Source organism: Blautia sp. TF10-30 (genome assembly GCF_003481245.1).
In the GTDB taxonomy this organism is placed as follows: domain Bacteria; phylum Bacillota; class Clostridia; order Lachnospirales; family Lachnospiraceae; genus Fusicatenibacter; species Fusicatenibacter saccharivorans.
Genome location: NZ_QUKM01000008.1, coordinates 115,344 through 156,841, shown reverse-complemented (window position 1 = coordinate 156,841; position 41,498 = coordinate 115,344). Strand labels below are relative to the sequence as shown.

Here is a 41,498-nt window from a genome sequence, read left to right as displayed (position 1 = left end):
TAAGTGACAAGTTTTTATTATTTCACTTGTCTACCTAGAAGGGAGCATATCAGCGGTTCACATATCAATCCCGACAGTCCCTTTTCTTTTTGTACGGAAAAAACTTGTAAATAAGACGCGAGTGTGCAAAAATAGACATAAAACAGATGCGGAGGCATCCTGAAAAAAAGAGGAGAACAACATGGAAAAACAGAAAAAGATAGCGCTGATTAACGATCTGACAGGCTTTGGCCGGTGCTCAACGGCTGTGATGGCGCCGATCGTGTCGGCGATGAAGATTCAGGCGGTGGCAGTTCCGACCGCAATTCTCTCAGCACACACGCAGTTTCCGACGTATTACTTTGATGATTATACTGACCGGATGAAGGATTACATTCAGACCTATAAGGATCTGAAGCTCGATTTCGATGCGATCTCGACCGGCTTTTTAGGATCGGAACAGCAGGTGGATATTGTGCTTGATTTTATCCGCCATTTCAAGACGGACCGCAACTTTGTCATCGTCGATCCGGTCATGGGAGACTATGGGAAGCTGTATCGGACGTACACGAAAGAGATGTGCGACAAGATGAAAGAGCTGGTTCACTACGCGGATATCATCACACCGAACCTGACAGAACTCTGTACACTGCTCGATGCGCCGTATCCAGAGAACGGGGCTTCGATTGAGGAGCTGAAAGAGATGTGCGGAAAACTGGCGGAGCGGGGACCGAAACATATTGTTGTGACGGGCATCCACTTTAACCAGACGCAGATTGCCAACTTTATCTATAACAAAGGCGAAGACTTCCAGATTGTCATGGTAGACCGCATCGGCGGCGACCGGAGCGGTACGGGAGATGTCATTGCGGCAATTATCGCAGGCATGTATCTGAACGGCCACAGCCTGTACGAGTCGGTGAAAAAGGCGGCGGATTACGTATCGAAATGCATCCGCTACTGCGAAGAAAACGAAGTGCCGAGCTACTGGGGACTCTGCTTTGAAATGTTTATGAAGGACTTAACGGAGGAAGCGTAATGTATTTATATACTGTAACCGGAGCCGTCGGCGAGGAAGGGTATCTCGACCTTGCAAAGAGCGGCGATCTTACCGGAAAAAATGTCTATGTCAACATGACAAACAAATGCCCGTGCAGCTGTGTGTTCTGTCTGCGCCAGACGAAACAGCAGCAGGAGGGAAATACACTGTGGTTAAAAGAGGGCGAGCCATCCGTTGAGACGATGCTGGAGCTGTTCGCACAGTACGATCTGAACGTGATCAATGAACTGGTCTTCTGCGGCTTCGGAGAACCGCTTGAGCGGCTTGAGGATGTCTGTCGGGTGATCGATTCCTTAAAAGAAACGTATCCGAACCTGAAAGTGCGTCTGAATACGATCGGTCTTGCCAACCTGATCTATGGAAGAGATGTCACCCCGGAATTAAAGGGAAGATTCGATACCGTCTCGATTTCCTTAAACGCGCCGGATGAAAAGGAATTTCTGGAGCTCACGCGGTCGAAATTCGGCATCCAGTCGTACGAGGCGATCAAGGAGTTTGCGGTTCTTTCCAAACAGTATGTGCCGAATGTTGTGATGACGGTTGTCGAGAAAGTCATGCCAGAGGAGAAAATTCAGAAGTGCCAGGAGATCTGCGATACCTTAGGAGTTACTTTACGTGTCCGCCCGTTTGAAAATTGAGAGGCCCGCAATCTTTCGCTTGTATTTGAACAACATAACGCCTATAATGGGAAAGAAAAACAAAAGAGAGGGAGAGACGTATGAACGAGTCTAATGGAGTCATCCGCGATGCGAGAAAGCTCGGTATTCCTAAAATGCTGATTCTCGGATTGCAGCACATGTTTGCCATGTTCGGTGCAACCATTCTGGTGCCGATTCTGGTAAACAGCTACTTTGTAGACGCATGCGGCGAGGGGCCGTCCCGCGGTCTTACCGTATCCGTCACACTGTTCTGCGCCGGCTTTGGAACCCTGCTGTTTCATCTGTGCGCGAAATTTAAAGTACCGGCATTTCTTGGTTCTTCGTTTGCATTCTTAAGCGGTTTCGCCGCTGTTGCAAACCTGAATACCGGAAAATATGCCAGCATGAGTGTCAACGACAAGGCAGCCTATGCCTGCGGAGGTATTGTGGTAGCAGGTCTTCTGTACCTGATTTTTGCCTTGATCATCCGCATGGTCGGCGTCAAACGCGTGATGCGCTACCTGCCGCCGGTTGTCACAGGTCCGGTTATCATCTGCATTGGCCTCAGCCTTGCTGGTTCCGCCATTAATAATGCTTCGACGAACTGGTTCCTGGCACTGGTTGCGCTGGCAGTCATCATCATTTTCAACATCTGGGGAAAAGGAATGCTCAAAATCATTCCGATTCTGATGGGCGTTGTGATTGCCTACGCTGTGGCAGTTGTCCTGAATGCACTCGGCATCAAAAATCCGGACGGATCCGTGATCATCAACTTTGCGTCGGTTGCACAGGCAGGCATCGTCGGACTTCCGCCGCTGCAGCTCTGCAAATTCGATCTGACCAGCATTATGATCATGGCACCGATCGCGATCGCGACTATGATGGAGCATGTCGGCGATATGTCGGCGATCTCTGCAACCGTAGGAGAGAACTTCCTTTCTGATCCGGGCCTGCATAGAACCCTGCTCGGTGATGGTCTTGCAACCGCAATGGCAGGTTTCATCGGCGGACCGGCCAACACGACGTACGGCGAGAACACCGGCGTTCTGGAATTGAGCCGCGTACATGACCCGAGAGTCATCCGTATTGCCGCAGTCTTTGCGATTATCGTCAGCTTCATTCCGAAGGTATCGGCACTCATCAGCACCATGCCGTCCTCCATCATCGGAGGCGTCAGCTTCATGCTGTACGGTATGATTTCTGCCATCGGTGTGCGCAACGTGGTTGAGAACAAGGTAGACCTGACGAAATCAAGAAACCTGATTATTGCGGGCGTCATCTTTGTCTGCGGACTGGGCTTCAGCAACGGTCTCTCCTTTACGATCGGCGGAACGACCGTCACCCTGACTGCACTTGCCATTGCAGCCATCGCAGGAATCCTGCTGAACATGATTCTGCCGGGCAACGATTACGAATTCGGCGTAAACGAGACCGGAGACGAGAACAGAGGAATCCACGCATAAAGAAAAATGCAAAAGAAAATCCGTTTTTTCTGCATCTGTATTCTGCACAAAGGAATGTGCAGAAACAGAGGGGAAAAAGCGGATTTTCTTTGCATTTCGGTACGGGCAAGTGTATATTGGAGGGTAAGAAGATATAAGGTTGGTAAAAAAATGACACACGAAAGATCGAAAAAGGGGATGATGGGACAGGTCGTCGGATCCTTATATTACCTGGATCCAACGGTGATTCCGCGGCTGAAAAGTCTGCGAAGCGGTGACGATCCGGTGTTTTCGTTTGGTGTTTTATTTTACGCGCTCAAATGCAATCCGCGGAGAGTGGTTCAGTACGTAGATGATGCCGCGTCGTTCAAATCCGTTTTTCTGGATCAGATGCTGCATGATTTGATTGTCCGTATGCGTATCGACGCGCAGGTGCGGGATCTGTGTCCAGCAGTAATCGACGATCTGGGAGAAAAATCCGTGGATTGTTCCGTCTGAGGCAACCTGGTGGATCGTGCCATACGGCGCATCGGAGAGCCAGGAGCCGTCGTCGATCTGCAGATACGTCGGATCCTCACCGATGATGAAGGCAAACGCGCCGTGCAGCGTGCCGTTTTCTTCCAGGACAAAAAGCTGTTTGTCACGGATTCTGTTGTGAATCAGCTCCTCCGGCGGAAAATGGTTTCCCCACTGATTCGGATTTCCGGTTTCCTGCATAAAAGAGCGGGCGTACGCATAGATTGACATGAGCGAAGTAAAATCCTCCGGGACGGCAAGTCGTATCATGATAAAAATTCTCCTTTTAGTTCAAAATAAGCAGTTTTATTGTAGCACAGCGGACGGTGAAGCACAAGAAAGAGAAAACAGGATTTGACTTTTTGAAAAATCCCATGTACAATGCGGTTAGTTGTAACTAACTAAAGCAGCCAAAACCACAACACAACGATTTCTGCCGGTCCTGGATGGGCCGGTTCCGCATCAAATTGTCAGAAAGGAAAGAATATGAAACAAAATCGAAAACGAAAAGAGACGGCGGGCATGAATTTTCTCCGCTATCTCGGCCCGGGACTTCTTGTCACGGTCGGTTTTATCGACCCGGGAAACTGGGCATCCAACATTGCCGCCGGATCGGGTTACGGCTACGAGCTTCTGTGGATGGTCACCCTGTCCACGATCATGCTGATTTTTCTGCAGCACAATGCGGCACATCTCGGCATTGTCACGGGAAAGTGCCTCTCGGAGGCGGCGAGCCTCTATCTGCCTGCGTGGCTGAAAAACACGATTCTTGCGACGGCGATGATGGCAGCGGTGGCGACCGCAATGGCGGAGATCCTCGGCGGTGCGATTGCGCTCCAGATGCTGTTCGGCATTCCGATCAAGCTCGGCAGCATGATGATTCTCGTGCTGGTTCTGATCTGTGAGTTTACAAGTGCTTACAAACGGATTGAAAAACTGATCATTGTGTTTGTCTCGCTGATCGGCTTTTCGTTCCTCTTTGAGGTCTGGATCGCCGATATCGACTGGGCGCAGGCGGCTGTCGGCTGGGTAAAACCGTCGTTTCCAGAGCACTCAATGCCGGTCATCTTAAGCGTCCTCGGTGCGGTCGTCATGCCGCACAACCTGTTTCTCCACTCGGAAATTATTCAGAGCCGCCAGTGGAATCTTGAGGATGATGAGGTGATTGCGCGCCAGTTAAAGTATGAGTTCAAAGACACCCTGTTTTCCATGATCATCGGATGGGCCATCAACAGTGCAATGATCCTGATGGCGGCCGCAACGTTTTTCCAGCCGCAGAATGCAAAGCAGGTGGATGATCTCGCAACGGCGGGAAAGATGCTGACACCTCTCCTTGGAAATGCCGCATCGGTGATTTTTGCAGCAGCGCTTCTGCTCGCCGGAATTTCATCGAGCATCACCGCGGGAATGGCGGGCGGAACGATTTTTTCGGGGATTTTTAACAAGCCGTATGAGATCAAGAGTAAGGAGACACGCTGGGGAATCCTTCTTACCATGATCCCGGCCGCAGCGGTCATTCTTCTGATTGATTCCCCGTTCCAGGGCCTTCTCTATTCACAGATGTTCCTTGGAATGCAGCTCCCGATTACGGTATTTACACAGATTTATCTGACGTCCTCGAAAAAAGTCATGGGAAAATACGCGAACAGTCTGCAGCTGAAAATTGCCCTGTTTGCGATTGCGGTGATTGTGACACTGCTGAATATCGCGCTGCTGTTTGTGCAGTAAAAAGAATGAGAAATAAAAAAAAGGAAGTCCGCTGTGCTGATCCCTGAAAAAGAGACCGGCGCAGCGGACTTCTTCTATTATAATATGCTCTCCATGCAGGCATCGACAAAGTCCTGCAGAAGCGGAGAGAGTTTCCGCCCCTTTTTCCAGATCACGGCGATCTGCGTTTCCAGGTCGCTTTCTGCGAGCGGCTGGATGCGGAGTCCCTGGCAGAGAGAGCTCATGGACTGCGGGAAAATGGCAGTGGCAAGGCCTTCCTTTGCCCAGAGCATCGCGCCGCGGGGATCGTCGCAGACACAGAAGAGATCCGGTTCCATGCCGCGCGAGTGGAATGCATCCATGATGAGTGCCTCATACCGGCGGTAGATGATGAGCGGAATATTCAAAAGATCCGGGAGCTTTAGCGATCCGTTCTTCTCGGGAAGCATATCTTTTGAAGAAACGGCAATCATAGGTTCAGAGCTTAAAATTTTATAGTCGACATCGTCGAGCCGCAGCGGCGTGCGGGCGATGGAAATGTCGATGATGCCGTCCATCAGATAGCGGTACAGCGTGTAGGTGATGCCGTCGTGCACCTCGAAGTTGACATCGGGATTGCGGCGGGAAAAAAGCGAGACGCACGGCATGATCGTTGCAACGGTGGTCGGTGTGATGCCGAGGCGCAGAACCCGCTTTTTGCCGACCTTTGCGACCTCAAGCTCCGTCGATTTCACGTACTCGAGCAGGTTGGCGGAGCGGTCGTACAGCAGTTTTCCGGCTTCGGTCAGGCGGACGCCCTGGCGGGTGCGTTCAAATAAAGTGACGTTCAGTTCGGCTTCCAGCTGCTTTAACTGATAACTGAGCGGCGGCTGGGACATATTGAGGCGGCGGGCGGCCTCGTGAATGCTTTCGGTTTCGGCGATGACGCGGAAATATTCAAGCTGGCGCAGTTCCATAAGAGACTTCCTTTCGTGAAATTATTTATGATATTAAAATTGTATCACTAAGCTATAAAAACAATACTATTCGTATTAATCATATGAGATTATACTGTCAATGTCAAGAAACAAAGAAATGGAGAGTGAAAAAGAAGATGAAAAGTCTTGGAGTCTACTTGAAGCACTACAAAAAAGAGAGCATCATCGCTCCTTTGTTCAAGCTTCTGGAAGTCGTATTCGACCTTCTGGTGCCGATGGTTGTTGCCCAGATCATCGATGTGGGTATCGCAGGCAATAACCGTCCGTACATCGTCAGCCGTTTTGGAATCCTCGTTCTGATGGCGGCAGTCGGACTTTGCTGCAGCTTCACCGCGCAGTATTTCGCGGCAAAAGCGAGCGTCGGCTGTGCAACCGAGCTTCGCCAGGCGGTCTTTGATCACATCCAGGCTCTGTCCTTTACGGAGCTGGATACCATTGGAACCGATACGCTGATCACCCGTCTGATCAACGATATCAACCAGGTGCAGAACGGAATCAACATGGGTCTGCGTCTGCTGCTGCGGAGTCCGTTTATCGTATTCGGTTCCGTTGTGATGGCATTTACCGTCAACGTAAAATGTGCCATCGTATTCCTGGTTACTATTCCGATCCTATTCGTTGCCGTATTCGGCATTATGCTGGTCAGCATCCCGCTGTTCAAAAAGGTACAGGCGGCACTCGACCGCGTCACCGGAATGACAAGAGAAAATCTGAACGGTGTCCGTGTCATCCGTGCGTTCTGCCGTGAGGAGCAGTCTGTTGCCGATTTCGAAAAGAGCAACGATGAGCTGACTTGTCTGAACGAGTTTGTCGGAAAAATTTCCGCACTGTTAAATCCGCTGACCTATGTCCTCATCAACATCGCAGCCGTTGTCCTGATCTGGCAGGCAGGCCTTCAGGTTAACATCGGCAGTATGCAGCAGGGACAGGTTGTCGCACTTTACAACTACATGCTGCAGATCATCGTGGAGCTGATCAAACTGGCATCGCTCATCATCACCTTAAACAAATCCGTTGCCTGTGCAGAGCGTGTCTCCGGCGTACTGGCGGTTCCGACAACCATGAACTACCCGGCAAAAGGCGGCGCTGCAAAGAAAGTAACTGGCGATGCAGCTGTTACATTTAAAAATGTCAGCTTCACCTATGCAGGAGCCGGCGCAGAGAGCTTATCGGATATCAGCTTTACCGCAAAACGCGGACAGACCATCGGAATCATCGGCGGTACCGGAAGCGGAAAATCGACGCTGGTCAGCCTGATTTCCCGTTTCTACGATGCGACCAGCGGTGACGTCATGGTAGACGGCGAGAATGTAAAGAATTACACGAAAGAAGAGCTCTGCAATAAAGTCGGTGTTGTTCAGCAGAGAGCAGTGCTCTTTAAAGGCAGTATCCGCGACAATATGAGGTGGGGCAAAGAGGACGCCACCGATGCAGAAATCTGGGAGGCGCTCACCACAGCCCAGGCGAAAGAAGTCGTAGAAGGCAAACAGGATCAGCTCGATTTTATGCTGGAGCAGAATGGAAAGAACCTCTCCGGCGGACAGAAACAGCGTCTTTCTATTGCGCGTGCGCTGGTAAAAAAACCGGAAATCCTGATTCTGGACGACAGCTCGAGTGCGCTTGACTTTGCAACGGATGCAAAACTCCGCAAAGCCGTCCACAATCTCGAAGGAAACACGACAACCTTCCTCGTATCCCAGCGAATCGCCGGCATCCGTCAGGCAGACCAGATCCTCGTTCTTGGAAATGGTACGCTCGAAGGAAACGGCACACACGACGAGCTGATGAAAACCTGCGAGGTTTACCGCGAGATTTACTTCTCCCAGTTCCCGGAAGAGCGTGCAGCTTATAACAACGAAAGCGGGGTGATCGCATGAAAAAGACAGAAAACAAGTCCGGAAAAAGCGGCATGCAGGTCATGAAAAAGCTGATGGCGTTTATCGGAAATTATAAAATTTTCTTAGGCCTTAGTATTGTCCTAGCTGCGGTTACCGTTATTTTACAGCTTTATATTCCGATCCTGTTCGGCGATGCGATCGATGAGGTTGTTGCAGCCCACCAGGTCAATTTCCCGGAGATGTGGTTCTATCTGAAACGAATCGTATTCTTTACCCTCGTTTCCGCACTTTCCGCATGGATCATGAACCTGATCAACAACCGTATGACGTACCGCATCGTGCGCGACCTTCGTTCCCAGGCGATCCGTCATATCCAGGTGCTGCCGCTGTCCTATCTGGATCAGCACAGCTCCGGAGACATCGTAAGCCGTGTTATCGCAGATACCGATATCTTATCGGACGGTCTTCTGCTTGGCTTTACGCAGCTGTTCTCCGGCATCGTAACCATTATTGTGACACTGTTTTTCATGTTCTCGAAGAACGTATGGATCACCCTTCTTGTGATCTGCCTGACACCTCTGAGCTTCTTCGTGGCAAAATTTATTTCCGGCCGCTCGTTCAAAATGTTCCAGAAACAGAGTGAGACGAGAGGAAAACAGACCGCACTCATCGATGAGATGATCGGAAACCAGAAAGTAGTCAAAGCGTTCGGCTATGAGGAAAAAGCTTCCGAGCGTTTTGCAGAGATCAACAAAGATCTGCAGAAATACAGCCAGCAGGCCGTGTTCTACAGTTCCTTAACGAACCCGTCCACCCGTTTTGTCAACAACGTGATCTATGCCGGTGTTGCCCTTGTGGGAGCTTTCATGATCCCGGGCGGCGCGCTGACCGTCGGCGGACTTTCCGTTCTGCTGTCGTACGCAAATCAGTATATGAAACCGTTCAATGATATCAGTTCCGTTATCACCGAGATGCAGAACGCGCTTGCCTGCGCAGGCCGTATCTTTGCTCTTCTGGAAGAGAAAGAGGAAAGTGCAGACCCGGCCGGAACGATCGATACCGTGACGGGAAATGTGACGATCGATGATGTAGCATTCAGTTATGACAAAGAGAAAAAACTGATCGAGAACTTTAATCTTGACGTACAGCCGGGCATGCGTGTTGCCATTGTCGGCCCGACCGGATGCGGAAAGACGACGTTTATCAACCTGCTGATGCGCTTCTATGATGTCGATGCCGGAAAGATCTGCATCGACGGAAAGCCGATCGACGAACTGTCCCGCCATGCGCTCCGCAGCTGCTTTGGTATGGTGCTGCAGGATACCTGGATCAAACAGGGAACCGTGCGCGACAACATCAGCTTCGGAAAGCCGGATGCGACGGAAGAGGAGATCATCAATGCGGCCAAAGAGGCACACAGCTGGGAGTTTATCAAGCGTCTGCCGAAGGGACTTGACACGGTTCTCAGCGAAGACAGCATCAGCCAGGGGCAGAAACAGCTTCTCTGTATCACCCGTGTCATGCTCTGCCTGCCGCCGATGCTGATCCTCGACGAGGCGACCTCCAGCATCGATACCCGTACCGAACTGCAGGTTCAGGAGGCGTTTGACAAGCTGATGCAGGGCAGAACGAGTTTCGTCGTTGCCCACCGTCTGTCCACGATCCGCAACGCTTCGCTGATCCTCGTCATGAAAGACGGAAAGATCATCGAGCAGGGACGCCATGAGGAGCTTCTTGAGAAGAAAGGCTTCTACTACAATCTGTACAACAGCCAGTTCCAGGCGTCATAAAAGATATTTGGAAAAGAGAACAGCAGATCTGTGCCGCGCATGCGATTTTGAGGCGTGCGCGCTCAGATCTGCTGATTTTTTATATGTTTTTGCAATATTCTGAAAAAAATACGGCATGGGGTATTGACGAATCCTATCACAGGTGCTATAGTTTTACAAAAATAAAAAAAGACGTAGAAGTTTTTAGAAAATGTGCGGAGAGCCTTTGGAAATTTAATTTTCGAAAGGTGCACGACCGAAGAAGTAAAACTTTCAGGTGCTGGTTCTCTTCTTAAAACAAGAACGGACGGGAGACGGCGAGGACTAAAAACGGAGTGGTCTCTGGAGAAGCTCTTGAAAAGAGTGCCGAAGGTGCAATGCAGCGATGCAGAATCTCTCAGGCAAAAGGACAGAGTCAAAAAAGATACAGAAGAAGAACAGCCGCGGAACAAAAAAAGCGGTGCGCAGAAACGAAAAAATTCCGGAAGCGCGGTTTTTTGCTGTATTTTTCAATCAGAGCCATGTTCTGCAGGAAAAGTCCCGCAGGAGATGGTATTTTTTTTCTCAAAACGGTGCGGATGTGTGATCCACATTGTTCAGACCATACGTCGAATGGAAAGGGAGAAAAGAAAATGGATGCATTGAATCAGGCAATTGCGCAGATCAGTGATGTGCTCTGGAACAGCGTACTGCTGTTTCTGCTGGTAGGTACGGGAGTTTATTTCTCTGTTCGGACCCGCTTTGTACAGGTAAGAAAGTTTAAGACCGCGTGGAACCGCGTCTTTGGCGGTTTCTCGTTAAAGGGTAAGAAGGCCGGAAAAGACGGCATGACTTCCTTCCAGGCGCTTGCAACAGCGATCGCCGCACAGGTCGGAACCGGAAACATCGCAGGATGTGCGACCGCACTCGTATCCGGCGGCCCGGGAGCCATCTTCTGGATGTGGCTTGCTGCGTTCTTCGGCATGGCAACGATCTACGGCGAGGCGTATCTCGCGCAGATCTCCAAACGCCGCGATGAGAGCGGAGAAATCATCGGAGGACCGGTTTACTACATTACCCACGCATTCAAGGGAACGTTTGGAAAAGCACTGGCAGGCTTTTTTGCCGTAGCCGTTATTCTGGCGCTTGGCTTTATGGGAAATATGGTACAGTCGAACTCCATCAGTGATGCGTTCTACACCGCATTTTCCGTACCGAAATGGGTGATGGGTGTGATTGTAGCCGTTCTCGCCGCATTCATTTTCATCGGAGGTATCTCCCGTATCGCATCCTTCACCGAAAAAGTTGTTCCGGTGATGGCAGCACTGTATCTCGTCGGAGCCCTTGTTGTTATTCTGATCAACATCCAGCATGTGCCGTCAGCGATTGCTTCGATCTTTATCTGTGCATTCCGTCCGGATGCCGTATTTGGTGCAGCAGCCGGTATTACCGTGCGGAAAGCCATGCGTTACGGTGTTGCCCGAGGCCTCTTCTCTAATGAAGCCGGTATGGGTTCCACCCCGCATGCCCATGCGATTGCCGATGTCGAGAACCCGGAGGATCAGGGTGAAGTAGCGATGATCGGTGTCTTTATTGATACCTTCGTTGTCCTGACCATGACCGCTCTCGTTATTCTTTCTTCCGGCGTTCTGGAAGAGATGATGAGTACCGGTGTTGTAGGAACCCCGGTCGCACAGGCGGCATTCCGAACCGGCCTCAAAGGCTTCGGACCGGCGTTCGTAGCGATCTGTCTTCTGTTCTTTGCATTCTCGACCATCGTCGGATGGTACTTCTTCGCAAGACAGAACGTACAGTATCTGTTCGGAAAGAAGGCAGTCGTTCCGTTCTCGCTGATCGTCGTTGTGTTCGTTTTCCTCGGCTCTCTGCTGAAAGTGGATCTCGTATGGAACCTGTCAGACCTCTTTAACGGCCTGATGGTAATTCCAAACCTCATGGCGTTGATCGTCCTCGCAGGAACCGTAGCAAAAGCGGCAAAAGGTGAAAAAGTAGAATTCTAATCATATATACAGAACGGGAAAAAGGAGGAAAGTCTGCTGATGCAGACTTTCCTTTTGCAATTATTCAGAGCTACATCTCGATTCCGCTGCGCTGCATCTCGATGTGGCTTCTCGCCATATAAAATTTCAAGAAGAACTGTTCGTTCATGCGAGCATGACTCACAGTTCTTCTTGAAATTTTGCATGGCTCTGAATAATTGCAAAAAGAAAGACCGGCAGGGGAGCTACCGGTCTTTCAAGGGGAGTATAAATAATTAATAAGGGGTTATTAATTGTAAAAAAATTTATGAAGGGTAAATTCTTTTACAAAATTGATTATAATACAGATAACGGGAAAAAGCAACATCGAAATTCAAAAGTTGGAAAAAATTACCACAATTTGGAAAGCAGTGGTCCGAAAGCAGGAAAAACACTGTATTTTTGGGCTTGCATTCCCCACTTTGGAACAGATACCGTGGAAAAACAGGGTTCTGGATGCATAATCTGCGCGGAAAAAGCGATACTAAAGGATGTCGCAGGACAAAAAAACATTCAGGAGGAAACAAGATTATGACCAGAAACAGCAAAAATGAATACAGCAAAAACGAGTACAGCAAAAACGGATACGAGAAAAGCGAATACAGCAAAAACCAGAAGAACAGCAGAGACTGCAATCATGTGAAAGACCGTGAGATGTCATCCTACGGTCAGCAGAACCGGGAGCAGGACGAGAAGGATGAGTATGAAAAATACTAAGTAAAACCTTGGGATTCCGGCAGAAAAAGCCGGCGGAGGGTCCCATACGGACTCTGCCGCCGGTTTCTGCATACATATAAAACAGGAGAGAAAGTCAGATCCGGAGAGGGGGACCAGGATATGGCAGGCATGACACTGCTGGCGGCAGACCAGCTGGACTGGTACGTGGGAAAACCGTGGGCGATGATCATCGATGTGCGGAACCGGCGGGAATACGAAAAAGGGCATGTGAAAGGAGCGGTGAATCTTCCCTATGACCATCTGCTCGAACGGGTCTGTCTGCCGCGGGACAAAATTCTTGTGATCTGCTGTGAGCGGGGTGCCGCGAGCATGGCGGAGGGAAAGCGGCTGGCGGAGAACGGATACGAGGTCAAAACGGTCATCGGCGGAATGCATGCATACCGCGGACGATATCTGGTGGCGGGAGAAGAGCTGTAATGGGGCGGCAATCCAACATTTCTTCTTGTCAAGCGGGAAAAGATACGGTAAGATGAAACAGAAAACAATACAAAACCAAACCACAAAACGAAAGAGAGATCACGATATGAAATACATGTTTGCATCTGATATTCACGGTTCTGCCTATTACTGCAGAAAAATGCTGGAAGCCTTCGAGGCAGAGGGCGCAGGCCGCCTGTTTCTGTTAGGCGACCTTCTCTATCACGGCCCGAGAAACGATCTTCCAAAAGAATACGCACCGAAACAGGTCATCGCCATGCTGAATGAGAAAAAACAGTACCTCACCAACGTGCGCGGAAACTGCGACGCAGAAGTAGATCAGATGGTACTGGAGTTCCCGGTGCTGGCAGATTACGGCATCCTGATCGAGGGAGGCCATACCTTCTATATGAGCCATGGCCACATCTACAATGAGCAGAATCTGCCGCCGCTGATGGATGGAGATATCTTCCTGTACGGCCATACCCACGTCCTGCGTGCCGAGAAAAAAGGCGCACACACCTTCCTGAACCCGGGTTCTGTATCTCTGCCGAAAGAGGGCAATATCCCGACCTATGCAATCCTCGAGGACGGCGTATTTACGATCAAAGGCTTTGACGGCACCGTCGTAAAACAGCTCACATTATAAGAGGGGACGGGAGAGTATGGAATTATATGAACTGATCGCCCCGTGCCACTTCGGCCTGGAGGCGGTGATGAAACGTGAAATCCTCGACCTCGGCTACGAAATCGAGCGCGTGGAGGATGGAAAAGTAACGTTTCTTGCAGATGCAGAGGGAATCGCCTACGCCAACCTGTTCCTTCGCACGACAGAGCGTATCCTGCTCAAAGTAGGACAGGTCCACGCCGAGACGTACGATGAACTCTTTGAAGCGACAAAAGCGCTCCCGTGGGAGAAATTTATCCCGAAAAACGGAAAGTTCTGGGTAACGAAGGCAAACTCCATCAAGAGTAAGCTCTTCAGCCCGTCCGATATCCAGTCGATCATGAAAAAAGCGATTGTCGAGCGATTGAAACAGGTCTACCACATGGAGTGGTTCCCGGAGGACGGTGCACAGTACCCGATCCGTGTTTCGATTTTAAAAGACGAGGTTACGATCGGACTCGATACCTCCGGCGTTTCCCTTCATAAGAGAGGCTACCGCAAGCTGACCGCGAAAGCGCCGATCACCGAGACCCTTGCCGCAGCACTTATCATGCTGACTCCGTGGAAGGGTGACCGGATTCTTGTCGATCCGTTCTGCGGAAGCGGTACATTTCCGATTGAGGCGGCCATGATGGCGGCCGATATTGCACCGGGTCTCAACCGTTCTTTCCTTGCGGAGCAATGGACGCACCTCGTGCCGAAAAAATGCTGGATGGATGCGGCGGAGGATGCACGCTACCGGATCCGGAACGATATTGAGACAGATATTCAGGGCTTTGATATCGACGGAGATGTCATCAAGAGTGCCAGAGAGAACGCAAAGCTGGCCGGTGTGGATCACCTGATCCATTTCCAGCAGCGTCCGGTTGCCGAGCTGTCGCACCCGAAAAAATACGGTTTTCTGATTACCAACCCGCCGTACGGTGAGCGCCTGGAGGACAAAAAAGATCTTCCGGCCCTGTATCAGACATTAGGAGAGCGGTACCGCGTTCTCGATTCCTGGTCGATGTATCTGATCACGAGCTACGAGGATGCCGAGCGGTATCTCGGCAAAAAGGCGGATAAAAACCGTAAAATTTACAATGGAATGCTGAAAACCTACTTTTACCAGTACGCGGGACCGAAGCCGCCGCGCCGGGAAAAAGAACAGAAATAATACAAATGGAGGAGCAATGCCGAATGATTTTTGGCGTTGCTCCTTTTTGATAACAAAAATTAAAAGAAAAATTTTAGAAAGGTTTAATATTTCCTTGAAATCACTGCGCTACTGTGCTAAACTGTCCTCATGCGAAATTTTTTCATCAAGCGGAGGAAACCATGAACGGACAAGAGATCAGAGACAGGCTGCTGCATTCCTACGAGAGGAGCTACGATATCGTAAAGCCGTCCGAAGTAAACGGCCATACATACGATGCCTGTGCAAGCTACCACGAGAGCGGCGCAAAATACGTGCTCTCAAAGAAAGCAGAGCTGTGGAGGATCAGCTGTCATGAGCATGCGTATTTTAAAACGGTGGAAGAACTGAACGACCAGGACGTCGAAACATTTCTGACGGACCTGACAGAATGGATAGAGCCAAAGGTGGTTCGCGAGGGGAAGGAAGTACCGGATACCGACCACATGTACACGCTGGTCACTGGTATTTTTTTTGCGGACAAACCGGTTGCGGACAGCGTAAAGAAGAGAATCCGAAAATATAAGTATTATAAAAATTACCGGTTTTCTTTGAGAGGCTACTGTCAGGTGCGGCTGCTCGTCTTTGATACGGCAGAACAGAAAGTGTTTGGAAACCGGGCGGCCTGGGAATTGGTAAAGGGATATGCTAAGATGTTCCGGTCTTAGTTATCTATAAATTTATTCTGCCAAAAAGAGGGAGGAAAAAACAAATGAATAGTATTCTTGTACTGGTTGTCGGAATCGGCATTTTGATCGCCGGATACGTATTCTACGGAAAATGGCTTGCCGAGCAGTGGGGCGTTGATCCGAAACGGAAAACCCCTGCATTCACCGAGGAGGACGGTGTGGACTACGTTCCTGCCAAAGCTCCTGTCTTAATGGGACATCACTTCTCATCCATCGCAGGCGCAGGCCCGATCAACGGACCGATTCAGGCCGCTGTCTTTGGATGGGTTCCGGTTCTTTTATGGGTACTCATCGGCGGTATTTTCTTTGGAGGCGTTCACGATTACGGTGCACTGTTTGCGTCCCTGCGCCACAAAGGACAGTCTATCGGTGAGGTTATCGCAGACACGATGGGAAGCAAAGCGAAAAAGCTCTTTATCGTATTTGCTTACCTGACCTTGATTCTCGTTGTCGCAGCATTCGGTTCCATCGTTGCCAATACCTTCAAGGCAGCCTATACCGAGAGCGGCGCTGTCGATGTGGCAGCAAGTTCTGCAAATGCAACAACCGCTATGATTTCCATTCTGTTCATCGTACTTGCCGTTGTGTTCGGCTTCATGGTATACAGAAAAAATGTATCTCTTGGCGTTTCCACCATCGCAGGCATTGCAGCAATCGTTGTCTGCGTTGTTGTTGGATTAAACTTCCATCCGATCTATCTCTCCGAGACAGCATGGATGGTGATTGTTGGTATCTATATCACCGTAGCTTCCGTTGCGCCGGTCTGGATTCTGCTTCAGCCGCGTGACTACTTAAGCTCCTTCCTTCTGTACTTTATGATGATCGTAGCCATTGTCGGTGTCATCGGAAGTGCTCTGATGGGCCATGCATCCCTGGATATCCCGGCATTCACCGGATTCAAAGATACGCTGGCTCCGACCGGAAGTTCTCTTGGATTTATGTTCCCGGCCCTGTTCGTAACCATCGCCTGCGGAGCAATTTCCGGATTCCATTCACTCGTTGGTTCAGGAACTACATCGAAACAGCTTGACAATGAGAAAAATGCCCGCCCGATCGCATACGGCGGTATGCTGATTGAGTGTGCACTTGCAATCGTATCTCTGTGTGCAGTCGGCTACATCTGGTCCAGATACGCAGACGGAACCACCGTTGTTCCGACCGCTGTATTTGCAACCGGTATCTCCGAGATGGTAGCAACCATTCCGGGACTTGGCGGATCGACCCATGTACTGTACTCTCTGCTGGTTCTGACTGTATCGGTATTCTGCCTGACTTCTCTGGATACCGCAACCCGTCTGGCAAGATACATGTTCCAGGAGTTCTGGCTTGAGCCGGGACAGACTTACAAAGAGGCAACCGGCTACAAAGCCGTTCTGACCAATCCGGTTGTATCAACCGTTATCACTGTAGTACTCGGCATCGGCCTTGGCCTGACCGGTTACTCCAAAATCTGGCCGCTGTTCGGTGCATCCAACCAGCTGCTGGCAGCCATCGGACTTCTTGCTGTTGCCACCTGGCTCGGAAAAGTCGGCAAAAACAACAAAATGTTCCTGTTCCCGATGGTATTCATGCTGATCGTAACCATCACATCCCTTGTACAGACCCTGATCGCAAACTTCAAGGGCCTTGGCGCAGGCGTTGGCATCGGCTGGTGCGTAGCACGTATCGTGCTGGCAGGCCTGCTTGTCATCCTGGCGCTGATCCTGGCTTTCGATGGATTCAAGACTCTGGCAAATCAGAAAAAAGCAAAATAATGTGTGATTACAAAAAAAGGCTCCCGGATAAAAACGGGGGTCTTTTTTTGTGACAGGGTTCTTGTGTTTGCGTCACACATACGGTATAATGATCGCAAGTTATTTCAGCGTGAAAGAAGGAAAACGGTTATGAAAAAAATTGTATTTGCAACAGGAAACGCCGGCAAAATGAAAGAAATCCGTGAAATCCTTGCGGATCTGCCGGTGGAAATTTATTCGATGAAAGAAGCCGGCATTTCGGTCGAGATCGATGAGAACGGCAAAACCTTTGAGGAGAATGCAAAAATCAAAGCACAGACCGTTGCCGGATGCACAGACGGCGGCATGATCGTGCTGGCGGATGACTCCGGTCTGGAAGTGGATGCCTTAAACGGCGAGCCTGGTGTCTATTCGGCAAGATATATGGGAGAGGATACGTCCTACCGCATCAAAAATCAGAGCCTCGTTGACCGCCTGGAGGGCGTGCCGGTGGAAAAAAGAACGGCACGATTCGTCTGTGTGATTGCAGCTGCCTTCCCGGATGGAACAGTCTGTACCACCAAAGGAACGATCGAGGGAAAAATCGGTTACGAGGAACGCGGGGAGAACGGTTTTGGCTATGACCCGATTTTCTATCTGCCGGATATGAGCCGCACGACCGCAGAACTTTCTCCGGAAGAGAAAAACGCAGTCAGCCACAGAGGAAAAGCACTGGCGGCGATGAAAGAACAGATTGCATCATATTTGAAATAAGAAGAGGGAAGAGAATGAGTATGAAATTTCTGATAGTGAGCGATACCCATGGACGGATGTATAACCTCGAGGAGGCCATGGAACGTGAGGAGTTCGACGGCATGATCCACTGCGGTGACGTGGAAGGGATGGATGACCTGATCAAATCCAAGGTAAACGGCCCGTGCTATATGGTCATGGGAAATAACGACTGGTTTTCAAACCTCCCGGCGGAGATTCAGGTGAACATTGATGATTACCGTGCTTTTATCACACACGGTCATAACTACGGCGTATCGCTCGGCCTGGAGGGAATCTATGCGGAGGCGCTTTCCAGGGGTGTGGATATCGTACTGTTCGGCCATACGCACCGGCCGGTCGCAGAAAAGCGTGGAAATCTCTGGATTGTCAATCCGGGCAGCCTCACGTATCCGCGTCAGATGGGAAGAAAACCAAGCTATGCCATGCTGACGATCAACGAAGAGCATGAGCTTTCGGTGGAAATCAAGTATCTGGATTAAAAAACGGGTCGAAAAAGGGCGGAGAACAGCCCAAAATCGAATGAATTATCGCAACTAACATGACTATTCCAAAGAAAACAGGGTAGTACCGGAGCAGGTTCTGACTAATCCTTAAAAAGTTTGTCAAAAAAATACAATTTAGGTGTTGACAGATGAGAAAAGATATGATAAGATCTCTTTGTTGTCCGGTGAGAGCAAAACAACACAAAAACATTTTGAAAAAAATGAAAAAAAGTGTTGACAAACCGAAAACAATGTAATATAATAAATCTTGCGTCGAGCGCGAAAGGGTTAAACGCAAATCGGGAAACCTTGTTTACGGGGTGTGGCTCAGCTTGGCTAGAGCGCCTGGTTTGGGACCAGGAGGTCGCAGGTTCGAATCCTGTCACCCCGATGTCGTGCGGGTGTAGTTCAATGGTAGAACACCAGCCTTCCAAGCTGGATACGTGGGTTCGATTCCCATCACCCGCTTGCTGCTACGATTTTGTAGAAGCTGTGTGCTTGTAGCTCAGTTGGATAGAGCAACGGCCTTCTAAGCCGTGGGTCGGGGGTTCGAATCCCTCCAAGCACGCTTCACTAAAATTAAATAGTGAAAAAAGACTGTAAGTCGTAATTATGGTGGGTATAGCGCAGTTGGTTAGCGCGCCAGATTGTGGCTCTGGAGGCCAAGGGTTCGAATCCCTTTATCCACCCTGCCAGCAAGGCGAAACATTGGGCTATCGCCAAGCGGTAAGGCACAGCACTTTGACTGCTGCATTCGCTGGTTCGAATCCAGCTAGCCCAGTTGGATGCAAAAGTATACGGAGCATTAGCTCAGTCGGTAGAGCACTTGACTTTTAATCAAGTTGTCCGGGGTTCGAATCCCCGATGCTTCACTAAATAACCCGTAGAAAACGCCCATGGAGGTTTTCTATGGGATTTTTCTTTTTCTCGAAAAAATAATATGCGGTTATGACGGAATTGGCAGACGTGCAGGATTTAGGTTCCTGTGCCTTTCGGCGTGTGGGTTCGAGTCCCACTAACCGCAGAAAAATCCACAGTAGTAAAATGACAAAAATCAGATTCTAAATAATTGCAGCAAAAATATTCGCGCATCAAATATCTTAAAAACTCCAAACAGAACCGAAAATCAAATAGAGAATAGATAGAGGAAAAATGGTATGACAAGAGAAAAGTATGAGTCATTGCCTTTGAGCACGCTGAAAGCGCTGGCAAAATCCAGAAACATGAAGGGGATTTCCACCCTGCGGAAAGAAGCGCTGATTGAGCGGATGCTGGAAGAAGATCAGAAAGAAAACCAGAAAAACATGGAAGAGCCGACGGTTCTAAAAGAGGAAAAAAAGACGGAAACTGTACAGGATCAGAATCAGGAACCGCAGGAAAAGCGGGAGGACGGTATGGAGCGCCAGAATCGGGAAACCTCGGAAAACGGCACCGCGCGCCCGTACCAGAGACCGCGGTATGTCCGCCGGGAAGAGCGCAGTGAAAACGGAGAGCGCCAGGAGTACCGTCCAAGAGCGCCGCGTTTCAATGAGCGTAGATTTCAGGAACCACGGAATTATAATCAGAATAACCGTGAGGAAGAGCAAAGACAGGAGCCGTGTCAGGAAGCAGGGCAGGAAATGAGACAGGAGCCGCTGCGTCAGGAAGCAAGACCAGAGACGAGACAGGAACCGCGTCAGGAAACCAGCACGCTCGACAGCGGCCAGGAGGCCTGCGGCATCCTCGAGGTCATGCCGGACGGATTTGGATTTATCCGCTCCGACAACTATATGCCGGGCGACAGCGATGTCTACGTTTCCCCGTCCCAGATCCGCCGTTTCGGACTGAAAACGGGAGATATCATCCGCGGAAACACGAGAGTAAAGTCCGCAACCGAAAAATTCAGCGCCCTTTTATACTTAAAGAGCGTCAACAATCTGCCGCTCGACCAGATCATGCGCCGCGGCAATTTCGAAGATATGACACCGGTCTTCCCGGATGAGCGGCTGCGCCTTGAGCGCCCGGGCGGAAGCATGGCGATGCGGATCGTGGATCTTGTAAGTCCGATCGGAAAAGGCCAGCGAGGCATGATCGTCTCCCCGCCGAAAGCCGGAAAAACGACGCTTTTGAAGGATGCGGCAAAATCCATCCTGCGGAACAACCCGGAGATGTATCTGATCATCCTTCTGATCGACGAGCGGCCGGAGGAGGTCACCGACATTAAAGAAGCGATTCAGGGATCGAATGTGGAAGTCATCTATTCCACCTTCGATGAGCAGCCGGAGCACCACAAACGCGTGTCCGAGATGGTCATTGAGCGCGCGAAACGTCTTGTGGAGAGTAAAAAAGACGTTACGATCTTCATCGACAGCATCACACGTCTCGCCAGAGCTTACAACCTGACCGTTCCGCCGAGCGGCCGTACCCTTTCCGGCGGTCTCGATCCGGCAGCACTCTACATGCCGAAACGGTTCTTCGGCGCGGCCAGAAACATGCGCGAGGGCGGAAGCCTGACGATTCTTGCAACGGCGCTTGTGGACACCGGAAGCAAGATGGACGATGTCGTTTACGAGGAATTCAAAGGCACCGGAAACATGGAACTCGTGCTCGACCGGAAACTGCAGGAACGCCGCGTCTTCCCGGCCATCGACATAGCCAAATCGGGAACAAGAAGAGAAGATCTGCTTCTGACACCAGATGAGCAGGAGGCCGTTTACAATATGCGGAGGGCATTAAACGGCATGAAATCCGAGGAAGCCGTGGAAAATATTCTGAACATGTTTGCCCGCACCAGAAACAACGGCGAACTGATTCAAATTTTAAAGAAACAAAAAATAGTATAAGGCTTGCAATTTTCAAAATTGTGTGATACAATGAGAAAGCTGTGCAAGGTTGATGAGATTTTGTCAGCCTGAAATACGAAATCATCAGAGTAAATCTGAGAAGATAACAATATTAAGAAGAGGTGAATAAAATGAGAGAAGGAATCCATCCAGAATACCATCAGGCAACTGTTACCTGCAACTGCGGAAATACTTTTGTAACAGGTTCTACCAAGAAAGAGATCCACGTTGAGATCTGTTCTAAATGCCATCCGTTCTACACTGGCCAGCAGAAAGCTGCTGCAGCTCGTGGACGTATCGAGAAGTTCAACAAGAAATACGGCATGAAATAAGAATTGAATCAAGCAAGATGAAAAACGGGCTGAGGTTGGAAGATCTCAGCCCGTTCTTGCGTTACGGATGCAGAAAATCCCCTTTGAGGAGGTAAACGTAAATTATGAAATCATCCAATATTGGCGGCCAGGCCGTGATGGAAGGCATCATGATGATGAACAAGGACCGCTATTCCGTCGCAGTACGCCGGCCGGACGGGGAGATTGAAGTTAAAGTAGAGCAGCACAAGCCGCTGACGAAGCACAAGGAGCTCTTAAAAGTTCCGATTCTGCGCGGCGTCTTCAGCTTTGCCGATTCGATGATCGTCGGCATGAGTTCCCTTATGTACTCCGCTTCGTTCTATGAGGACGAGGAGGAGGAAAAGAAAAAGCCGGCGACGAAAGAGGAAGAGGAGCAGCAGAAAGCGAAAAAAGAAAAGACAGACAGGCTGATGATGTACGGAACCGTCACATTTTCCGTTGTCATCGCCGTCGTTCTCTTTCTGATGGTGCCGTACTTCCTGTCCGAACTGCTGCACAAAGCGGGAGCCGGAACGACACTGACCGCGGTGGCAGAGGCCTTTGTGCGTGTGGCACTGTTCCTCGGCTATCTGGCAGCCATTTCCCGTATGGAAGACATTCAGCGCGTGTTCATGTACCACGGCGCCGAGCATAAATGCATCAACTGCGTTGAGCACGGTCTGGAACTGAACGTGGAAAACGTCTTAAAGAGTTCCCGGGAGCACAAGCGCTGCGGAACGAGCTTTCTGATGTACGTCATCGTCATCAGCATCATCTTTTTCATGTTCATCCGGGTCGATTCCCCGCTGCTGAAAATTGTGATCCGCCTGCTTCTCATTCCGGTGATCGCGGGCGTTTCGTATGAAATTATCCGCCTGGCGGGAAAAAGTGACAATAAACTGGTCAACCTGATCAGTAAACCGGGCCTGATGCTGCAGCGCCTGACGACGCGCGAGCCGGATGCCGAGATGGCAGAGGTTGCGATCGCCGCTGTGGAGGCTGTGTTTGACTGGAGAGCGTACCTGAACGAAAACTTTGGTTATACGTACCCGGCCAAAACCGAAAAGAAAGAACATGAGGAGCCGTGACCGATGAGTGTGCACGATAGAAAAAACTTGAAATCTGCACTGGAATCCGCTATTCTGTACTTACAAAAGCAGGGGGTGGAGGAAGCCCGGCAGGACGCATGGCTTTTACTGGAGCATGTCTGCGGGATCAGCCACAGCACCTACTTTGTACACAGTGAAGATGAAATGCCAAAAGAACAGCAGGAGCAGTACGAAGCGCTGGTCAGAAAGCGCGGCGAACACATTCCGCTGCAGCAGCTGACCGGAGAGGCGTGGTTCTACGGAATCCCTTTTTTTGTGAATGAGCATGTACTGATTCCGCGGCAGGACACCGAGATTCTTGTGGAGGAAGCGCTCCGCGGCCTTCCAAAAGATGCACGGATTCTCGATCTCTGCACCGGTTCGGGATGCATTCTCATATCGCTTCTTGTGACGAGAGAGGACTGCACTGGAATCGGCGCGGATCTCTCCGAGAAAGCCTTACAGGTTGCGGAAAAGAACGGCGCACAGGCGGGCGGACGGGCATCGTTCGTAAAGAGCAACTTATTTGAAAACATCGAGGGAACCTTCGATGTGATCGCAAGCAATCCGCCGTATATCCGCACGGATGTGATTGAAACGCTGATGCCGGAGGTGCGCGACCATGAGCCGCGGATGGCACTCGACGGCAGTGCGGACGGTCTTGTCTTTTACCGGAAGATTACAGAGCAGGCAGGAAGCTATTTAAAAGAGGGCGGAAAGCTCTGTTTTGAAATTGGATACGATCAGGGAGATGAAGTGCGGGAGCTGATGGAAACCCACGGCTTTGCCGATGTACAGGTTCTGAAAGATCTGGCAGGCCTGGACCGCGTGGTGACCGGTATCTGGCACAAAAAACCCTGACAGAAATGAATTTTAATTTTGACACCATAATGACATCATAAACAGACGAAAACAGCAAAAAGGAGCAGTCATTTTATGTTTGATAAACTTGATGATATCCTCATGCGTCTCGAGGAGGTACTGAATCAGTTAAGCGAGCCGGACGTCGCTGCCGATGCGGCGAAGTTCCAGAAGCTGATGAAGGAGCAGGCAGAACTCCAGCCGATCGCAGACGCATATAAGGACTATAAAACACAGAAACAGACCATCGAAGAGAGCCTGATGCTTCTTGAGGAGGAATCCGACGAAGAGATGCGCGAAATGCTGAAAGAAGAGCTCTCCGATGCGAAAAAACGCGTAGAGGAGCTGGAGCAGGAGCTCAAAGTCCTGCTTCTGCCGAAAGACCCGAACGATGACAAGAACGTTATCGTAGAGTTCCGCGCAGGTGCCGGCGGAGACGAGGCGGCACTCTTTACCGCAGAAATCTGCCGTATGTACATCAAATACGCAGAGAGCCGCGGCTGGAAAACAGAGCTGACCAGCGCCGATGAAAACGGAATCGGCGGCTTTAAAGACGCAACACTTCTGATCAACGGAGCAGGCGCGTACTCCCGGATGAAGTACGAGAGCGGCACGCACCGCGTACAGCGTGTGCCGGAAACCGAGTCCGGCGGAAGAATCCATACCTCAACCATGACCGTAGCGATCATGCCGGAGGTGGACGACGTCGAAGTACAGATCGACCCGAAAGATTACAAATTCGATGTATTCCGTGCTTCCGGAAACGGCGGCCAGTGTGTCAATACGACCGACTCAGCAGTCCGTCTGACCCACTTCCCGAGCGGCATCGTCATTTCCTGCCAGGATGAGAAATCACAGTTAAAGAATAAGGACAAGGCACTGAAGATTCTGCGTGCCCGTCTGTACGACTTAGAGCAGCAGAAACAGCACGATGAGATGGCCGAGCTTCGAAAGAGCCAGGTCGGAACGGGAGACCGCTCCGAGAAGATCCGTACGTACAACTTCCCGCAGGGACGTGTGACGGATCACAGAATCAAATTGACCTTATACAAACTGGACGCCATCATGAACGGCGATCTGGATGAAATCATCGACAGTCTGATTGCAGCCGATCAGGCCGCAAAGCTGAGCAGCATGCAGGAAGAAGCATAATAATAAACGCTGCGAATCACGATTGGTCTACAGGATCGATTGCTGATAGAATAAACAAGAGAAAAAAGGGGAAAAGAGAAAGGGAAAACGCTATGAAGAAAACAGCACTTGTGATCATGGCAGCCGGAATCGGCAGCAGATTTGGAAAGGGAATCAAACAGCTTGAGCCAGTAGGACCAAACGGGGAGATCATCATGGATTATTCCATCCACGATGCACTGGAAGCCGGCTTCAACAAAGTAGTTTTCATCATCCGCAAGGATCTGGAGAAAGATTTCAAGGAAGTCATCGGCAACCGCATCAGCAAAATCACAGAGGTGGAATATGCATTCCAGGAGCTCGATGATCTGCCGGCAGGCTTTGCAAAACCGGAAGGCCGTACCAAACCGTGGGGAACCGGCCAGGCCGTTCTTGCCTGCAAAGGTCTTGTAAAAGAGCCGTTTGCTGTTATCAATGCTGATGACTATTACGGAAAAGAGCCGTTCGTAAAACTGCACGACTACCTCGTACAGGAGCATGATGTGGATGAAGTTATGCCGATCTCCATGGCAGGATTCGTGCTTGGAAACACCTTAAGTGACAACGGCGGTGTTACAAGAGGTGTCTGCGTCGTTGATGAAAACGGAAACCTGACCGGTGTCAACGAGACGAAAAACATCGTAAAGACCGCAGAGGGCGCAGGCGTTGAAAAAGAAGACGGAACGGTTGATCCGATCGACAAAAACTCCCTTGTTTCCATGAACATGTGGGGACTGCAGCCGGAGTTCATTGATCTTCTGGAGAAAGGCTTTGTTGAATTCCTTTCTGCACAGAAAGAGGGAGATGTAAAAGGCGAGTACCTCCTTCCGATCTACATCGACGAGCTGCTGCACGCAGGAAAAGCAGAAGTAAAAGTTCTTCCGACCGACGCAGAGTGGTTCGGCGTAACGTATCAGGAAGACAAAGCTTCCGTAACAGAAGCATTCCGCAAACTGATTGCGGACGGCGTATACAGCGAGAAGCTGTACGACTAATTACGATATTTTGTTATTTGAGTGAATAACCAGAAAAAGCGTGTTTGAATGATTGCAAAAAATTTCAGACACGCTTTCTGCCCGAAAGGGGAAAGGAGCATACCATGGGTAAATATTTTGGAACAGATGGATTTCGCGGAGAAGCAAACATTGATCTGACGGTTGAGCATGCATATAAAGTGGGAAGATTCCTCGGATGGTATTTCGGAAAAGACCACAAAGCACAGATCGTCATTGGAAAAGACACCAGACGCTCCAGCTACATGTTCGAATATTCGCTGGTAGCAGGACTGACCGCATCGGGAGCAGACGCTTATCTGCTGCACGTAACGACCACCCCGAGCGTTTCCTATGTTGTCCGTACCGAAAACTTTGACTGCGGAATTATGATCTCCGCCAGCCACAACCCGTTCTATGACAACGGAATCAAAGTGATCAACGGCCTGGGACAGAAACTGGAAGCCGACATCGAAGCGCAGATCGAAGCCTACATCGACGACGGAACACCGAAGATCCCGTTCGCAACGAGAGAAGACATCGGACGCACCGTGGATTTTGCAGCCGGAAGAAACCGCTACATCGGACATCTGATCTCGATTCCGACAAAATCCTTTAAAAACATGAGAGTCGGACTCGACTGCTCCAACGGAAGTGCCTCTTCCGTAGCCAAGAGCGTGTTTGATGCCATCGGCGCCAAGACATATGTGATCCACAACGAGCCGGACGGAACAAACATCAACCGCGGCTGTGGTTCCACCCACATCGAAGAGCTTCAGAAATATGTAAGAGAGAAACACCTCGATGTCGGATTTGCCTACGACGGAGACGCAGACCGCTGCATCGCTGTCGATGAGCTGGGAAATGTGGTAGACGGAGACCTGATCATGTACGTCTGCGGTAAATACTTAAAAGAAAAAGGCCAGTTAAACGGAGATACGATCGTGACCACGATCATGTCAAACCTCGGTCTTTACAAAGCGTGTGACCGCGCCGGTATCCGGTATGAGAAGACGGCAGTCGGCGACAAATTCGTGTGCGAGAACATGATGGCAAACGGCTATTCTCTCGGCGGAGAGCAGTCCGGTCACATCATTTTCAGCAAGCACGCGACGACCGGTGACGGAATCCTGACCTCCCTGATGGTGATGGAAGTGCTGATAGATAAGAAACTCCCGCTCAGCACCCTGACAGCCGAGGTAGTGATTTACCCGCAGCTCTTAAAGAATGTCCGCGTGGCAAACAAAGCAGCTGCAAAGGCCAACCCGGCAGTACAGAAAGCAGTAGAAGACGTAGCAGAGGCCCTGGGCGATGACGGACGCATCCTCGTAAGAGAGAGCGGCACCGAGCCGGTGATCCGTGTCATGGTGGAAGCACCGGACGACGCAACGTGTGCAAAATACGTAGACCAGGTTGTTTCTGTGATGCATAAAGAAGGACTTGTGACAGAATGAAAAAAAGACTGGTAATCTTTTTTCTGGCGGCGGCAATGGTGCTTGGCGGCTGTGAAAATAAAAATTCAAAGCTTTATAAAAAGGGCATCGAGGCGCTCGAACAGAAGGACTACGTAACGTCGATTGCGATGCTGGAGGGAGCCGTAAAGGCAGGCGACCGAATGGCGGAGAGCTACCGGTCGCTCGGCATCGCTTATCTGAAAAGCCAGGAGTATGACAAGGCAAAAGAGGCTTTCAAGAGCAGTCTTTCGAGCATGAAGCACAAAGACGCGGAGTTTTCGCGCGATGTCATGTATTACGAGGCGGAAACCTGCGTACAGGCCGGAGATCTGGATGGAGCCATTGAGATCTGCACCAATATTCAGGAAGAAAAGGTCGATGCCGATGCGCTGTTCCTTAGGGGACGCGCGTACTTCCTGCAGAAGAATTACGAGCAGGCGAAGGTGGATTTTGATGCGGCAGTGGAGACGAAGGAGAGCTATCAGCTCTGCCTTGACATTTACGAGCTGTATCAGGAGAGCAGTATGAAGGCGGACGGAGACCGTTACCTCGAAGCGGCAGTGAAGATTGAGCCGAAAACGACCGAGGATTATTATAACATCGGCTGCGCATACTACTATCTGGAGGAGCAGGACGAGGCGGTCAAAGCGTTCTCGAAGGCAATGAAGGACGGCAGCAGCGCGGCGATGGAAATGCTCGGCGAGGTTTACCTTTCCAATGGTCAGAACGACGAGGCGAAAGCACTGTTTTCTTCGTATCTTTCGACAGATGGCTTTGCGGCGGCAGCAAACAACGGGCTGGCGCTCTGCGCACTTGCGGAAAACGACACGGACAGTGCACTCTCGTATATCGAGGAAGGACTCAAAACGGCAGAGGATTCCAACCGGGAAAATCTGCTGTTCAACCAGATTGTATCCTATGAAAAACGGGCGGATTTTGATACCGCGAAGTCGCTGATGGCGGATTTTCTGGCAGCATACCCGGAAAACACCGCGGCGCAGCGGGAAAATACGTTTCTCCAGAACCGATAACAGACGGAGGAAGTTGGATTGTTTGATTTAAGAGAAGAACAGGAGCGCGTGATTCTGGTCGGCGTACAGGAAAACGGCGGCGCAAACGCAGAAGAATCGCTCGACGAGCTGGCGGAACTGGCCAGCACCGCCGGTGCGAAGGTGGAGGGCCGCCTGGTGCAGGTGCGGGAGGCCATTCATCCGGGAACGTACATCGGAAAAGGAAAATTAGAGGAATTGAAAATTCTGGTGCGCGCCTGCGATGCGACGGGCATCATCTGCGACGATGAGCTCTCCTCGATCCAGTTAAAAGGGCTGGAGGAAGCACTGGAATGCAAGATCATGGACCGTACGCTTTTGATCCTGGATATCTTTGCGGCGCGCGCCGTGAGCAGCGAGGGTAAAATCCAGGTTGAGCTGGCCCAGTTAAAGTACCGTGCGTCCCGACTTTCCGGCCTTGGCACATCGCTTTCCCGTCTCGGCGGCGGAATCGGTACGAGAGGACCGGGAGAGAAAAAGCTGGAAACCGACCGGCGCCTGATCCGCACGCGTATTACGCAGTTAAAACGTGAGCTTGAGGAAGTACGCCAGCACAGAGAGCTCCTTCGTGAAGGCAGAAAACGTTCCAAAATCCCGGTAGCGGCGCTCGTAGGCTATACGTCAGCGGGAAAGAGCAGTCTTTTAAATGCACTGACAGGATCGGAAATTCTGGCAGATGCAATGCTGTTTTCCACGCTGGATACGACGACGCGGTCACTGACCCTTCCGGATGGACAGGAAATCCTGCTGACCGATACGGTTGGATTTATCAATAAGCTGCCACATCATCTGATCGATGCATTCCGCAGTACGCTGGAGGAAGCACGGTATGCCGACTATATTCTCCACGTTGTGGATACGTCAAATCCGCAGATGGAGCTGCAGATGCAGGTCGTGTACGATACGCTGCGGGAACTGAAAGTTGAGGACAAAAAGATCGCCACCCTGCTGAACAAGCAGGATAAGCTTCTTGCCCCGGTGGTTGTAAAAGATTTCCGGGCAGACGCGAGCCTTGCGGTCTCTGCCAAAACAGGACAGGGACTCGAAGACCTCAAAAATTTACTCTCCTCGTGGATGATGGAGGGAAAAATCTATATCGAGCGCCTCTATCCGTACGATAAGGCGGGAACGATTTCACTGATCCGCGGATACGGAATTCTGCTCGAAGAAGAATATCTGCCGGAAGGCATCCGCGTAAAAGCCTATGTACCGAAGGATATCTATCCGATGGTATAGAGGTATGGCAAGCGGGCTTAAAAACGGCAGTACATCCCTTTAAGCGCCGTACAGCGCCGAAAAATGGAAGAGACAGAACACAAGTAAAAGTACCATATCTAGTGATGTTAGAAAATTTTACACTAGATATGGTACTTTTTACTATTGACGGGAGAAACATGCTCTGCTATCATATGGTTCAGACACTGCAAAGAGTGGAACCTTAAAAAGGTCTTGCAGAAACGGTTGAATTAACAGGAGGGATTCCATGTTTCAGGTAGAAAAGAGAGACGGAACGATTGCAGAGTTCCAGATGAAAAAGATTACCGATGCGATTGGAAAAGCATTCGGCGCAAAAGATATGCAGTTCAGCGATGACATGCTTCAGATGCTGGCACTGCGCGTAACAGCGGACTTTCAGTCCAAGATCAAAGACGGAAAAATTTCAGTGGAGGCAATTCAGGACAGCGTGGAGAACGTGCTGATCCAGTGCGGCTACGCAGAAGTGGCAAAAGCTTACATTCTGTACCGCAAGCAGAGGGAAAAAATCCGCAACATGAAATCGACGATCGTAGACTACAAAGAGATCGTGGACAGCTACGTAAAGGTAGAGGACTGGCGTGTCAAAGAGAACTCGACTGTAACGTATTCTGTCGGCGGTCTGATCTTAAGCAATTCCGGCGCGATCACAGCCAACTACTGGTTATCAGAGATTTATGATGACGAGATCGCCGAGGCACACCGCAACGCGGATATTCACATCCACGACCTGTCGATGCTGACCGGCTACTGTGCAGGATGGTCGTTAAAACAGCTCATCAAAGAAGGACTTGGCGGCATCAACGGAAAGATTACTTCTTCTCCGGCAAGACATCTTTCGGTTCTGTGCAACCAGATGGTCAACTTCCTCGGCATTATGCAGAACGAGTGGGCAGGTGCGCAGGCATTTTCTTCATTTGATACGTATCTGGCGCCGTTCGTCAAAGTGGACAACTTAAGCTACGGCGAAGTGAAGAAGTGCATCGAGGCGTTTATCTACGGCGTCAACACACCGAGCCGCTGGGGAAGCCAGGCACCGTTCTCCAACATCACACTCGACTGGACCGTACCGGATGACCTCGCGGAGCTTCCGGCGATCGTCGGCGGCAAGGAGATGGACTTCAAGTACAAAGACTGTAAAAAAGAGATGGATATGGTCAACAAAGCGTTCATCGAGACGATGATCGAGGGAGATGCCAACGGAAGAGGCTTCCAGTACCCGATCCCGACCTACTCCATCACATCCGATTTTGACTGGTCCGATACGGAGAATAACCGTCTGCTGTTCGAAATGACTGCAAAATACGGTACCCCGTACTTCTCCAACTACATCAACAGCGATATGAAACCAAGCGACGTGCGCTCCATGTGCTGCCGTCTCCGCCTGGATCTGCGTGAGCTTCGAAAGAAAACCGGCGGATTCTTCGGTTCCGGCGAGAGCACCGGATCGGTCGGCGTTGTCACCATCAATATGCCGCGTATCGCATATCAGTCCAAAGATGAGAAAGAGTTCTACCGCCGTCTCGATCATATGATGGATATTGCCGCACGTTCGTTAAAGACGAAACGTGAGGTCATTACCCGTCTCCTGGACGAGGGACTGTATCCATATACGAAACGGTACCTTGGAACGTTTGAGAACCACTTCTCAACCATCGGTCTGATCGGTATGAACGAGGCCGGCTTAAATGCCGCATGGCTCGGAAAGGGTCTGGAGGATCCGAAGACACAGCAGTTTACGAAAGAAGTTCTGAACCATATGAGAGAGCGTCTTTCTGATTACCAGGAGGAGTACGGCGATCTGTACAACCTTGAGGCAACTCCGGCGGAGTCGACCGCATACCGTCTGGCAAAACACGACCGTGCAAAATGGCCGGATATCAAGACCGCAGGCCATGAGGGAGATACCCCGTACTACACCAACAGCTCCCATCTGCCGGTGGACTATACCGAGGATATTTTCTCTGCGCTTGATATTCAGGATGATCTGCAGACGCTGTACACTTCGGGAACTGTATTCCATGCGTTCCTTGGCGAAAAACTGCCGGACTGGAAAGCAGCAGCTTCCCTTGTGCGGAAGATTGCAGAGAACTACAAACTGCCGTACTACACGCTGTCCCCGACGTATTCTGTTTGTGCGAACGACGGCTATCTCGCCGGCGAGCATTTTACATGTCCGATCTGTGGAAAAGAGGCAGAGGTTTACAGCCGTATCACGGGATATTACCGTCCGGTCAAGAACTGGAACGACGGAAAACGCCAGGAGTACAAGAACAGAACTGTATATGATATCATCCACTCCAAATCGCCGGAGCAGAAAATGAAATCGTACGGCGCAGCAGAGAAACTGGCAGAGCAGGCAGCTGGAAAAGAAGAGCCGAAAGCCGCTGCAGCAGCAGATAAAATCGAGGAAGACGGCATGTACCTGTTCACGACAAGCACCTGCCCGAACTGCAAAATGGCGAAAGAAATGCTCGCCGAGGAGCAGTATGAGGTGATCGACGCAGAGCGTCACCCGGATCTTGCCGCACAGTACGGCATCATGCAGGCACCGACTCTTCTCGTTGTGGAGGACGGCCAGGCGCAGAAGATTGTGAATGCTTCCAATATACAGAAATATGTGGATGAATATCTCTCCTAAATCTGTGCGCATATAGTTGCAGGAAAGAACAAACAGAGTTATAATAGGAAAAAGTGATACCCTCGCCCGGGCATCCCGGGTGGGGGTATTATTATGGCGCTGAGCACAGCAGAAATCGGCCCGGTGGACCGGTTTCACTTACAGAAGGGAGAAAAATTATGGGATACAGCCAGGACACAATCTGTGTACAGGGAGGATGGCAGCCGAAAAACGGTGAGCCGCGTGTACTTCCGATTTACCAGAGCACAACATTCAAATATGCAACCAGCGAGGAAATGGGAAAATTGTTCGATCTGGAGGAAGAGGGATATTTCTATTCCCGTCTGCAGAACCCGACGAACGACGTCGTAGCACAGAAAATCTGCGATCTGGAGGGCGGTGTGGCAGCCATGCTCACATCTTCCGGCCAGGCGGCAACGATGCTTGCTGTTACCAACATCTGTGAGGCAGGCGACCACGTTGTCTGCGCGGCAAAGGTTTACGGAGGAACCTCCAACCTGCTCGCCGTTACCTTAAAACGATTCGGCATCGAGACTACCCTCGTGGACCAGGATGCGCCGGCAGAGGAGCTGGAAAAAGCATTCCAGCCGAACACCAAAGCTGTCTTTGCCGAGACGATTTCCAACCCGGCAGGTGTTGTACTTGACATTGACAAGTTTGTTAAACTTGCACATGAGCACGGCGTTCCGATGATCTGCGACAACACCTTTGCAACCCCGATCAACTGCCGTCCGTTCGAGTTCGGTGTAGATATTGTCACCCATTCCACCACAAAATACATGGACGGCCATGCAATGGCGCTCGGCGGAGCGATTGTCGATTCCGGAAACTTCGACTGGGATGCGCATGCAGACAAATTCCCGGGCCTTACCACACCGGACGAATCGTACCACGGCGTGATTTATACGCAGAAATTCGGTAAAAAAGCGTATATCACAAAAGCAACCGCACAGCTGATGCGTGATATGGGAGCGTGCCAGTCCCCGCAGAATGCATTCCTGACGAATGTCGGTCTGGAGACCCTGCACCTGCGCGTGGAGCGTCACTGCAGAAATGCCGAGAAAGTGGCAGAGTTCCTGAAAAACCACCCGAAGGTAGCATGGGTTGAGTACGCAGGCCTTGCAGACAGCAAATACCATGCGCTGGCAGAAAAATACATGCCGAACGGAACCTGCGGCGTTCTCTGCTTCGGACCAAAGGGCGGAAGAGACGGCGCGATGCGCTTCACGAACGGCCTGAAAATGGTAGCAATTGTAACACACGTTGCCGATGCAAGAAGCTGCGTTCTGCACCCGGCAAGCCATACCCATCGCCAGCTGAACGATCAGCAGCTCATCGAAGCCGGTGTTCTGCCGGATCTGATCCGTCTGTCAGTCGGCATTGAGGATGTGAACGATATCATTGCAGACCTTGATCAGGCGCTTGCGAACGTATAAAGATACAAAAAACAGGATGTGAAAAGGAGCGTATTGGTAAAATGGAAGAAATGGCAGAGAAACGCGTAAAAGATTCTGAGACAGAGCAGTCGTATCTTCTGATGCACCGCCATATCAACGGCTATGGCCGTCTGTTCGGCGGCCAGCTGGTCGCGTGGATCGATGAGCTTGCCGGTCTGGTGGGACGCCGCCACTGCGGCCACGAAATCACCACCGCGTGCATCGACAATCTGAACTTCAAGCATCCTGCTTTTCTGAACGACACCGTCGTACTGGTCGGAAGAGTGACGTATGTCGGACGCACCTCAATGGAGGTGCGCGTCGACACGTACGTGGAAGAGCTTGCGACCGGCATTCGGAAAATGATCAACCGTGCCTACGTGGTGATGGTGGCCATCGACGAGAACGGCCGCGCACTTCCCGTCCCGGGCCTGATTCTGGAATCCCCGGAGCAGGAGGCCGAGTGGGAGGGCGGAAAACGCCGCTATGAACTGCGAAAAGAGCGTCACAGAGAGGGGTTCTAAGTTGACGTTCACCCGCACATTTGCAGAATCCACCGGAGCTGTCTTCGTGCATTCTGAAAATTTTATTTTAAGAAAATCCCGCCGTGTCCCTTGACAGGCGGGATTTTCCATGTTAAGGTAAAGGCAGTTATACGACTGACGGAAGTGGAAATGACCACAGGGAGTATAGCGTGAGAAGAGGCCGACCGTCTGGGCAGAAGAATGCTTGGGGGAGTGGGTCTGTTTTTTTATCCAAAAACAGAAAATCCCATTCCAGCCACCTTGAAAAGGAGATCAGAAGATGAAAAAAGTATCACTGGAACAGGAATTAAAAGGAAATGCATATCCAGGAAGAGGAATTGTGATCGGCAGATCCAAAGACGGCACAAAAGCCGTTGCCGGATACTTTATTATGGGCAGAAGCCAGAACAGCCGCAACCGTGTCTTTGTTGAGGAGGGTGAGGGAATCCGCACACAGGCGTTTGATCCGTCGAAGCTGGAAGATCCGAGCCTGATCATCTACGCACCGGTACGCGTTCTGGGAAATGATACGATCGTAACAAACGGAGACCAGACCGATACCGTATACGAAGGACTGGAGCAGGGAAAAACGTTTGAGGTATCCCTTAGAAGCAGAGAGTTTGAGCCGGATGCACCGAACTACACTCCTCGTATTTCCGGTGTGATGCACGTAGAGAACGGAACGTACGGCTACCAGATGTCGATCTTAAAGAGCAATAACGGCGATCCTTCCCAGTGCAACCGCTACACCTTCTCCTATGATAACTGTGTAGCAGGGGAAGGCCATTTCATCCACACCTACATGCACGACGGCAATCCGCTGCCAAGCTTTGAGGGTGAGCCAAAACTGGTCGAGATTCCGGATGACATCGATGCTTTCACCGAACTGCTCTGGAGCAGCTTAAACGAGGACAACAAGGTGTCCCTCTTCACACGCTATATCGACATTGCAACCGGCAAGTATGAGACAAGAATCGTGAATAAAAATAAATAAGAAATCGAGTGTTTTGCGAAAGGAGAAAATCATGAAAGAATTAGCGTTAAAATACGGATGCAACCCGAACCAGAAACCTTCCAGAATTTACATGGATGATGACAGAGATCTTCCGATCGAAGTATTAAGCGGCCGTCCGGGCTATATCAATTTTCTGGATGCCTTCAATGGCTGGCAGCTGGTACGTGAGCTGAAAGCAGCCACCGGTCTTCCGGCAGCAACTTCCTTCAAGCACGTTTCCCCGGCAGGTGCAGCCGTAGGTCTTCCGCTGGACGAGACCCTGCGTAAAATTTACTGGGTAGACGATATGGGAGAGCTTTCTCCGTTAGCATGCGCTTATGCAAGAGCCAGAGGCGCAGACCGTATGTCTTCTTTCGGCGACTTTATCGCACTTTCTGATGTCTGCGACAAAGACACCGCATCTCTGATCAAACGTGAGGTTTCTGACGGTGTCATCGCTCCGGGATTTACCGATGAAGCACTGGAAATCTTGAAAGCAAAGAAAAAAGGTAACTACTGCGTCATCAAAATCGACGAGAATTACCGTCCGGCTCCGCTCGAGCACAAACAGGTCTTCGGCATTACCTTTGAGCAGGGCCGCCAGGAGCTGCCGATCGACGATGAGCTGCTCTCCAACGTGGTAACCGAGAACAAAGAGATTCCGGAAGCAGCAAAACGCGATCTGAAGATTGCACTGATTACCTTAAAATATACCCAGTCCAACTCCGTATGCTTCGTCAAAGACGGTCAGGCCATCGGTGTCGGCGCAGGCCAGCAGTCCCGTGTGCACTGCACCCGTCTTGCCGGACAGAAAGCCGACAACTGGTTCCTGCGTCAGTGCCCGAAGGTGCTGGATCTGCAGTTCGTAGACGGCATCCGCCGCGCAGACCGTGACAATGCGATCGACGTTTACATCGGCGAGGAGTACATGGATGTTCTCGCAGACGGCGCATGGGAGAAGATCTTCAAAGTAAAACCGGAAGTCTTCACAAGAGAAGAGAAACGTGCATGGCTCGACCAGATGAAGGGCGTAACCTTAGGTTCCGATGCCTTCTTCCCGTTCAGCGACAACATCGAGCGCGCACACAAGAGCGGCGTCCAGTACATCGCAGAGCCGGGCGGATCGGTTCGTGATGACGCTGTCATCGAGTGCTGCAACAAGTACAACATGGCGATGGCATTTACAGGAATCCGTCTGTTCCATCACTAAAAAGAAATGCGTTTTATATTTATATAAGAAGAAAGAATCCGGTCTCTGGGCGGCCGGATTCTTTCTTTTTTTCGCACATGTATCATCAAAGAGAGAGTAGCACTTTCTGAAGAATAAAAAATAAGCAGGAAGAGGGCGGTACCGCCCTTTTTCTGTCGAAAACCCCTGTTCTTTTTCGGAAAAGTGTGATAAAATACCCCATGGGCGTATCTTTTGCCCGCTGCAAAAAGGAGGATGAGGAATATGCGGCAGATGGAATTTAAAATGGAGCGACAGGGACTTCTCGAGGAAGGCCAGGAAGTCAACGTGACAGAAAGCGCACTGCCTACCTCCTATTATTATACGATTACCCCGGCAGTGGCCATGAGCAGGAATTATCAAGCGTATGAGAGGCTGCAGTCCCGGAAGGGAATCGTAAAAGAAGTAAAAGAGACACCGAGAGGATTCTATACGGTAGTGGAGTTTGATGAAGATGAGCCGACCTGACGAGAACAAAAATGAGCACCCGGCGGTGCATCCGATTCCGCCGGTTTACCGCGCCGATTCCCGGATTCTGATTCTCGGCAGTTTTCCGTCCGTAAAATCCAGGGAGACCGGATTTTTTTACGGCCATCCGCAGAACCGTTTCTGGAAAGTGACGGCAGCCGTGTGCGGGGAAGAGGTGCCGCAGACCGTGGAGGAGAAGAAGGCGTTTCTGCTCCGGAATCATATCGCTGTCTGGGATGTGATCGCGTCCTGCGTCATCACAGGCTCGAGCGATGCGAGCATCCGCGATGTTGTGCCGAATCCGCTGCAGGACATTCTGGAATGCGCCGATATCCGGCAGATTTACTGCAACGGGGCGACCGCGTGGAAGTATTACCGGAAGTACCAGGAGAAGCAGCTGGGACGGGAAGCGGTTCGCCTTCCGTCGACGAGTCCCGCGAACGCCGCATGGTCTGTGGAGCGGCTGCTTGGCGAGTGGAGCCAGTGCGGAGAAGTCTTACGAAACGGAGAGTGACAGGATGAAAAAAGAGTACGAGACCGTCTGGGAGATTTTTAATGAGTGTGCCAATAATCAGATGCGGGACGTCTTTTTCGACGAGATCGAGACGGATGACCCGGAGGCGTATATCCGTCAGAAATTTCCGGACAAAAACTTAAAATATGAAAAAACGGTGGAAGCGGACGGATCTCTGGTCTTTGACATTGAGACCTCCGGCATCCGCCAGCGGTTTACGTTTACAGAAATCTGAATCGCGCAGAAAATACCAGAAAAGCGGAGAAAAAAACGATGAGTGAAGAAAAACACACGCATGTGCATGTGCTGGAAGACGGCACCGTGATCGAGCATTCCCACGATCACGCCCACGGGCACCATCATACAAATACAAAAGCAGTCTTAAACCGCCTCTCCCGCGCGATCGGACACATGGAGTCGATCAAGCGGATGGTAGAGGAAGGCCGGGACTGCACTGAGGTTCTGATCCAGCTGTCTGCCGTGAAGGCGGCCATTAACAATACAGGAAAAATTATCCTGGAGGATCACATTGAACATTGCATCGTCGATGCAGTCGAGCATGGGGACACAAAAGCGATTCAGGAGCTGAATAAGGCGATCGACCGCTTTGTCAAATAAGCAAGAAAAACAAGAAAAGAGGAAAGAAACATGGCAAAAGAATGCAGCAATTCGAGCTGTTCCAAAGAAAGCTGCGAAGGATGTCCAAGCAAAGCAGGACAGGGTAAACCGGATTTTCATATTGATCTGAATGCCGATTCTTCGATCAAACATGTCATTGGCGTTGTCAGCGGCAAGGGCGGTGTTGGTAAATCCATGGTAACCGCATCTCTGGCAAACCAGAAAGCAAAAGAGGGCTACAAGGTTGGTATCCTCGATGCCGATATCACAGGACCGTCCATCCCGAAAATGTATGGCCTGAAAGGACCTGCAAACGTAGATGACAAGGGCGTTTACCCGGCAGTTGCAGCAAACGGCGTAAAGGTAATGTCCATCAACCTCCTGCTTCCGGGCGAGGAAGAGCCGGTCATCTGGAGAGGACCTGTCATCGCAGGAACCGTAAAACAGTTCTGGACCGACGTCATCTGGGGCGACCTGGACTATCTCTTCGTCGACATGCCGCCAGGAACCGGTGATGTTCCGCTGACCGTTTTCCAGTCTCTTCCGGTAGACGGCGTAGTGATCGTATCTTCCCCGCAGGATCTGGTGCGCATGATCGTCATGAAAGCCTACAAGATGGCACAGATGATGAGCGTTCCGGTGCTCGGTATCGTAGAGAACTACAGCTACCTCGTATGTCCGGACTGCGGCAAAAAGCTGTCCATTTTCGGCGAAAGCCACATCGACGAGATCGCAGCCGAGATCGGCGTGCCGGTTCTCGGCAAAATGCCGATTCATCCGGAGTTTGCCGAGCTGGTGGACGAAGGAAGATTTGCAGAAGTGGATAACACCGATATTGCAAAGATCAACATCTAATCATTAAATATAGAAGCAAGTAATGGCATGAAAAACTCGTTTTTCCTTGATTTTACAAGGAAAAGCGGGTTTTTTTGACAAGATTTTTACGTTTCTTTTGGCAAAAACTATTTTATTTTAAACGGATTTTGTGTAACCGGTTACACACGACTGCGCAAATGAGACAAAAAGCGACAAATATGAAGGGTTAATGAGAAAAACTTGCATAAAAAACATGCATAATATGGCAAAAACAAGGAAATAAATTCAATATTGACATTTAAAGAGAAAAAGTGCATAATCTACCTCAACGATAGGAAAACAAACAGCTATTGATTAAGAAAGAGGTGAATCGTATGTCACACTGCGTAGTAAGACTCAATGGAACTGAGGAAGTAGAGGAGTTTGTAAAAGCAGCTTCCAAATGTGATTTTGATATTGACATTTTTTACAACCGCGTTATTATTGATGCAAAATCCATTCTTGGCATCCTCAGCATGGATCTGAACCGTGATCTCACCGTACACTGCTATGGTGACAGTCCGGCATTCAATAAAACCCTGCAGAAATTTGCTGTAGCATAAATTTTATTAAGGGAAACGAAAAAAATTCAGCCTGCGCCGCCAGCGAGAGTAGAGACAGAATTTGCGCAGGGGACTTTCTGAAGAAAAACTAATCACACGAGACACATAACTTCAGAGAGAAAAAAGGAGACTGTTGCGGCAGTCTCCTTTTTTCTGTATAATGATAACTATTCAGAGCCATGCGAAATTCCAGAAAAGGACACGAATCATGCTTGCATGAATGAGCGTTCTTTTCTGGAATTTCATATGGCGAGAAGCCACATCGAGATGCAGCGCAGCGGAATCGAGATGGGGCTCTGAATAGTCTGGTTAGAAAAGGAGCGGGCTAGTGGAAGAGAAGAAGAAAGAGATCCGGATTTCCGTGCGGAATCTGGTGGAGTTTATTCTGCGCAGCGGGGATCTGGACAACTCGTCGGGCGGTTTTGGCGAGCGGGATGCTATGCAGGCGGGAACGCGGGTGCATCAGCAGATTCAGAAAAAACGGGGCGCCGATTACCATGCGGAGGTTCCGCTGGTTCACGAAAAAGAATATGAGCATTTCATCCTGCGCGTCGAGGGAAGAGCAGACGGCATGTACGAGGACGGAACCACGACCGTGATCGAGGAGATCAAGGGAACGTACCGTGACCTCGAAACGATGGAAGAGCCGGTTCCGGTACATCTGGCACAGGCGAAGTGCTACGCTTACATCTACGGCCTTCAGAACCGCAAAGAGGAGATGGGCGTGCTGATGACGTACACCCTGCTCTCCTCCGAGGAGGAAGGCCTTCTGCGCCCGCTCACCAAAGAAGAGGTAAAGCCGGAGCACTCTAACTGGCGCATCCGCCATTTTCTGCAGACGTACAAGCTCCCGGAACTGGAGCAGTGGTTCGATGAGCTACTCGACGCCTGGTTTATCTGGGCGGAATTCCAGTACCAGTGGCAGAAAGCGCGAGATGCCTCAATGCAGCACCTCGAATTCCCCTTCCCGTACCGGAAAGGCCAGCGGGAACTGGTGAGCGGCGTCTACCGTACCATTCTGCGGAAAAAAGAACTCTTCGTCCAGGCGCCGACCGGCATCGGAAAAACAATGTCCACGGTCTTTCCGGCCATCCGCGCGATCGGAGAGGGCTGCGGCGACCGTCTTTTTTATCTGACTGCGAAAACCATCACCCGTACCGTGGCAGAGGAGGCGGTCTCCATTCTAAAAGAGAAGGGACTGCAGTTCAAAGCAATCACGCTGACCGCAAAAGAAAAAATGTGCATCCTCGATGAGCCCGAATGCGATCCGATCCACTGCCCGCGTGCGAAAGGTCATTTTGACCGGATCAACGCGGCGGTGTACGAGATGCTGACGGAATGCGATTCCTACACAAGAGAGGAAGTCCTGCGCCAGGCGGAAAAATGGAACGTCTGCCCGCACGAGTTCCAGTTTGATGTGGCTTCGTGGGTGGACGGCGTGATCTGCGATTACAACTATGCGTTTGATCCGACATCGAAATTAAAACGCTTTTTCGCAGAAGGAACGAAGGGTGACTACATCTTTCTAATCGACGAGGCGCACAACCTGGTCGAGCGGGGCCGCGATATGTTCAGTGCCACGCTCGTCAAAGAGGAGATTTTAAAGGTCCGCCAGCTCCTCCGCCCGTATGCACCGGGCAAAAAGCTCGAGAAGGCGCTGAACCGCTGCAATCACCAGATGCTCGTCTACAAAAGAGAGTGCGATTCCTGCACGGAGCTGGAAAGCGTATCGACGTTTCTTATGATGGTCAATCAGCTGCTGGAAGAACTGGCGGGCTGGCTGGAAGCGCATAAGACAAGCGAAATCCGGAAGCAGGTTCTGGAATTTTACTTTAACTTGCGAAATTTTTCCGAGATTTACAATTTAGTGGATGAAAATTATCTGATCTACACGAGTTATCTCGATAACGGCGATTTTGCACTGCGCCTGTTCTGCGTCAACCCGGCGGAGAATCTGCAGCAGTGTATCAACCAGGGGCGGTCGGCCGTCTTCTTTTCCGCGACGCTGCTGCCGGTGCAG

38 protein-coding genes, 7 tRNA genes and 2 riboswitches (1 of these 47 only partly in view) are annotated in these 41,498 nt (G+C 50.6%); of the genes, 43 read left to right on the top strand and 2 right to left on the bottom strand.

Annotation, left to right across the window (positions count from 1 at the left end; all coding sequences use genetic code 11):
• The first annotated feature begins 181 nt into the window (after window positions 1-181).
• From DXD02_RS09460 to DXD02_RS09450, 3 genes are all read left to right on the top strand, one after another.
• On the top strand, window positions 182-1,018 hold the full coding sequence (locus tag DXD02_RS09460; protein WP_117813209.1) for a pyridoxamine kinase: 837 nt from the start codon (window positions 182-184) through the stop codon (window positions 1,016-1,018).
• On the top strand, window positions 1,018-1,677 hold the full coding sequence (locus DXD02_RS09455) for a TatD family nuclease-associated radical SAM protein (protein ID WP_022462642.1): 660 nt from the start codon (window positions 1,018-1,020) through the stop codon (window positions 1,675-1,677). Before DXD02_RS09460 ends, DXD02_RS09455 begins: the two co-directional genes overlap by 1 nt.
• A gap of 80 nt (window positions 1,678-1,757) precedes the next feature.
• Window positions 1,758-3,140 carry a uracil-xanthine permease family protein gene (locus DXD02_RS09450; RefSeq protein WP_118666767.1) on the top strand — a complete coding sequence of 461 codons (1,383 nt, stop codon included), beginning with the start codon at window positions 1,758-1,760 and terminating at the stop codon, window positions 3,138-3,140.
• Window positions 3,141-3,422: 282 nt separating this feature from the next.
• Here the strand turns inward: DXD02_RS09450 and DXD02_RS09445 are convergent, their stop codons facing one another.
• Window positions 3,423-3,905, bottom strand: coding sequence for a hypothetical protein (locus DXD02_RS09445; protein WP_022462640.1), 483 nt, complete (start codon window positions 3,903-3,905; stop codon window positions 3,423-3,425).
• Window positions 3,906-4,121: 216 nt separating this feature from the next.
• Here DXD02_RS09445 and DXD02_RS09440 point away from each other — a divergent pair, with 216 nt between their 5' ends.
• Window positions 4,122-5,363 carry an Nramp family divalent metal transporter gene (locus DXD02_RS09440; protein ID WP_118594598.1) on the top strand — a complete coding sequence of 414 codons (1,242 nt, stop codon included), beginning with the start codon at window positions 4,122-4,124 and terminating at the stop codon, window positions 5,361-5,363.
• Between the two features lie 77 nt (window positions 5,364-5,440).
• Here the strand turns inward: DXD02_RS09440 and DXD02_RS09435 are convergent, their stop codons facing one another.
• Window positions 5,441-6,298: a LysR family transcriptional regulator gene (locus tag DXD02_RS09435; protein WP_022462638.1), complete on the bottom strand. Its 858-nt coding sequence runs from the start codon at window positions 6,296-6,298 to the stop codon at window positions 5,441-5,443.
• A gap of 137 nt (window positions 6,299-6,435) precedes the next feature.
• Between DXD02_RS09435 and DXD02_RS09430 the strand changes: the two genes are divergently transcribed.
• The 39 genes from DXD02_RS09430 to DXD02_RS09235 form a co-directional block, all read left to right on the top strand.
• On the top strand, window positions 6,436-8,196 hold the full coding sequence (locus DXD02_RS09430; protein ID WP_055227033.1) for an ABC transporter ATP-binding protein: 1,761 nt from the start codon (window positions 6,436-6,438) through the stop codon (window positions 8,194-8,196).
• A gap of 41 nt (window positions 8,197-8,237) precedes the next feature.
• Window positions 8,238-9,947 carry an ABC transporter ATP-binding protein gene (locus tag DXD02_RS09425; protein WP_082424887.1) on the top strand — a complete coding sequence of 570 codons (1,710 nt, stop codon included), beginning with the start codon at window positions 8,238-8,240 and terminating at the stop codon, window positions 9,945-9,947.
• Between the two features lie 311 nt (window positions 9,948-10,258).
• Window positions 10,259-10,349, top strand: a riboswitch (glycine riboswitch).
• A 209-nt stretch (window positions 10,350-10,558) separates the two neighbouring features.
• On the top strand, window positions 10,559-11,923 hold the full coding sequence (locus DXD02_RS09420) for an alanine/glycine:cation symporter family protein (protein WP_117760598.1): 1,365 nt from the start codon (window positions 10,559-10,561) through the stop codon (window positions 11,921-11,923).
• Window positions 11,924-12,472: 549 nt separating this feature from the next.
• The gene (locus tag DXD02_RS09410; RefSeq protein WP_022462634.1) at window positions 12,473-12,658 is read left to right on the top strand and encodes a hypothetical protein; all 186 of its coding nucleotides are present in this window, start codon (window positions 12,473-12,475) and stop codon (window positions 12,656-12,658) included.
• A gap of 120 nt (window positions 12,659-12,778) precedes the next feature.
• The gene (locus DXD02_RS09405) at window positions 12,779-13,096 is read left to right on the top strand and encodes a rhodanese-like domain-containing protein (RefSeq protein ID WP_022462633.1); all 318 of its coding nucleotides are present in this window, start codon (window positions 12,779-12,781) and stop codon (window positions 13,094-13,096) included.
• A 106-nt stretch (window positions 13,097-13,202) separates the two neighbouring features.
• Window positions 13,203-13,745 (top strand): phosphodiesterase, encoded by a 543-nt coding sequence (yfcE, locus tag DXD02_RS09400; RefSeq protein ID WP_118666766.1) that lies wholly within the window; start codon window positions 13,203-13,205, stop codon window positions 13,743-13,745.
• Between the two features lie 16 nt (window positions 13,746-13,761).
• Window positions 13,762-14,919 carry a THUMP domain-containing class I SAM-dependent RNA methyltransferase gene (locus DXD02_RS09395; RefSeq protein ID WP_118666765.1) on the top strand — a complete coding sequence of 386 codons (1,158 nt, stop codon included), beginning with the start codon at window positions 13,762-13,764 and terminating at the stop codon, window positions 14,917-14,919.
• 161 nt (window positions 14,920-15,080) lie between these two features.
• Window positions 15,081-15,605: a hypothetical protein gene (locus DXD02_RS09390; RefSeq protein WP_118666764.1), complete on the top strand. Its 525-nt coding sequence runs from the start codon at window positions 15,081-15,083 to the stop codon at window positions 15,603-15,605.
• A 44-nt stretch (window positions 15,606-15,649) separates the two neighbouring features.
• A complete protein-coding gene (locus DXD02_RS09385; RefSeq protein WP_118666763.1) occupies window positions 15,650-17,380 on the top strand; it encodes a carbon starvation CstA family protein in 1,731 nt (576 codons plus the stop codon).
• A 129-nt stretch (window positions 17,381-17,509) separates the two neighbouring features.
• The gene (locus DXD02_RS09380; protein WP_118666762.1) at window positions 17,510-18,112 is read left to right on the top strand and encodes an XTP/dITP diphosphatase; all 603 of its coding nucleotides are present in this window, start codon (window positions 17,510-17,512) and stop codon (window positions 18,110-18,112) included.
• 14 nt (window positions 18,113-18,126) lie between these two features.
• On the top strand, window positions 18,127-18,612 hold the full coding sequence (locus DXD02_RS09375; protein ID WP_022462627.1) for a metallophosphoesterase family protein: 486 nt from the start codon (window positions 18,127-18,129) through the stop codon (window positions 18,610-18,612).
• 319 nt (window positions 18,613-18,931) lie between these two features.
• Window positions 18,932-19,006, top strand: a tRNA-Pro gene (locus DXD02_RS09370).
• Between the two features lie 6 nt (window positions 19,007-19,012).
• Window positions 19,013-19,083 (top strand) — tRNA-Gly (locus tag DXD02_RS09365).
• 26 nt (window positions 19,084-19,109) lie between these two features.
• Window positions 19,110-19,183, top strand: a tRNA-Arg gene (locus DXD02_RS09360).
• Window positions 19,184-19,230: 47 nt separating this feature from the next.
• A tRNA-His gene (locus DXD02_RS09355) sits at window positions 19,231-19,304 on the top strand.
• A gap of 20 nt (window positions 19,305-19,324) precedes the next feature.
• A tRNA-Gln gene (locus DXD02_RS09350) sits at window positions 19,325-19,396 on the top strand.
• An 18-nt stretch (window positions 19,397-19,414) separates the two neighbouring features.
• Window positions 19,415-19,487, top strand: a tRNA-Lys gene (locus DXD02_RS09345).
• A 70-nt stretch (window positions 19,488-19,557) separates the two neighbouring features.
• Window positions 19,558-19,639, top strand: a tRNA-Leu gene (locus tag DXD02_RS09340).
• 133 nt (window positions 19,640-19,772) lie between these two features.
• Window positions 19,773-21,437: a transcription termination factor Rho gene (gene rho, locus DXD02_RS09335; protein WP_118666761.1), complete on the top strand. Its 1,665-nt coding sequence runs from the start codon at window positions 19,773-19,775 to the stop codon at window positions 21,435-21,437.
• Between the two features lie 131 nt (window positions 21,438-21,568).
• The gene (gene rpmE / locus DXD02_RS09330; RefSeq protein WP_022462139.1) at window positions 21,569-21,769 is read left to right on the top strand and encodes a 50S ribosomal protein L31; all 201 of its coding nucleotides are present in this window, start codon (window positions 21,569-21,571) and stop codon (window positions 21,767-21,769) included.
• 104 nt (window positions 21,770-21,873) lie between these two features.
• Window positions 21,874-22,857, top strand: a complete 984-nt coding sequence (locus DXD02_RS09325; protein WP_055227021.1) for a DUF1385 domain-containing protein — start codon at window positions 21,874-21,876, stop codon at window positions 22,855-22,857.
• Between the two features lie 3 nt (window positions 22,858-22,860).
• Window positions 22,861-23,718 carry a peptide chain release factor N(5)-glutamine methyltransferase gene (gene prmC / locus DXD02_RS09320; RefSeq protein WP_022462137.1) on the top strand — a complete coding sequence of 286 codons (858 nt, stop codon included), beginning with the start codon at window positions 22,861-22,863 and terminating at the stop codon, window positions 23,716-23,718.
• A 75-nt stretch (window positions 23,719-23,793) separates the two neighbouring features.
• Window positions 23,794-24,870 carry a peptide chain release factor 1 gene (prfA, locus tag DXD02_RS09315; protein WP_022462136.1) on the top strand — a complete coding sequence of 359 codons (1,077 nt, stop codon included), beginning with the start codon at window positions 23,794-23,796 and terminating at the stop codon, window positions 24,868-24,870.
• Window positions 24,871-24,962: 92 nt separating this feature from the next.
• A complete protein-coding gene (locus tag DXD02_RS09310) occupies window positions 24,963-25,883 on the top strand; it encodes a nucleotidyltransferase family protein (protein WP_117813198.1) in 921 nt (306 codons plus the stop codon).
• A gap of 104 nt (window positions 25,884-25,987) precedes the next feature.
• A complete protein-coding gene (gene glmM / locus DXD02_RS09305) occupies window positions 25,988-27,334 on the top strand; it encodes a phosphoglucosamine mutase (protein WP_118666768.1) in 1,347 nt (448 codons plus the stop codon).
• Window positions 27,331-28,365 (top strand): tetratricopeptide repeat protein, encoded by a 1,035-nt coding sequence (locus tag DXD02_RS09300; protein WP_118666760.1) that lies wholly within the window; start codon window positions 27,331-27,333, stop codon window positions 28,363-28,365. Before glmM ends, DXD02_RS09300 begins: the two co-directional genes overlap by 4 nt.
• 18 nt (window positions 28,366-28,383) lie before the next feature.
• The gene (gene hflX, locus DXD02_RS09295) at window positions 28,384-29,619 is read left to right on the top strand and encodes a GTPase HflX (protein ID WP_118666759.1); all 1,236 of its coding nucleotides are present in this window, start codon (window positions 28,384-28,386) and stop codon (window positions 29,617-29,619) included.
• Window positions 29,620-29,866: 247 nt separating this feature from the next.
• The gene (locus tag DXD02_RS09290) at window positions 29,867-32,278 is read left to right on the top strand and encodes a ribonucleoside triphosphate reductase (RefSeq protein WP_055227013.1); all 2,412 of its coding nucleotides are present in this window, start codon (window positions 29,867-29,869) and stop codon (window positions 32,276-32,278) included.
• Window positions 32,279-32,436: 158 nt separating this feature from the next.
• Entirely contained in the window at window positions 32,437-33,714 is a 1,278-nt protein-coding gene (locus DXD02_RS09285) for an O-acetylhomoserine aminocarboxypropyltransferase/cysteine synthase family protein (protein ID WP_022463108.1), read from the top strand.
• Window positions 33,715-33,755: 41 nt separating this feature from the next.
• A complete protein-coding gene (locus DXD02_RS09280) occupies window positions 33,756-34,238 on the top strand; it encodes an acyl-CoA thioesterase (RefSeq protein ID WP_117801938.1) in 483 nt (160 codons plus the stop codon).
• Between the two features lie 121 nt (window positions 34,239-34,359).
• Window positions 34,360-34,440, top strand: a riboswitch (ZMP/ZTP riboswitch).
• A gap of 78 nt (window positions 34,441-34,518) precedes the next feature.
• Window positions 34,519-35,232 carry an IMP cyclohydrolase gene (locus tag DXD02_RS09275; RefSeq protein ID WP_022463110.1) on the top strand — a complete coding sequence of 238 codons (714 nt, stop codon included), beginning with the start codon at window positions 34,519-34,521 and terminating at the stop codon, window positions 35,230-35,232.
• Between the two features lie 31 nt (window positions 35,233-35,263).
• Window positions 35,264-36,442 (top strand): phosphoribosylaminoimidazolecarboxamide formyltransferase, encoded by a 1,179-nt coding sequence (locus DXD02_RS09270; RefSeq protein WP_117760499.1) that lies wholly within the window; start codon window positions 35,264-35,266, stop codon window positions 36,440-36,442.
• 243 nt (window positions 36,443-36,685) lie between these two features.
• Window positions 36,686-36,928 (top strand): hypothetical protein, encoded by a 243-nt coding sequence (locus tag DXD02_RS09265; protein ID WP_022463113.1) that lies wholly within the window; start codon window positions 36,686-36,688, stop codon window positions 36,926-36,928.
• Complete coding sequence (locus DXD02_RS09260) at window positions 36,915-37,442, top strand: DNA-deoxyinosine glycosylase (protein WP_117801940.1); 528 nt, start codon at window positions 36,915-36,917, stop codon at window positions 37,440-37,442. Before DXD02_RS09265 ends, DXD02_RS09260 begins: the two co-directional genes overlap by 14 nt.
• A gap of 4 nt (window positions 37,443-37,446) precedes the next feature.
• Window positions 37,447-37,677, top strand: a complete 231-nt coding sequence (locus tag DXD02_RS09255) for a hypothetical protein (RefSeq protein WP_022463115.1) — start codon at window positions 37,447-37,449, stop codon at window positions 37,675-37,677.
• A 38-nt stretch (window positions 37,678-37,715) separates the two neighbouring features.
• Window positions 37,716-38,060: a metal-sensing transcriptional repressor gene (locus tag DXD02_RS09250; RefSeq protein WP_055219739.1), complete on the top strand. Its 345-nt coding sequence runs from the start codon at window positions 37,716-37,718 to the stop codon at window positions 38,058-38,060.
• Window positions 38,061-38,090: 30 nt separating this feature from the next.
• Window positions 38,091-38,915, top strand: coding sequence for an Mrp/NBP35 family ATP-binding protein (locus tag DXD02_RS09245; protein ID WP_055219741.1), 825 nt, complete (start codon window positions 38,091-38,093; stop codon window positions 38,913-38,915).
• Window positions 38,916-39,250: 335 nt separating this feature from the next.
• A complete protein-coding gene (locus DXD02_RS09240; protein WP_022463118.1) occupies window positions 39,251-39,478 on the top strand; it encodes an HPr family phosphocarrier protein in 228 nt (75 codons plus the stop codon).
• Window positions 39,479-39,806: 328 nt separating this feature from the next.
• On the top strand, window positions 39,807-41,498 hold the 5' portion of the coding sequence (locus tag DXD02_RS09235) for an ATP-dependent DNA helicase (protein WP_117509666.1). 801 nt of this gene lie beyond the right edge of the window; 1,692 of the gene's 2,493 nt are visible here — the first part of the coding sequence; its start codon is at window positions 39,807-39,809; its stop codon lies off the right edge, out of view.

What these genes read in the sequence shown, in the direction of transcription:
- DXD02_RS09460 (WP_117813209.1), top strand. Translation starts at nt 182, where the DNA reads ATGGAAAAACAGAAAAAGATAGCGCTGATTAACGATCTGACAGGCTTT.
- DXD02_RS09455 (WP_022462642.1), top strand. Translation starts at nt 1,018, where the DNA reads ATGTATTTATATACTGTAACCGGAGCCGTCGGCGAGGAAGGGTATCTC.
- DXD02_RS09450 (WP_118666767.1), top strand. Translation starts at nt 1,758, where the DNA reads ATGAACGAGTCTAATGGAGTCATCCGCGATGCGAGAAAGCTCGGTATT.
- DXD02_RS09445 (WP_022462640.1), bottom strand. Translation starts at nt 3,905, where the DNA reads ATGATACGACTTGCCGTCCCGGAGGATTTTACTTCGCTCATGTCAATC.
- DXD02_RS09440 (WP_118594598.1), top strand. Translation starts at nt 4,122, where the DNA reads ATGAAACAAAATCGAAAACGAAAAGAGACGGCGGGCATGAATTTTCTC.
- DXD02_RS09435 (WP_022462638.1), bottom strand. Translation starts at nt 6,298, where the DNA reads ATGGAACTGCGCCAGCTTGAATATTTCCGCGTCATCGCCGAAACCGAA.
- DXD02_RS09430 (WP_055227033.1), top strand. Translation starts at nt 6,436, where the DNA reads ATGAAAAGTCTTGGAGTCTACTTGAAGCACTACAAAAAAGAGAGCATC.
- DXD02_RS09425 (WP_082424887.1), top strand. Translation starts at nt 8,238, where the DNA reads ATGAAAAAGCTGATGGCGTTTATCGGAAATTATAAAATTTTCTTAGGC.
- DXD02_RS09420 (WP_117760598.1), top strand. Translation starts at nt 10,559, where the DNA reads ATGGATGCATTGAATCAGGCAATTGCGCAGATCAGTGATGTGCTCTGG.
- DXD02_RS09410 (WP_022462634.1), top strand. Translation starts at nt 12,473, where the DNA reads ATGACCAGAAACAGCAAAAATGAATACAGCAAAAACGAGTACAGCAAA.
- DXD02_RS09405 (WP_022462633.1), top strand. Translation starts at nt 12,779, where the DNA reads ATGGCAGGCATGACACTGCTGGCGGCAGACCAGCTGGACTGGTACGTG.
- yfcE (WP_118666766.1), top strand. Translation starts at nt 13,203, where the DNA reads ATGAAATACATGTTTGCATCTGATATTCACGGTTCTGCCTATTACTGC.
- DXD02_RS09395 (WP_118666765.1), top strand. Translation starts at nt 13,762, where the DNA reads ATGGAATTATATGAACTGATCGCCCCGTGCCACTTCGGCCTGGAGGCG.
- DXD02_RS09390 (WP_118666764.1), top strand. Translation starts at nt 15,081, where the DNA reads ATGAACGGACAAGAGATCAGAGACAGGCTGCTGCATTCCTACGAGAGG.
- DXD02_RS09385 (WP_118666763.1), top strand. Translation starts at nt 15,650, where the DNA reads ATGAATAGTATTCTTGTACTGGTTGTCGGAATCGGCATTTTGATCGCC.
- DXD02_RS09380 (WP_118666762.1), top strand. Translation starts at nt 17,510, where the DNA reads ATGAAAAAAATTGTATTTGCAACAGGAAACGCCGGCAAAATGAAAGAA.
- DXD02_RS09375 (WP_022462627.1), top strand. Translation starts at nt 18,127, where the DNA reads ATGAGTATGAAATTTCTGATAGTGAGCGATACCCATGGACGGATGTAT.
- rho (WP_118666761.1), top strand. Translation starts at nt 19,773, where the DNA reads ATGACAAGAGAAAAGTATGAGTCATTGCCTTTGAGCACGCTGAAAGCG.
- rpmE (WP_022462139.1), top strand. Translation starts at nt 21,569, where the DNA reads ATGAGAGAAGGAATCCATCCAGAATACCATCAGGCAACTGTTACCTGC.
- DXD02_RS09325 (WP_055227021.1), top strand. Translation starts at nt 21,874, where the DNA reads ATGAAATCATCCAATATTGGCGGCCAGGCCGTGATGGAAGGCATCATG.
- prmC (WP_022462137.1), top strand. Translation starts at nt 22,861, where the DNA reads ATGAGTGTGCACGATAGAAAAAACTTGAAATCTGCACTGGAATCCGCT.
- prfA (WP_022462136.1), top strand. Translation starts at nt 23,794, where the DNA reads ATGTTTGATAAACTTGATGATATCCTCATGCGTCTCGAGGAGGTACTG.
- DXD02_RS09310 (WP_117813198.1), top strand. Translation starts at nt 24,963, where the DNA reads ATGAAGAAAACAGCACTTGTGATCATGGCAGCCGGAATCGGCAGCAGA.
- glmM (WP_118666768.1), top strand. Translation starts at nt 25,988, where the DNA reads ATGGGTAAATATTTTGGAACAGATGGATTTCGCGGAGAAGCAAACATT.
- DXD02_RS09300 (WP_118666760.1), top strand. Translation starts at nt 27,331, where the DNA reads ATGAAAAAAAGACTGGTAATCTTTTTTCTGGCGGCGGCAATGGTGCTT.
- DXD02_RS09290 (WP_055227013.1), top strand. Translation starts at nt 29,867, where the DNA reads ATGTTTCAGGTAGAAAAGAGAGACGGAACGATTGCAGAGTTCCAGATG.
- DXD02_RS09285 (WP_022463108.1), top strand. Translation starts at nt 32,437, where the DNA reads ATGGGATACAGCCAGGACACAATCTGTGTACAGGGAGGATGGCAGCCG.
- DXD02_RS09280 (WP_117801938.1), top strand. Translation starts at nt 33,756, where the DNA reads ATGGAAGAAATGGCAGAGAAACGCGTAAAAGATTCTGAGACAGAGCAG.
- DXD02_RS09275 (WP_022463110.1), top strand. Translation starts at nt 34,519, where the DNA reads ATGAAAAAAGTATCACTGGAACAGGAATTAAAAGGAAATGCATATCCA.
- DXD02_RS09270 (WP_117760499.1), top strand. Translation starts at nt 35,264, where the DNA reads ATGAAAGAATTAGCGTTAAAATACGGATGCAACCCGAACCAGAAACCT.
- DXD02_RS09265 (WP_022463113.1), top strand. Translation starts at nt 36,686, where the DNA reads ATGCGGCAGATGGAATTTAAAATGGAGCGACAGGGACTTCTCGAGGAA.
- DXD02_RS09260 (WP_117801940.1), top strand. Translation starts at nt 36,915, where the DNA reads ATGAGCCGACCTGACGAGAACAAAAATGAGCACCCGGCGGTGCATCCG.
- DXD02_RS09255 (WP_022463115.1), top strand. Translation starts at nt 37,447, where the DNA reads ATGAAAAAAGAGTACGAGACCGTCTGGGAGATTTTTAATGAGTGTGCC.
- DXD02_RS09250 (WP_055219739.1), top strand. Translation starts at nt 37,716, where the DNA reads ATGAGTGAAGAAAAACACACGCATGTGCATGTGCTGGAAGACGGCACC.
- DXD02_RS09245 (WP_055219741.1), top strand. Translation starts at nt 38,091, where the DNA reads ATGGCAAAAGAATGCAGCAATTCGAGCTGTTCCAAAGAAAGCTGCGAA.
- DXD02_RS09240 (WP_022463118.1), top strand. Translation starts at nt 39,251, where the DNA reads ATGTCACACTGCGTAGTAAGACTCAATGGAACTGAGGAAGTAGAGGAG.